Here is a 54,963-nt window from a genome sequence, read left to right as displayed (position 1 = left end):
GACTCGCAGTGAGTATGCAGCAGATAGACAAGATCTGAGGGGGTGGTTGATCCGTTCTGTCCTCAAACAATCCGGGATCTGGGGGAGTGGCCTCGATACGCTGCTGACAACCTTGCGTAGTAAAATCAAAGAGCATGGTCAGCATGGATTCCCGCTCACCGAGATTAATACGGCGATGACCGAGCGCGGCAAGAGCCTGCGTTTTGAAGAAGAAGAGCTGCAAACCTTGGCTGAACTCGACTACGGCAATCGCCGCACTTTTGCGCTGTTGTCATTGCTCTTTCCCGGCCATGACTTTAGTCGTCACTTCCATGTCGATCATATCTTTCCCAAAGGTTGCTTTACTCGCGCACAGTTGAAAAAGGCCGGGATCTCCGATGAAGGGCAGATTGATGAGTGGTGCCAAATGGCCAATTTTCTGCCTAATCTGCAGCTTCTCGAAGGAAGCCTGAACAATGAAAAGCGGGAAAAGCTGCCACATGAGTGGTACGCCATGATGTGGCCAGATCCGGCCGCGAGAGCGAACCATCTGCAGTTACAAGCCATCAACACCTTGCCTGAATCCCTGCTTGGATTTGCTGAGTTTTATCAAGAACGCCGTGAAACACTATTGGGTCGGCTGCGTCATGTCCTTCAAACACCACAGGTTTGAGCTACGTGCCTTTCTAACCAGTTATGTTAGCCGGGCCTCTGCGAAGGCCGGGTGTGAGACGAGAAAAAAATGAACACCAACAACCTGAAAAAAGTCGCCCCTCGGGCGCGTACCGCCTTTATTAAAGCCATTACAGCCCGAGCCGGTGAGTTTGGTATCACCGCCAAGGGCGTGAGTGCCCCAACAGTCAGTGGCGATGTACTGCAAGTGGCGGGTTTTACCCATCCTGCGCGCTTTGCCCCGGCCATTACCCGTCTGCAAGAGCGAGTGGCAAACGAGGGGTTTACTCAACTGATCGAGCAGATGGCCTACACCTGGTTCAACCGTTTCTGCGCGATCCGCTTTATGGAGCTTAAAAGCGAAGAGGGATATCTCGAGCACGGAGTACGCCTGCTTTCGCACCCGACCCAGCCTCAGGGCTTCGAGGTGCTCGACCGAGCGCCTGAGGTGATCGAATCCTTAATGGGCGAAGGCGTTTCCCTCGATAAGTCAGCGCTGCTCGAGTTGATGCTGGCGGGGAACGAGCAAGAGGCGTTATTCCGTGAACTGTTGCTCGGTCAGTGCCACCGCCTGCATCAGGCGATGCCTTTTCTGTTTGAAGCCATCGACGACGAAACCGAGTTGCTGCTGCCCACCGGCCTGACCCGTACCGATGCATTCTGGCGTGAACTGGTGGATGGGATACCGGAAGAGGACTGGACTCAGGTTGAGGTGATTGGCTGGCTCTATCAGTTCTATATCAGCGAGAAAAAAGAGCAGGTGATCGGCAAGGTGGTGAAATCGGAAGATATCCCGGCGGCCACCCAGCTCTTTACACCCAACTGGATCGTCCAATATCTGGTGCAAAATTCGGTAGGGCGCTATTGGCTGCAGACCTATCCTGATTCTCCATTACAGCAGGCCATGCCCTACTATGTCGCCTCTGGTGAGCAGCCAGATGAGGTGCTAGCTGAACTCGCTCAGATGACTCCGGCGAGTATCGAGCCTGAGTCCATCAAGGTGCTCGATCCCGCCTGTGGCTCTGGCCATATTCTGGTGGAAGCCTATAACCTGATCTATCGCATCTACGAAGAGCGCGGTTACCGCAGCCGCGAGATCCCGCAGCTTATTCTCATCCACAACCTGTTTGGCCTCGATATTGACGACCGCGCCGCCCAGCTGGCCGGTTTCGCCCTGCTGATGCGTGCCCGTCAGGATGATCGCCGCCTCTTCTCACGGGATATCGCGCTTAATATCCATGCGTTGCAACCATCCGGTCAGTTGAATATCGCCAAACTCTGGCAGGCGCTTAACCTCAATGCCGATTGGGACCGCGGTCAGGTGCAAGACTTGTTCGCCACCGCCCCAGCGACCTTAGCGGCCAATGACGCTCGACTGGTTTTGTTAAATGACCTGCATCTGCGCTTCCTATCGGCCAAGACCCTGGGGTCGCTTATCGAAGTACCCGCCGAGCAGGCGCCAGCCATCGCCGAGCTGGCTGCCACTCTGCACAGCTTAAGCATTAGCGGTGATGCCATGCAAAAACCGGCTGCCCAGGCACTGCTGCCACTGCTCAAGCAAGCCAGCGTATTGGTCAAACGCTATGATGCGGTCATTGCCAACCCGCCTTATATGGGCAGCAAGGGCATGAATGCGGAATTAAAAGAGTTTGCCAAAAAGCAGTTTCCGGATAGCAAATCAGACTTGTTTGCCATGTTTATGGAAAGCGGCTTCGATCTGCTAAAGCCCAACGCATTTCATGCCATGGTGACCATGCAAAGCTGGATGTTCCTTTCTTCTTACGAAAATCTGCGCATCAAGTTGCTCAATCATTCTGCCATCGAATGTATGGCGCATATGGCCAATATGGTGATGGGGATTGCCTTTGGTACGGCTGCGACGGTGTGCCGTAAAGGAGGTCATCGCCTGACTCGTGGTGGTTTCTGTTATGTGGAATATGAAGATATTGACGACAATGGCCGCCCGAAGCAGTTTCCGCCGCTGAACGAGCGCAACTTGAAAGCCGTCAAGCAGGGGAAAGCCGCCAGCGAGCAGGGAGAGTGACCATGCACATCCCAATCAAAAACAGCATCGGTGGCGAGGTGGTCTCCACTACCGCCTTTGTGCTTGCCCAGCCCCATCTGCCCACCTATCAGGGCGGTTATTTTCGACTGGTGGATGGCAACTCGGAAGCGGAAAAGGCCGCGATGTTTAAGGCGGCCAATGCTACCAACAAACAAGTATGACAAGGCGTTTGCTTCGGGCTGTATTGGCTAAGAGCATGAGATTTACTGCATTCAGCAGTGTGGCCAATATAAGCCACACGGCTCCTGATTTAAGAGAAGAGGTGGCCCAATGAGCCAGCAAGATAACAACCAGATGCAACAACACTTTTACCGCGCCTCGGCGGCGGATTTTGGCAAAATCCCGGGGAGCCCGGTAGCGTATTGGGTAGATGAGAAAGTAATGGACTTGTTCAAAGCTAATGAGTCTTTGGGCAAAACGACAAAACCGATGATCGGTATGAGAACGGGTAATAATGATAGATTTATGCGTTATTGGTTTGAGGTGCCAGTATCTAACGTAGAATTTAATGCTAAAAATGCTGAATTTGGGAGGGAATCAGGTAAGAAATGGTTCCCGTATCAAAAAGGGGGGGCTTTTAGACGATGGTATGGTAACGTCGAGTATATTGTTAATTGGTATGATGATGGTTATGAGATAAAATCATCTACATTAGAAAAATACCCCCAGTTATCATGGGATAATTTGGGTTGGAAAATTTCTAATGAAAAGCATTTCTTTAAACCTGCAATAACATGGACAGCGACTAGTTCATCTTATTTTGGTGTTAGATTTTCTCCGCAAGGTTGTTTGTTTGATGTTAAAGGTTCATTTTGTGTACCTAATGAGAGTGATTTACATATTGTTTTGGGTGTAATGGGGTCAGTATTTGCATCTAATATATTGAAGGTGTTAAACCCTACGATTGAGGTACAGCCCAGTGACATTAGCTTAATACCGCTTTTAATGGATAGATTAAAGCCTGTAAGAAGTTCTATTGAACAGCGTGTAAGAGAATTAATAGAGATTTCTAAACTTGACTGGGATTCTTCTGAGTGTTCTATGGACTTTGCTTCAATGCATCTCATTGGTAAGGCTTGTAATCTTATTAACTCAGTCAATATAGCAAATGTTTACCAAGAATTTATTGAAAGAAACGAACGGCTTATAAGTGCTTTTGCAACATCTGAAAAAATCCTTAATAGTGAAATTACTAATGCATACGGTATTGCGGATCTATATGACGTTAATACACCATTGAATATGTTGACTCTTAATGTAAATCCAATCTATCGATATGGGGGTAATTTATCTGATATTGAAAAAAATCAAAGGTATCAATCCGACACCATCTGCGAACTCATATCCTACGCCATTGGCTGCATGATGGGCCGCTATTCGCTCGACCGTGAAGGGCTAGTGTACGCTCATGCCGGTAATGAGGGCTTTAAAGCGCTGATGGAAGAAGGGGCCTACGCCACCTTTGCTGCCGATGAGGACGGCATCTTGCCACTGAGCGCTGATAGCTGGTTTGAGGATGATGTAGCCACCCGCCTCGAAGCATTTGTCTACACTGTCTGGGGCAAAGAGACCCTGGAAGAGAACCTGCAATTTATCGCCGATAGCCTCTGCCTTGCTGCTATCAAACCGGTGAAAAAGGGCGGTGAAACATCCCGTGAAACCCTGCGCCGTTATCTCTCGACTCAGTTCTTCAAAGACCATATGAAGACCTACAAGAAGCGCCCCATCTACTGGCTGTTTAGTTCAGGCAAAGAGAAGGCCTTTGAGTGTTTGGTCTATCTGCACCGCTATAACGAAGCGACCCTGCCGCGGATGCGCACCGAATACGTGACACCACTGCTCGGTCAGATGGCCGGGCGTATCGAACGCTTGCGCTTGCAGCAAACCGAGGCCAGTACCAGCGACGCCAAACGCATTGGCAAAGAGATCGACAGTCTCACCAAGCAGCTTAGTGAACTGCGCGCCTTTGATGACCAGCTTAAACACCATGCAGATATGCGCATCACCTTGGATCTCGATGACGGGGTCAAGGTCAACTACGGCAAGTTCGGTACCCTGCTCAGCGATGTCAAAGCCATCACCGGCGATAAGGGCGAGTAACCGACCCATCTCAAATCAAGGCGAGAGCTGCCGCTTGTGCGGCAGCTCTCATTTTGCTTATTGCCGTTCAAGATGGCGGGTTATCCCTTGGACTTGGCTGGTGAGAGCGTAGTATTTTATTGATATTTATCATTAATCGGTGGCGTGAATATGGATATTAATATTGCAAGCAGATATTACAAGTACAGAGAAGATGAAGATCTGGCATTTATTGCTCACTGCACCCATGAGCAACTCGCTCCACTGGTCAGTTATTTGACCATTGATCGTGATGGCAAGCCGAGATTGGCTGAAACCTTGACCAACAACCCCGAATTTAAAGCAAACAAGCATGATTTTTCACGGGCATGGCAAGCCATCTGCACTGAACTGCAAACATATGGCAACTCGACAGCATTAAATATCGTGACCAGAAAGGGGGCCGCGTATAAGGATATTGTGCAGTTCACTGCAAAATCCGTTGGCTGCGTGATAGACAAGCAGAGTGATGTGCAGACCCTCGAACAGGCGATAGTAGCCAAAGTGCTGGAGTTGCAGATGGATAAGATGACGCAGGCTGAACGGGAAGCGTTTATTAAAACCATGAAAAATGACTATCAAGTTAATAATATCGATCCTTTAAAGTGGACGGTCAGGGATTTTAGTGTGATATCTGGCGTACTGGCGGGGGCATTTGGTGGGGCTGCTGCAGCTGGGGCTATGCTGTTACCAAGAGCATTATTATTTTCTAGTCCACTTGGGCTCGTCGGTGGATTATTTAGTGCTGTGGTAGAGGGGCCTGCACTACGAGTCACCTTGCCGTGCGTTATCCATATCACCATGTTGCGTGAGTTCCATCGTCACGGTAACCCGTTTAACTGAATCTGATAACACAAGTCCTGACAACACAAGGATATTAAGATGCTTGAAGAAACGATCAAAGTGATTATGGTGCCAGATTGGGATAAGGTTGACCCTGAAATTATTGAATTGCTCAAAACTGGCCATATGCATCTTCGTGAAGGCGTCATTTATTGGGCCAAGGGTAAAAAACTATCAGAGGGGGCGGGGAGTATTGTCAAGCACCTTCCCTTTAAAGAGATGACAGTAGATGTCAGCCAGGGCGTTAATGTTGAGCAGTTGATGAAAGCCACCGCCGCCATGCAGAAAAGCATCGGACTTGCGGTCGGGTTATCAACCGGGATTATTCTCGCTGCGATAGTGATTCAAACCGCCTATCTCTCTCAAAAGCTCAATAAAATCCAGGCGTCGATAGACAAAATTGCTGTTGAAATTCAAACTCAAAATCAGCTCTTTTATCTTGAAAAACTTTCATCGTATATGGGTAGCATTATGGCGGCCCATGAGATGTTGGCTGTTTCTAAAGAGAGTGAGGCATACCCTGAGGTGATTACACCATTATTGGCAACACTTGCTCAGCAAAGAAACGAATTGTGTACATTCTTGATGAACCTGATTGGCTGGATCGACCACAGTAAAGCAATCGAGAATAAAATCACCGATGAACATGCTGCATTGATTGTTGATTTTGTGACAAGTGTATTGGATGTCATGCCAAAATCGATTTATGTGGAGTCTGCACTTTATACCATTCTTGGTAAATATCATCATGCAGATGCACTGGTTGAGTCGGCAGCAATAAAATACAAGTCTGTTTTGAACTCTTATCGGTTATGGGCAAAAGTTGGTTATGATCAGTGGTTAACCGGCAAGGCTAGTCGCAGTAGTCGTCTGCTGGTTAATAAATTTGAAGATATTAACAGCCTGTTACGTTCTATCGAAAACCAGCTGCTGCTGGGCAACAGTCAGCAATTATGCAAACAGCAACTTGAGTGTGTTGTGACAGCTTAACATAGTGCTGGGTTGTCAGAGGCTATCAAGAGGACAGGTAGGTGGCTGGCCTGTCTTCTCTTCTATACCACCTGGTTGAGTCCGCGAGTAGCGCTTGCCAAAGCGACTATTCGATGACTCCAGGCCCTACCCAATACGGATTGCTTCATGAACTCTAAGAGCATTTCGATTACCATATGGTTTTGTTGTAAATCGGAGCCTAATGGCTTGTCGTGACGGATTTTTATGGATATCACCCAGCTCCAAACCGGGCTAAATAAGAAATTCGAGCAGAGCCGGATCGTCTTTTGGCATGATCCCGAGCAGAGCTTTACAGCACAGCTGGCAGAGCTTGCCGCTCCCCAGGTCGGTTTGTCCCGCGAAGGCCAGCCCGTGGTGGTGCTCAACATGTCACAGCACTCCCAGTTACAGGTGAGAAGGCGCATAGAACTCGATGAGCCGACCACGCCATTTCTTCTCTACTGGCCAAGCCCTGAGCCTGCAGCAGCCAAAGATTGGCTGCTCGATATGCGTCGCTACAGCGCTACTTTTTATGCCGATGCGGCATCGATCCTGCTCAACGAGCTGGGTCTTGCCAATATGGCGTTGCGTGATTATATCGCGTCACGCAGCAGCTTTTTTGCCAACAAGGAGCGTACCTCAGCCCTCAAGCGTCGTTTGGATGGTCGTAGTGGGGTGGAAAACTCGCTGTCGCTCGATCTAAAGATGATCAGCGTGTTGTTGGGCTGTCTTGCTCAACCTGCTGATGTAGTCAGGGAACTAGGCGCTCGCCTGTTGGATACTCACTTTGAGCCCGCAGATGCTCTGGCCCCACTTGAGCAACATGGGTTGCTGTCGAGTCTTTGGCAATTGTTAGAACGGGATTATGGTTATCAGGTCGCCGAAGAAAATAAGGCGTCCTTGCGGGAGTTTATCCGCAAGCTTTTTGCCAGTGAGAGTTATGAGTTGCTGGAGGTGACCAAGCAGGAACAGCGCCCGGCTTGGTTGCAATCTCAGTTGCTGGTGACGCCTACCGGCCGAGCCAATGCCATGGCATTGCTGGCGGGTTGGCGCGATTCATTACAACACAGGGGGGCGTTTGCCCAGCTTTCACAAGAGGTGGCGACGCAGCTTGAGTTGTCAAACAGGTTGAATAGCCTGACGACTCAGGAGGTCTGGTGTTGGGCAGAGGTGACCAGTTTTGAGGCGGTTGAGCAGGCCTTGATCCGAGAGTTGGTTGCTGGATTGGTGGGGGGCGATCTCGGTTTGAGTCGCAGCGACTTTAGTCAGCTCATCTCGCGCCGTCGTCAGGGCTTTTGGCCCGGGTTCGACCCCAAGTATGCCTATCTCTATCAGGCGCTGCAGCATGCTGAAAATCTGTTGGAACTGCGCAGAAACTACCCGGATGGTTTTCATTTTTCATCGGCTCAGGCCATGTATCAGGCTTATGAAACTGAGTTGTTCCAGTTTGATGCTGCATATCGTCTCTTTAACGAGGCATTACTCCATTTGCAGGGGCAGGCAGTTGAGGTATTGGCCGCTTTAGCCGACAAGCTCGAAGAGCTCTATGTTAACTGGTACCTCTACCAGCTTGGCTTGGCATGGGATGGATTGCTGGCCAAGCAGCAACTGCTGGCACGCTGGGAGTTGGGTGTACCAGTACAAGCACGATTCTACGATACCGTTGTTAAGCCGCGTTTTGCCCAGGCTGGGGTAAAGCGGCAGTTTGTGATCATCAGTGATGCGCTGCGCTACGAGGTGGCTCATGAGTTGCAGGGGCAAATCAACGAGGCCAAGCGTTTTGCCGCCAAGATCACTAGTCAGCTGGGTGTGTTGCCCAGTTACACTCAGCTCGGGATGGCTGCCCTGTTACCCCATCAGCAGATTGATTATGCGCAAGGGAGTGCGACCGTATTGGTGGATGGTCAAAGTAGTGCTGGATTAGATAATCGCAGCGCAATTTTGGCCAAAGTGGGGGGCATTGCGATATCAGCGAAGTCGCTGCAAGGTTGGACCCGCGCTCAGGCCAATGAAGCGATTGGCGATGCTCGGGTGATCTATGTCTATCACGATGTCATTGATGCCATCGGTGACAAGCAAGCGACCGAGCAGCAAACATTTTCGGCAGTGCGTCAGGCCATCGATGAGCTCAATAATCTGGTCAGCAAGATCATCAATGGTTTTGGTGTTACCCGGGTCATCGTCACGGCAGATCATGGGTTCTTGTTCCAGCGTGAGGCGCCGGAAAGTGGGGTTAAAGCCCAACTACAGGCTGAGCCTTCTGGCACGCTTGAGGCCAAAAAACGCTATCTGATCGGACGGCAGTTGCCTGTTAATGACGATGTCTGGCAGGGCCAGATCAGCGACACGGTCGGCGGAGATTCCGATGTCGGATTCTGGCTGCCCAAGGGGGTAAGCCGTTTCCATTTTGTGGGCGGTGCCCGTTTTGTGCATGGCGGGGCTATGTTGCAGGAGATCTGTGTGCCGGTGGTGGAAGTGCAGGAGCTACGCGGCAAAAAGCAGGCGCTGCATGAGAAGAGCAAGGTGAATATCGTGCCTGCCTATCAGCCTATCAAGTTGGTCAATGCCATCGACAAAATCCGGTTCTTGCAGACCGATGCCGTTGATGAACGGCACAAGCCGCGCACGGTGCGTTTTGTGGTGATGGATGCGAATGGACAGCGGGTATCCGCTATCGAGAAGCTCAGCTTTGATGCGACTTCCGGCACCCTTGAGCAGCGCCAGCAGGATGTTCGCTTGAAGCTGACTGGGACCGATTTTGACCACAAGGCACAATATCTGTTGCTGCTGGAAGATGATGAGGATGGCATTGAGCTGGCCCGTTACCCTGTGACCATTGATCTGGCGATCCAGAACGACTTCGGTTTTTAATACCGGAAATTGTTGAGACGATTTGTCAGTGATGAGCTCGAATTTCTTGAACTTTTATTGATGAAATAAGGCATAGCTCAGGTTATGCCTTGGAGTGACCCGATGCCACATGATGAAATGAGTGCAACTGAAGGCGAGTATGTCGGTAAAGATCAACCGGACGAGCAGGCCACATCTGTTACCCATATCACTAACAATGTGCTGATCCAGCAGATGGATGTGTACCCTGGAAGTAAGCCAAGTGGTGATGAGAACATTCCTGAGCACGGTTTGATATCCGGTTATCCGTTCGCAGGGGCAGCAGATGAGTTGGCACAGTATGCCAGTATGGATCTCGATGCTCGCCTGAATCGCTATTTCAAAGGCAAAGTGGTGCGCAAGGATCTGACCAAACAGCTCAAGGAAGGGGCAAATGTCCCCGTCTATGTCCTGGAATATTTGCTCGGGATGTATTGCGCCTCTGATGATGATGAGGTAGTGCGCGAAGGGTTAGAAAACGTCAAGAAGATCCTGGCCGAGAACTATGTGCGTCCCGACGAGGCAGAGAAGGTCAAGTCACTGATCCGTGAGCGTGGCAGCTTCAAGGTGATTGACAAGGTGGGGGTCAAACTCAATCAGAAAAAGGATGTCTACGAGGCGCAGCTCTCCAATCTCGGCATCAAGGATGCGGTAATCCCGGCCAATATCGTCAAGCAAAACGAGAAACTGCTGACCGGCGGGATCTGGTGCATCATCACCCTCAATTACTTCTATGAGGAAGGGCAGAAGATCTCGCCCTTCTCAATTTTTACCCTGAAGCCGATCCAGATGCCCTCCATGGATATGGAGGAGCTGTTCGCTGCGCGTGCTTATTTCAATACCGATCAGTGGCTGGATGTGTTAATCCGCTCCATCGGCATGGAGCCGACCAACTTGCAGCAACGGGTCAAGTGGCATCTGCTGACCCGGATGATCCCCTTTGTTGAAAACAACTACAACGTATGTGAGCTGGGGCCGAGGGGGACGGGTAAAAGCCATGTCTATAAGGAGTGTTCACCCAACTCCTTGTTGGTCTCCGGTGGGCAGACAACGGTAGCTAACCTGTTTTACAACATGAGTTCGCGCCAGGTTGGTCTGGTGGGCATGTGGGATGTGGTGGCTTTTGATGAGGTGGCGGGGATCACCTTCAAGGATAAAGACGGCGTACAGATCATGAAGGATTACATGGCCTCTGGATCCTTCTCCCGTGGTCGTGATTCAATCGAGGCAAAAGCCTCCATGGTCTTTGTCGGCAACATCAACCAGAGTGTCGAGACCCTGGTCAAGACCAGCCATCTGCTTGCACCGTTCCCGGAGGCGATGATCGATACAGCCTTCTTCGATCGTTTTCATGCCTATATCCCCGGTTGGGATATTCCCAAGATGCGGCCAGAATTTTTCACCAACAACTATGGCCTGATCACCGATTATCTCGCCGAGTATATGCGCGAGATGCGTAAGCGCAGTTTCTCCGACGCCATCGATCGTTACTTCAAGCTGGGCAACAACTTGAATCAGCGTGATGTGATCGCCGTTAGGCGTACTGTGTCTGGGCTGTTGAAGTTGCTCCATCCACATGGTGTGTTTGATAAAGAAGATGTGCGCCGCTGTTTGACTTATGCGCTGGAACTGCGTCGACGCATCAAGGAGCAGCTCAAGAAACTTGGTGGTATGGAGTTTTTTGATGTGCATTTCAGCTACCTCGATAATCAGACCTTGGAAGAGTTCTTTGTCAATGTGCCGGAACAAGGTGGCAGCCAGTTGATCCCGGAAGGATTGGGTAAGCCCGGGGTGGTGCATATGGTCACCAAGGGCGGGGCAGGGCAATTGGGCCTTTATCGCTTTGAAACCCAAATGACACCTGGCAATGGCAAGCATTCAACCTCAGGCCTGGGTTCCAATACGCCAGCGAAGGAGGCGATCCGGGTCGGTTTCGATTACTTCAAAGGCAACCTGAATCGGGTCAGCGCAACGGCCAAGTTCTCCGAGCATGAGTACCATTTGCATGTGGTCGAGCTACATAACTCCGGCCCCAGCACCAAAACTAGTCTGGCCGCGCTGGTAGCGTTTTGTTCCATTCTGATGGGCAAGCCGGTGCAGGAGCAGATGGTAGTGCTGGGTGACATGACGCTAGGCGGTGTGGTCAATCCGGTTGAGGATTTGGCTGGCAGTCTGCAACTGGCAATGGACAGTGGCGGAAAACGGGTATTGTTGCCGATGGCGTCAGCCTCGGATATTCCAACCGTACCGGCGGAGATCTTCTCCAAGTTTCAAATCAGTTTTTATGCTGATCCGGTAGATGCCGTCTACAAGGCATTAGGGGTTCAGTAGTCAGCCAAAAAAAGAAGTATCAGGTAGGGTGAGCTACATGCTCACCCTCTGCCTCAGATTCATATTTTCGTGGCTTGAACATTACTGCATTCCTGCCGGTAGACATCCAGATAGAGATATCCGTAGCTGGCTTTGGGATTGGCCAGACACACCCATTCCCCTTGCTGCAACGTCACCAATTTATCTTGGTCACTCAGTAGTTCTCCTTGTTGAAAGAGCTTGCTAAGGCGCTCAATAAAACTCGGTATAACGGTATCAATGTCGGTGAGCCATTGCTCGTCAGCATCTCCATAGACGCCGCAGCGATCCCAAAGCAGGGAAACCCTGCTTCGTTCAACAATTGCACGTGCGCCAAAACGTGGTTGAACTTGGGTGTGTAATCCCCAACTCCCTATGGTTCCCATTTTCTGTGTACTCCTAATGATGGTAAGTCGTTGTAGAGCTCACTGCTGGCCATGCCTTCTTCCTCCATGGGCTCCCTGACCGGCGTGGCAGTTACAAATTCCCTCGTTCTGCCAGCGACACCACACCCTCAGTACCGACGACCAGATGATCCAAAATCCGGATATCCACCAGTGCCAGGGCATCCTGTAAGCGCAGGGTGATCTCGATATCTGCCCGGCTGGGTTCCGGGTATCCCGACGGGTGGTTATGCACCAGCATCAGGGCGGCAGCATTGTGGTGCAGTGCTCGCTTGACGACATCGCGGGGGTAGACGGTCGCAGCGGACAGGGTGCCAAGGAACAGCTCCTCGTAGGCCAGGATCCGGTGCTGGTTATCGAGGAACAGTGCTGCAAAAACTTCGCGGTCTCGTGTTTGCAGCAGCCCTTGCAGGGCCTTATGGGCCAAGTGTTTATCGGTAATAGCTTCTCCCTTGGCCAGTTTCTGCCGGGCAACGGCTTGGGAGATGGTGAGCAGGTCATCGTCGGTGACAAGGTCAGTCACCCGGTAGGTGCCGGGGGTCTCCCCGGCGATCAGTTTGTGATGCAACATGATTGTGCTCCATACGCCATCGCCCCACCGAGTGGGGTGCGGCAGGGTAGGCGAAGTAGTTGGTTAATGAGTTACTGAATGGGGTGTGACCGCAGGCTTGGTTGGCAGTTTTCAGGCTGCCAAGGTGTGCGGGGTGTAGTCGTGCAGCGGAATGTGGTAACTGGTGGCTAGTAGGGTGCCGAACTGGGTTAGCCAGCGGTGATCCGGGTGATCGCACAGCCATTGCGCCAGTCTGTCACCCCGTTCGTTTTCATAGCGTAGGTAGAGGGCGTTACCGGCCACCGGCTGGCCTTGGTCATGCACTGCTTCAATCTGACCATTGTGCTCAAGATAAGCCTCCAGCTCGATGGCGATCACGGTGTTAATCATCCTTATTCTCCTGTTGCTGAATAGGGTCACTCTCTACCCGATAGCCGCGATGAATGCAGATTCGCTGCAGGTCGCTCAGAAAGTTGGCCAGCACGCGGGGCTGCTCGCTGAGCGGCACCGGCCCTGCTTGGCAATGCCAGAAACAACTTCGCTTGGGGTCAATGCAGATCTCATCGACCGGCTGGCTCATGGTGTGCCAGTCCTCGGCATTGGTGAGGGAGAGCAGTTGCCACTGCATCCCGGACCAACGCACTTGCAGGGTGACGGTGCGGGCTAGTGGGCTCTCCGGGGTCAGGTGCAGCAGCCAGCGTTGACCACTGCGGATGGGGGTTAGCTTGGAGCTTGTGGCGACTCGTCCCAGCCACTGACGTGTATAGTGGGAGATCGCTAATTCTTGGCTCATCGTTACCTCCTAATCTCCTGCGACCGTGACGCTGAAGCATTCCAACCGGCAGTAGGCAATGAAGTTGCTTTGCCAGATGTTGTACAATTCCCGCGCTTCGGCCAGCCGCAGAGGCCCCCAGCCCAGCATGGTGTGTTCCCCATTGAGGAAGTTGAAATCGAGCTCCTTGCAGAGCTCGGCATCCTGGTCAAGCCCTTGGTAGCTAAAGTCGGTGACGTAATCGAACAGCCAGCCATCGAGCCCACGGATCAGGCGGATCTCGACTGGGTGCACGCCGCCTTGCTCGGCGCTGTAGTCGGGATTGCGAAAGTTGAAGGTCAGTTGGGTTAAGCGCTCGATATTGAGCTCGGTTTTAGCGACTTCCTGGTCGAGCAGAACCAGCAATGCTTGGGCAACGGGCAGGGCAAAGCCGTCCCGGAAAAAGGGAATGGTCATGGTGTTTCCTCATTGAGTTCAAGCAGGGGGGAGCCCCCTGCTTTTGCTTTGAAGTGATGGGTCAGTCGTTTAACCAATCCCACAGCTTGCTGACGCCATAGGCTGCGACGGCACCCACGGCAAGGGGTGCTAACAATGGGGCTGTGGCAATACCGGTCACCGATACTACCGTTGCAGTTGCGCCACTACCGCCAGCTGTTGTGGCTAGTGTGCTGGCAGCAAGTCCTGCCGTTGCACTGGTGGCCGCCTTATCTAACGTGTGACGAGCGACTTCGGCAGCCACCACCGTTGCTACAGCGGTCTGCAGCAACCTGGGGGGGCGCACAAGCCCTTCGATGCACCAGGTAACAAACTGCTCGCTATTGGTAAATGGTTGACCTTGTGCACCTTCGCTGAGCCGTGCGTAGGCCCGCGTCAGGCTTTCCTCTCGACTGAACAGGCGTTGAGCATGGGGTTTGACCTCAATAGCGCAGTGCTGACTGAATTGAGCCAACGAGGTCAGCGCCAGTAGGTCTGAGTGCTTTCCTGAAGCGGATGGTAGACAGTGAATGACCTGGTCATGGCCAACAAAGATGCCATGATGGTGGCCTTCAGACTGTGGTGTTACCAAGTGATCGCCGATAATGAAATGTCGTGTCATGGAGTGATGATCCTCATCAAGAGTTGGAAATGAAAAAGGGCGTCACCGTTACGGTGACGCCCTTTGGCTTTGTTTTTCCTGAGCGGGCTAATTGCCGCCAACGGTTATCTTCAGTGGTTGATGAAACTCGGGGGTGAAGGTGGAAACTGGTAGCCGAGTGACTTGGTTGTGAGCGAGCACCTCGGTTGCCTGAATGATGGCGATGGACTTGACCTGCTCTACCTGTCCGCAGTCAACTTCCGTAAAGCCACCGCCATAGCGTGTAGCGGAGCTCCCGCCGAACGGTTCAACTTCCAGCGTTGATTCGGCCAGCGCTTTGCCCTTCTTGTCATTAAATTGCAACGTGATATACAAATGACCAAACTCATCTGCGCCACCACTATCTAAAGAGAACTGGTACGAACAGATGCCTTGGTTAGCGTAAATAGTGTCGGTGTGCTGGATAGCGAGGTAACGCTGTTCCTGAGCATTGCAGACCCCAGCGGTGAATATCAGTGTTGAAGCCAATAAGTAGCGATTCATGTCTTTCATGACAAAACTCCACATTGTTATTTCTCCCATTGTATAACTACTCGCGCCCATACCTGAATATTTCCTTTCCATTATGAAAACCAACCAAGTCATCATCACCTTTATATTTTTTGTTTGGTTGGAATTTAACTATGGTGCCAGGTCGACACATGTCCTTCATTGAAATGTTGAATTTTTCATCTGGTGTAATTGTCAAGCCAAAGGATTTTTTCTGTAGATAGTTTGGAGATGTTATCCAGCCCCACATGCCAGCTTCACAACTATCAAGAGGTTGACTGCGAACAATTATCATGGAGAGATTACTGATTTCTGTTGCGATACATTTACCTTGTTGCCTATAATCCTCGTTACACCAAAATGACGTTCCTGTTTTTTCTATTACTTTCGCAGGCAGTACACCAGTGAATGGCGCTGATGCCCACAGCAATGGACTTCCTGACATAAGCATCATAAATAAAGGTAGTATTGATTTCTTCATGGCTCTTAAACCTGGATATTTTAAAGTGGTTCGGCTTAGCTATAGCCCATGCCAGTGAATCAAAGAAAGTGCATGATGCGGAAAATTAGCAATTCCCGTTTCGTCGACAAAGCTCTTTCAATGTTTGCTCGCCAACCCATTGCTTTAGTTTTTTATCTTCTGCAGCTTGTTTAGCTTTAATTGCGTTAAGTTGACTGTTGTTGACGCAATTCTCTGGCAAGGTTTTTAGCACAACAGCTTCAATAGGTGGGGGCAATACATCTGGGACTGGCCATGGATTGGTACGTTCAATCTCAAGTATTCTTCCAGAATCGACGATGGAAACATAGCAGCCTTTACCCTCATCAACACCCTGATAAGTAACCACGATATCTGAATAGTCGCCACTGCGCGCTTTGAATGAAAGATAGGTCAGCGTCTTTTCTTTTTTGTCAGCCAAGAAGTATGGACTTCCTGATACCTTTCGTAAAAATGCATATTTAGTCCATGGGTATTGATTTATTATTTCACCTTCCCATCGAAGTGCGCGACTCATTTTTTCATCATCAAAATTGTCAGCGGAACGCCAGCCATCAGCTTTCATATCCCCCCAGTCAGTGTATGTTGCTGTGATTTTGGCTGATTTCACTGAACTAGCTAAGTATGCTGCATTAACTGAAGTCGCCGTGAGCAGTAGGCTACTTGATAAAATAATAATCTTTAGTGTTTTATTCATTTCTACCCTCTATTAATACTGGTTGATTTAGCGCCTGGTTGCCTTGATTTTTGAGGATGCGCTGCACACTGGAAACACTTATTCCTGTGCGTTTGGCAATTTCAGTTCTGGGAAGTCCCTTGGCAATCAGAGCAAGAACTTCATTGCCTTTTGCCATAGCAGTCGGTTTGCGTCCTTTATAAACGCCTCGGCGCTTGGCTAATTCAATACCTTCAGCCTGCCGCTCCAACATCAACTCTCGCTCGAAGGTAGCGATAGCACCGATCATGGTGAGCATTAACTTGCCGGTAGGCGTTGAAGTGTCGACCCCCAGATTTAAAATGCGCAATGCAACCTGTTTGTGCTGTAGAAGTTCAGATATTTCCAATAGGTGACGAGTATTGCGAGCCAGACGATCCAGCTTGGTAACCATCACCACATCCCCCTCCTTCACATAATTCAACAGGAGAGCAAGTTGCGGCCTATCATCACTGGCACCGCTAACTTTCTCCTGGAAAAGTTTATTGCATTCGGCCAGCGCTTGAAGCTGAACTTCCAGGCTCTGACCTCCCGTACTAACACGTGCGTAACCTACCAGTGCCATGGTCTCCTCCCGGTCAATAGGGCAAGGTACACTGACCCCCATGGTCAAAAGTCTCGAAGAGACCTTCTTGACCTGAAAATGGAGGGAAATAGTTGAAATGAGTGCCGATTTCGTGAGTGTCACTAGGGCTTGATCTATTGACCCCAAACCAGCGATGGGGAGAAATAACGGGACGCTTTGTGATAAACGTCCCATCGTGATGGGTAGCAGAATATTGCGCTACTGATTGATTTGATTGGATGTAACAAGATGCCAACGTAAGTTATTGGCTTTGTGGCTCAGGCGTAAGCGGTGAAGGGGCCGCGTTTTTACCCAGTTTACTGGTCAGGGGCGAGGAACGAGGGTGGAGGCGTTTTGGTGCTGTTGTGGTTGCCAAAGGCTGTGAGGTGGAAGATGACGCTATCATTTCTTGCTCGGGATAGAACTCCTCCAGTAACACCGGCACCTCTTCATCGATATCTTCAAATTGGCCGTTACGCAGCAGCTCGCGAGCGGCTTGCTCCATCTGGTTGATGGCCAAGCCTGCCTCCTGGTCACGCTGGGCTGCCTCCAGAGCCTGTCTGACGGCCTCGGTCAGATTGGTCTCTTCCCGCAAGGTTAAATCCACGTAGTAGACCGGTGTGCGGTAGGACTGGGTGGTGCTCTTGGCTCGCAACCGCAAGGTGAGCGGCAGATAGCGGGTCAGGCCACCACTCACTGCCTCCAGATACTTCAGCCGCGCTGCTAAGGTACGCACCGAGTTGTAGCCGGTGGTGCGAAAGATAAAGCTGCCCAGTTCATCCACTTGCCCCTCCACAAACAGGTTCAGTCGCCCGTGCAGCTTGCAGCCCTGTTGCCCTGCAAAGGCGCAGCGCTCTGGTCCAGAGCAGCTGACTTCCTCCATGCCTTGCCCCCCCACGCGTCTCGCCACCTCCCCATTCCCGACACAGAGCGGCCTGCCGGTTTGCCGATCAAACGCGCTGTATTCCGCCCGCAAGTTCAAGTCGCTATCGTTGAACAGCACCCGTACTGGAATGGCGCGGATCTTGGCTTGCTCATGCCCCTGTGCAAACTGTTGATGGAGAGGGTGGAGCAACCAGCCCCCTTTCTGCTGTACCTGAGTGGTGAGGGTGAAGCTGTCGTCTTTCTCCGGTACCCACTTATCTTGTTTTTGCACCAGCTTGCCGATGCAGATCCGCCCGATCACGGGCGGGGTGATCGCCAGTCCTTTGATCATGGTGTTTGCCTCAAGGGTTGAATGGTGAAACGGCGCACGCCGGGTACCGGTTTAACGTAACGGGTGAGCAGGTCAGGATGATCCTGACCGAGCTTATCGAGATCCGGTGCTAGCCGGTCTTTACTGCGCTTCCAGGTGATCTTGCCATCGGCAAACAACCCGGCTGTCGCTTCACCCAAAGTGGCTTGCAGCCGCTGTTTGAGTTGTGACTCTTGTTGCTCGACAGCTTCCTTTTGCTGACGCAAGCGCAGTAGCTCCCTAAACAGCTGGTTAAACTCGGGAGAATCGGAGAGATCCACCGTCTGGCCATAGTCACGCGGAAACAGCCAGCTCAGGGCATTGGCGGCATCACTGGAGCCGTCAGGCTCAGGCTGCTGATCTTGTTGCACCATCTGCCAGAACTGCGCTTCCCGCTCGGTGAGATCTTGGATCTTCTCCTCATCACGCTCAATGCGATAAATCCGAAAATCCTGGCCGCCGATCAGCACTGCCACCTCAGCCCAGGCATGGCCGGTAACAGCCAGCTGATGCAGTACCTGACACTGGTAGGCCACCGGTACCCCTTCCTCCCACTGGAGTGCACTGTGATAGCTGGCGGTCTTGATCTCCAGAATGCCCGGCCCATCGGGATGGCCGACTACCTCCCGGTCGAGGTTGGCGAGCATGAAGGGTTGCTCGGGGTGTTGCAGTACCGCATTGACCCGGCGCACCTTATAGCCGGTGCGTTTGGCATAGACCTGCGCCATCACCGGTTCGAGCTCGATGCCCCACAGCACCGCTTCCTTGTGGGAGATATCTTCCGGCTCCTTGCGACCAGTCTTCTCCAGCCACAGGCTGAGCGGGCATTTGTAAGGGGAGAGGCCTACAGCCACGGCAGCATCGGAGGAGCCAATGCCGAGTTTGCGGATAGCGAGCCACTGGTCGCGGGTTAATTGGGTCGTAGAGGCCAGCCGCAGGGCTTGGCCATATTTGGCTTTTGCTTTCATGACGACTCCTTGTTGACGGCATAAATGGCTACGCCCGGATTGGCTTGTGCCAGTCCGGGTGCGTTCGTTATGCGGTTTGAATGGGGAAGAGGAATTACTGCAGCAGAGTGAGTGCCTGATTCAAGGCTTGGGATTTGAGTTGGGCACCCTGACCGAACCAGGCGGAATCGAGCCGGTGATCCTGGCTGCGGGCACGGCGGTGGTGATCCACGTATTCAGTGACCGCATTGACCAGCCCCCAGGCGGTATTGCGGGAGCTCGTAAGTTCTGAGCCCATGCCTGCGCCCTGATAGAGCTCATGCAGTCGTTGTACCGGCTTGGTGAGAATGATGTTCTCCTCATCGAGCGGTTGCGCCAACAGATCGCTGAAAAAGCGCAGCGCCTCTTCGGGGGCGACGGGCCGCTGTGCCAGCGCCTTGGTCTGTGCCTTGAACTCATCCCAATGGGAGAGCCCCAGCCCGAGCGACTCTTTGACGGTCGCCGCATCGAACTGAGTGGAGTGGGGTACCTTGATGGCTCCGGTAGCGCTGCGCAGTGCCATCTGCAGGGTGTTGTTGCAGACTACTCGCAGCGAGGTGAACTGCGCCGTGGTGCAGAGCGTGCCGTCGCAACTGGTCGCCAGCAGTAGATAGGACTTTACCAAGTCATTGCCTTTGAGTTTTAGATCCTGGCCGGTCTTAGCCAGTGCCCACAGCTTGCGGCCACCTTTGAGCGAGCCTGCTGTTTCCAGCTCAAAGCCACCGGCTTCCACTAGGTCTTGATAGAAGTGCAGTACCTCATGAGGCTGTACCACGTTGTAGCGACTTGAGACCACCGACAGGGGGGCAAGGGTATCGGAGCGATAAAGTACCTTGCTGTCGCTGTAGGGGCGGATATGTAGTGCATCGGAGGCGACGTTAAACATCACGTCGCTCTGCTCGATGGTCCAATCCATCCCGGCTGCCTGTAGCCAGATATCGAGAGATTGTTGCGGGGGTAAAACATTGCCAAGGCCATGCCAGGGCGTTTGACCGGTGTAGGCCATCGTATCGATCAGGTGAGCCATGAGAAATCTCCAATGAAAAAGGGACTGCACAGAGCAGTCCCTTGGGTAGGTTCATGGAGGTAATATATATCTGAAATCAATTCAAATGAGACTTATTTGCTTCTCTGATTTCTAGCTATGGAATGCGCGCTGTGGTACCCCGTGTGGTACCCCAGGCCAAAAATGACCAAGGGGTTAGCACCATGATGATGCTAACCCCTTGTTTTGTATGGCGCTCCCGACTGGAGTCGAACCAGTGGCCTGTCCCTTAGGAGGGGACCGCTCTATCCTACTGAGCTACGGGAGCCTTGTGGCGGGCATTATACAAGAAGCCGCTCCCTTTTAAACCCTTGATTCTTATTCCAATACTGCCAAGTCCCCGTTCTGGATGTTGAATGGCGAATATTTGTTCTGGCTGCTGATGATGGCGCCATCGTCGAACACCTGCACTACTTCGAACAATCCTGCGGCCGGGTTGCGCATCATGCGCGACTTGCCGTAAGGGTCGATGAAGTCGGCGTTGTGCTGGACGCGGAACTGATCCCCCAGCTTGACGCCGTTGCGCCTGCCCAAATTGATGTAGGGGCCCCGTTCATTCTGGCCGACGATCCGGGCGGTGACGGGGGCGCAGCTGAGCTGGCTGACCAGATCCTGCGCCGCCTGCTGCAGCTGGTAATTGACCTCCTGGCCGTAGCTCGATTGCCAGAACTGGCCACCGCTGCTGCCCACCTGTGCCCGCTTGTCAAAGGTCCAGGTGGCGCGGCCCTGATACTCCTTGCGGCTGAGCAGGGTGCCGTTGATACCGTCGAACAGATAGAGCTGCATGCGAAAATTGCGCACCGGATCTTCAAACCAGCTGGTCAGCTGGTTGCCCTGGGGTTCGATGGAGAGGTCGTCGATGCTGCCGAGCACCAGATACTGGCTGTCGGTGCGCAGGCTTAGCGCCTTGATCTCCTCAAGGGCGCTGCGGTCCCCCTGTTGCAGATGAAGCGGGTCGATGCGCAGGTTCTCGTCCAGCCACTGGCGCACGGCCACCCCTTGCGGGGCGTTGGCCAGGTTTTCGAACATGCGCCGCGACAGATTGGCGGGCATGTCGTCGAGGGCGCCATAGCTCGCCTGGTCCGGATTGCGCATGCGCAGTCTGACCAGCGTCAAATCCTTGGCATAATGCTGGGTCTGGCAGATTTGGCGTTCCGCCTGAATGTCGGCCACCAGGGTGATGTACATGCGGCCGTTGCGCACCTCTTCCCGCTTGAGCCGGTATTGACGGATATCGCCGCCGGAGCGGATCTGGATCTGCTCGGATCGCAGGCTGCCATTTTCCAGGCGCTGGATGCTGGAGACGGCGGCGCCACTCGCCAGCAGCGCCTGACGCAGGGCATCGCGGGTCGCCTGCTCGCGGGCATAGGCTTCATCCCCCAGAATGGCGGCGCTGCCCTGGGCTTCAATAAGCTCGGCATGGGCGCTCAGGCTGGCCAGCAGCAGGGTCAACAGCAGCGGTAATTTCATAACAGATACCTTGAAGAGGCGGGCAGAGGGCATTGTTTGATGCAATGGCGTCACTGGCCGACATAATTCACAACACGGGTTCGCCCTCTGCGCGGTGCAGGGACGATAATTAAAAAGCAAGATCCATGCCTCATTCCCGGCTCAAGCTTTGCGCCGGTTGTCCGATAACAAGTCAGGTGCAGATACAGGAACAGGTATCCATGAACAAACTCATCACGGCGTTGGCGCTCGCCCTGGCATTGACCGGGTGCGGCTCCGACCCCATCAATCGGGATCTGGGTGATCCCCGGCAGGCGGCAAAGGGGATGGAACTCAACTGGCTGGTGGCCCGCATGACCGATCAGCTGATGGAGCGCAAGTCTCTTACCACCCTGACCGAGCCCATCGCGGTGGCTTCTTTTGTCGATCTCGATACCCTGCAGGACACCAACTGGATGGGCCGGCAGATCGAGGAGAGCTTTATCTACGAGCTCAACCGTCGTGGGGAAGTGGTGGTGGACTTCAAGTTGACCGGCAGCATCAAGGTGACCCCCCAAGGGGATTTCGTGCTGAGCCGCAACTACAAAGAGCTCTCTTCCCGTCTGCCCATCTCCCGCATCCTGGTCGGTACCTTCAGCCGCAACAAGCAGGGGATCCTGGTCAACGCCCGCATCATCGACATGCGCACCAAGATGGTGGAAACCACGGCCCAGAGCCTGGTGCCGCAACAATATCTGGTCGGTGCCAACAATTCGTTTGGCCGGGCCTCCATCAACCGCGGTTATCTGATGCGGGGCAGCCAGGTCGGCCCCAGTGGGCATCTGGTCAACCTGACCCCGTAAGGAGCGAGTCATGAAGATCCTGTTTGGTTGCCTGCTGGCCCTGATGCTGGCCGGTTGCAGTGGCAATCGGGTGGTGGATTACACCCAGGGCGGCAAGCCCGATGATTTTCCCGTGCTCAAGGCGGTCGGCTATGCGGTGATCGATATCCAGCCCGGCCCTTCCCAGTCCGAGAAGATGTTGCAGGCCATCCGCGCCTCCAAGATGGATGCCTACCGCGAGCTGGCCGAGCAGCTCAACGGTCAGCAGGTACGGGCCCACAGCAGCTACAAGGACTTGACCCAGACTTCAAACGCACTGGATGTGTCGGTGGCCGGCATGGTGCGTGGTGCCCGGGTGGTGGCCACCTATCCGCGCGGCAACACCTATGCTACCGAGATGGAACTCGATACCCGCGCCCTCTACAACATCAACCAGCTGATGGCGGGCCAGTTCTGACTCCTCTTTGGGCAGACATAGGTTGAAGTGGCAAAACAAAAGGCGAACATGATGTTCACCTTTTGTTGTTTTGATGCTCTGTCAGGCCAATCAGCTGCCCAGCAGCACCGGCGGCACAGTGGTCGGTTTCACGTCTTCGCTCGGGTAGCAGCCCAGTACCTTGATATAGCGGGTGATCTTGGTCAGCTCCACCAGGGCTGCCTGCATGGCCGGGGTCTGCAGGTTGGCGGAGACATCCAGGTAGAACATCTCTTCCCACGGGTTACCCTGCACCGGACGGGACTCCAGCTTGGTCATGTTGATCTCGTGGCTGCGCAGTACCAGCAGCGCCTCTACCAGGGAGCCCGGTTTCTGGGAAGTGGACATGATGAGGGTGGTCTTGGCCGGGATCTGGGGCGCCACGTCGATGGGTTTGCGCGCCACTACGATGAAGCGGCTGTAGTTCTCCTTCTGGTTGGCCAGCTGTTCGGCCAGCACGTCGAGGCCATAGAGCTCACCGCCGGCAGCGCTGCCGATGGCCGCGGCCTCGGGGCTTGCCAGCTCCTTCACCTTCATCATGGCGCTGGAGGAGGAGTCGCAGATCTCGTGGCGCGCTCCTTCCAGCTTGCTGAGGTAGTGGGAGCACTGCTGGAACACCTGCGGGTGGGCATAGAAGGTCTTGATGCGTTCGATCTCGGTCGGCACGGCGGTGAGGATGCAGTGCTCGATGGGGTAGGTGAGTTCGCCGACGATGGAGAGGCTGGTGTGTTGCATCACGTCATAGACTTCGTTGATGGAGCCCGAGCTGGTGTTCTCGATGGGCAGCACGCCGAAGGCTGCGCGGCCCGATTCCACCGCATCCAGCACCTCGCGAAAGTTCTGGCAGTTCACCTCGATCACCTGATCCTTGTAGCGGGCCAGGTACTTGCGGGCGGCGAGGCTCGAATAAGAGCCGCGTGGTCCCAGGTAAGCGACACTGGTCATGGGCTCCTGCTGCTCCGGGTTGAGCAGGCTCTGCAGATAGGCCTGCTGGGAGAGCACGGAATCCTCGATGATGGTGTGGTAGATGCGAGTGATGTACTGGGCATCCAGGCCAAGCTGACGGCCCTGCTGGATCAGGGCGACCAGCAGATCCTGCTCGCGCTGGGGATCGCGAATGGGGCGCGGGTTGGCCTGCTTGGCCCGGGCAACCTCGATGCTGAGGGTCTTGCGTTTTGCCAGCAGGGCAAGCAGCTCCTGATCCAACCGGGTAATGTCTTGTCTGATCTCGTCGAGCGTTGCCATGATTGTTCCCTGTCCAAGTAATTATTTGATATATATGCAAAAAAAAGCCTCCACAGGGGAGGCTCGATTCGTCTTTGCTTTCTGTTCACGAGAGCTGTTTACAGGACGATTTAGCCTTCCCTCAAGCGGGCCGGATAAACGAGAAAGCAAAGAAGAATAGGGTTTGCATGGTCATAATCCTCATTGTAACGCCTTAACCATTAAGGGATTTGGCGGTTTGATGCAAGTAAAACTTGCCCGCGGAACGGGAAGGGGGCAGGGTATCCGGTGACGCGAATGGGCGTGTCCGAGAGTGGTTTGGCTCCCTCTGGTCCATTTCGCACGATGCGGGAGAGATACGGTATGGCCATTATTTTTGATCTGGGACGTGTGGTGGTGAGCTGGGATCCGGTTGCCATCGTCAGTTCGGTCCGTGGACCCTTGGAGGCCGAACGGCTGGCACAGCAGTTGTTTGAACATCCGGACTGGCAGGAGGTGGACAGAGGGACCCTGTCATTGCACACCATGGCTCGCCGGGCCGAGCCGCGCACTGGCCTGAGTGCGACCGACAACCTCGCCATTTTGCAGGCGGTACCGTCCTCCCTCAAGCCGGATCCCGCTATGCTAACCCTTATAGAGGAGCTGCACGGCGCGGGGCACAGCCTCTACGCCCTCTCCAACATGGGGCACGCCAGTATCGACTGGCTGGAGCAACATGAGGATTTCTGGCGTTTTTTCAGTGGCAAGGTGGTCTCTGCCCGAGTGCGCATGATGAAACCCGAGCCGGATATCTACCGCTATCTGCTGGTGTCGTTCGATCTTGCACCGTCCGATTGTCTCTTTATCGACGATACCCCGGCCAACGTGACTGCCGCCGAGACGCTCGGGATCCGGGGCATGGTGTTTTGCGATGCGGCGCGCTGCCGGCAGCAGCTGGTTGAACAGGGCTATTTGCCCGCAACAGACAAGGGGTAACCCCCTTTTGGGAGCCTTATGGAGCATGGCCGGTTTCGCAACTGGTTGAGTCACTACCCGCAGGCGACGCTGATCATCGCCTGTCGGGATGGCAGTGGCTACCAGCTGTGCGTCGAGGCGGAAGGGGAGTGCCAGTGCCTGACCGACAGTGAGGGGGGTTCCCTGACTTTCACTTCCCTTGAGCAGGCTGAGGGCTTCTTGCGAGCCCATCAGGTACATCAGGCCAGATTGCGGATTTATGACACCCATGGAGAGGATATGGTGCTCCAATCGCAGGAGATCGTCATAAAGTTTTGAATTTAACCGGACTCTTTAAGGGTCTATTCAGCTAATTGTCAGCACAATAATCCATCTTTTTACCATCCGGAGCTGTTTTAATGGATGCCAATGTTGTTGTGCTGAATCAAGGATACGATCAGGCGTTTCAGGCCAGGGAACAGCAGTTGATCGATCAGTTGTCAGCCTATGATGATCTGGTTATCTCCTTTTCAGGCCGGTTGGAATCCTGTTACTGTATCGATTTGTGCCGGGCCAGCGGCGTCCGGATCCGGGCCATGATCATGGATACCCCCACCCGCAGCCGCAGCGAAGTATCCCGTGCCATCCGCTATTGCCGGCGTTATGGCATAGACCACTGGATCGTCAAGACAGATGAGATGATCTTCTGCGATCAGTTGTCGCAACTGGACGAGATCATCGATCCCGTTCGCCGTCTTTGTGAACACAGGGCTACCCATCCAGAGTGGGCGACTCTGCCATTCCTGCTGCCGGGGACGGCGGAGGAGCGGGCCGGGTACATAGAGATGTTCGGCTCCATCCCGGAAGACACCATCTGGCTGATGGCCGATCATGGTTTTACCAAAAGAGACGTGCGCTACGGCTTTAACAAACGCCAACTGGATGGTCTGGGCAAGGGAGGCAATGGCTGCCTCAGCCACCGTTTTGCCCACCCCAGCCAGTTGCAGCCGCACCATTTGCGCATGGTCGATCAGGCGGAGCAGATACTGGCCGATATGGGGTTCGACGAGGCCCAGGTCTTCTTTCATATCCTCTGCGATGGCCGTGAACTCACCTGCAACAGTGGGCCAACCCTGGCCAGGGTACGTCTGCCCGAGCATCAGCGGGCCCGTGCATTCGACATGCAGCCGGACATTCTGCAGGCCCTCAAGGGAACCCTGTTCGATCTGGTCACCCTGGATATGGTGCCTCACGAACGCCACGAGCTGGCGATTTAGTCCGGCGAGGGCGTTGCCAGCTCGCCCGGAGAACGTGAGCCCCGTCATAGGCAAGGCGTGACAGTAGTGTTTATACTGTCGCCCTTTCAATGATATCGAGTCCCGACCCTATGAAATCTTTGTCCCGTCTGCTGGTTGCCCTGTGCCTCACTCCTGTGCTGGCACAGGCGGCTCCTCTCTCTCAGGTGACCCTGCCCGATGGGCGCCAGGTCCAGCTCAATGATGACTTCACCTGGGAGTATCTGGTGGTCAAGCAGGCTGAGCCCGTCAAGGGGAGCGAGGCGGTTGCGAAAGCCGGCGCTGTGGTGGCGGTGGCGGCTCCCGTGCTGACCGAGCAGGCCAAGGCCCATCCCGAGCTGCTCTCCCAGGCGGTCCGCGATGGCATCATGGTCAAGCTGGACAAGGTTGAGGGCATGGATCCCATGGCGCTGAGCTTTCAGATCAGCAACACCGGCACCCGTAATGTGGTCGGGGTGCGCGGCTGGGTGACGCTGTTCAGTGCCGACGGGGTACAGCTGCAGCGTCAGGAGGCGCGTTTCTGGGTCGCCGAGAACCGCCTGCCGGAGACTTATCTGCGCAAGGGACAGGTACGTCCGGCACGTGGTCTCGAGATGTCGCGTCCGGCCGGGCTGACGGGAGAACCCTTGGTGCGTATCGAAATCGACGAGGTGGTTTTCCGCTGATCCCCTGATCTCCTGACCCGGCTCAGTTGGTCCGGGTCAGGGCAGATGTTGCCGCCGTCATCACCTGCAATATCTGCTTACATCTGACATGGTTTGGCAACAGCTTGCCGCTCGGCATTGCCGCCGCCTGTTTGCACAATGACTCCATACCAGCTCTGACGAGCTTACCCATGGAGTCAATCACATGAACAAAACTGCAATCTATCTTCTGGTCCTGGCCGGCTTCGCCTCTACCTCCGCACTGGCACAGGATGCGTTCAGCTACGCCAAAGGGTCGGCGACCTGGGCACACACCAAGTCCGACTACCTCAACGGCAAATCCAGCAACGACAGCAAGGGAACCCGTGATTTCGGCGGCCTGAGCCTGGATCTCTCCAAGAGCTTCGGCTCCAACTTCTACGGCCGTGCCGGCACCGAATTTACCTCCCGCAACAATGGCAACGACAGCATGTCCATCTCCAGCGTCGGTGTCGGTGTGTTCACCCCCTTGAGCAGCGGCCTCAACCTCTATGGCGAGACAGGTTTGACCGGCTACCGCCTGGAGCGAGAGCTGGCCCATGATGTCAATGGATGGGATGCGGTCGCTCGCAAGGATAGCGGCAGCATGTACGGGGAAGTGGGTCTGCGTTACGACATCGGCAATGTGGAGCTCTCCACCGCCTATCGTTACGCCAACATGACCGATGATATGCACGACTTCAAGGTGGGTGGTGCCTACAAGTTCAACCAGAACTGGGCCCTGACTGCCGATTACACCTACCGCAACTGGGATCTGCAAAAAGGTTCCATCTCCAGCCTGGGTGTGAAGTACAGCTTCTGATGCGATGAACTCCGTAGTGTCTTTGATGTTTGCCCATGGCGATGACCATGGGCTTTTTTTTGTCTGATGATGCTCCCTTGCTTGTTCCTGTGCCGTATCGGTTTGCAGTAGTTGTACAACTTCCTTTTTTTTGTATAACTGCTATAACTGAATCAAGGCTTATACAAGGGGTGCCATCATGTACAAGATTAAAGTCGGGATCAGTGCTTGCCTGCTGGGACAGGAGGTGAGGTTTGACGGGGGCCACAAGCGCTCCAGTTTCTGTGAACGGGATCTTGGGGCTCACTTTGACTATCACCCCGTCTGCCCCGAGATGGCCATCGGCCTGGGTGCTCCTCGCGCCGCCATCCGGCTGGTCAAGCGTCATGGCGAGATACGCGCCGAGGCGAGCAACGGCAGCTTCGATGTCACGGAGAAATTAATTGCTTTCAGCGAGCAGAAGGCGCGCCAGCTCGACTTCATCTCCGGTTATATCCTCTGTGCCAAATCTCCCAGCTGCGGCATGGAACGGGTCAGAATTTATGGCGCCAACAACGAGGGGAGCGCCAAGGAGGGGGTCGGCCTGTTTGCCAAGGCATTGATGGAGGCCAACCCCCTGCTGCCGGTGGAGGAGGATGGCCGGTTGTGCGACCCCATCCTGCGGGAGAACTTCGTGCTGCGGGTGTTTGCCTATCACGATTGGCAACAGCTCTGCGCGCGCGGACTCAGCGCCGCCGCCCTCATCCGCTTTCACTCCCGCTACAAGTATCTGGTGCTTTCTCACGCCACCACTCACTACCGCGCCCTCGGACAGCTGCTCGGCAATCTGGGCAAGGCCAATCTGGAGGAGGTGGCCGGGCGCTACATCAAGGGGCTGATGGCGGCGCTGACCTTGAGGGCAAACCGGCGCAGCCACACCAATGTGCTGATGCACCTGCAAGGCTACTTCAAGCGGGTGCTGACCCCGGCCCAGAAGCAGGAACTTTGCGACACCATCGACAAGTACCGCACCGGTATTTTTCCGCTGCTGGTGCCGCTGACCCTGATCCGCCACTACCTGCGGGAGTATCCCAATCCGTATCTTGCCGAGCAGGTTTACCTCAATCCTCATCCCGATACGCTCAAGCTGCGTTACGGGTTATGAATGCCGTGTGAAGGTCCCGGCAGCTGGCCGGGGCCTCTCTCCCAACCTTTGATGGACGTCGTTATGTCTGATTTACCGCAAACCGCTTCCCCTTTGCCTGATGAGGGGATCTACCCCATCCGTGAGGTTTCCCGCCTCACCGGCGTCAATGCCGTCACCCTGCGTGCCTGGCAGCGTCGTTACGGTCTGGTACAGCCGGCCCGCACCGAGAAGGGGCACCGCCTCTACAGCGAGCAGGATATCCGCCAGATTGGCGAGATCCTGAGTTGGCTGGAGCGGGGGGTGAGCATAGGGCAGGTCAAGGGACTGTTGAGCGAGCCCCACTCCCAGCCGGTGAGTGATCACTGGCAGCAGACTCTGGAGCAGTTCAGTCAGGCACTGCTCGCCTTCAACCAGCGCAAGGCGGAGGCGCAGCTCAATGATCTGCTGGCGAGTTATCCCTTCGAGCTGGTGCGCAGCCGGGTGCTGCAACCGCTGGTGGAGCGGCTGCTTGGCCTTTGGCGCGAGCGGCCCGATGGCGAACTGTTGCAACAGGTGTGGTTGGGCTGGCTGCATACCCGCTTCGCCCGCCATCTCATTGAACAGGAGAAGGGCGTCCCTACCACCCTGGCGAGCTGGGGGCAGGTCGGGCCCCTCGATCTGGTCTGGGCGGCCTATGAGCTGATTGGCCTGGGTTACGAGGTACAACTGCTGGGGGCGGTCGAACCTCGCCATGTCGCTCTGCTCGAGGGGCGATCCACTCCCCCCTGGCTGGTGCTGCTGGGGGCCGGGCTTGGCAAGCAGGAGCTGGCCACCGGGTGGCCCACCGGCACCCGCTTCTTTGGCGAGCTGGGGCGCCTCTATGACGGCGACTGGCAGGCCGCTCACGGTTGGAAAGCCACTCTGGGTGAGGCAATAGCGGATGAGGCTGTCGTGGGGACCACCAGCGGGCGCGGGAGGCAAAAGTCATGAAACTGGTCTGGTTTCGCAACGACTTGCGCCTTGCCGACAACCCGGCCTTGCGTCATGCCTGTGCCGGCGATGAACCGGTCGCGGCGTTGTTTATTCTCTCACCGACCCAGTGGCAAGCACACAAGCTGGCCCCCGTTCGCCAGCGTTTCATCCTGGCGCAGGTCGATGAGCTGGGCCGCGAGCTGGCGGCGCTCGGCATCCCGCTCCATTTGCTACGGGTCGAGACGTTTGCCGAAGTGCCGGCGGCGTTGGTTAACTTAAGTCGCGATCTGGGGGTGACCCGGCTCTACGCCAATCAGGCCATCGAGATCGATGAGCAGCGTCGGGATCGGGCCGTCAGTGCCGTGCTGGCGGAGCAGGAGATTGCTTGCCACTGGTTCAACGGCTGCTGCGTGCTGCCGCCCGGGCGGGTGTTGACCGGCTCGGGGGAGATGTTCAAGGTCTATACCCCCTTCAGCCGCGCCTGGCTCAAGGCCCTCGAGGAAGATGGCTTTGTCATTCACCGCGCTCCCGAGCCGCGCGGTGCATCACTGCCGTGGCAGCCGCTGGCCAAGCGGGAATTTGTCGATGCCACCCTTGGCGAGCTGACACCGGATCCTCGCTGGCCGGTGGGGGAGGCCGAGGCGCAGCGTCGTCTGAACACCTTCCTTGATGAGGCGGTGCTCGACTATGGCGAGACCCGGGACTTTCCGGCCCTGGCGGGCACTTCGGTGCTCTCCCCCTATCTGGCGGCCGGTATCATCAGTCCGCGCCAGTGCGTAGGAGCACTGCAACAGCGGCTCGGCTATCGACCCCAGTCAAAGGCGCAGCCCGGATTTGTCTGGCTCAACGAGCTCATCTGGCGCGAGTTTTATCGCCATCTGCTGGTGCTGATCCCAAGCCTCTCCATGAATCGCCCCTTCAAGTCGGAGACGGCGGCCCTGCCGTGGAGCTGGGACCCGGATGCCTTTGCCGCCTGGTGCGAGGGACGCACCGGCTACCCCATCGTCGATGCGGCCATGCGCTGCCTCAATGCTACCGGCTGGATGCACAACCGGCTGCGGATGATAGTGGCGAGCTTCCTCACCAAGGATCTGCACATCCACTGGCGGCTCGGGGAGGACTACTTCATGAGCAAGCTGATAGACGGCGATCTGGCGGCCAACAACGGCGGCTGGCAGTGGGCGGCGGGCACTGGTGCCGATGCGGCCCCATACTTTCGGGTATTCAACCCCACCACCCAGGGGCAAAGATTTGATCCACAAGGGGAGTTCATTCGTACCTGGGTCACTGAACTGGCCGATCTGCCCGCCGCCTATCTGCACCAGCCTCACGACTGGCTGCGGCTCAAGGGACGGCAGGATTATCCGGCCCCCATGGTGGATCACGCCATCGCCCGGGTGAGAGCCATCGAAATGTTTCGCTTCCTGGAGAAATAACATGGATGAGCCGCTGGCCTGCTTCGTCGCCCTCTATCAGCAGCTGGACAGACAGCAGTTGCACCGATTGTCCGAGGTCTATGCCGACGAGGTGATCTTTATCGATCCTGCCCACCGCATCGAGGGACTGGCGGCGCTCAGCGACTATTTTGCCGCCCTCTATCAGCGCCTCGCCTATTGTCGTTTTGTCATTACCAGTCAGCAGCAACAGGGGCGACAAGCCTGGCTCGGCTGGACCATGACCTTCTCCCACCCAAGGCTGCGTGGCGGCAAGCCAGTGACAGTGGAGGGGGCGACCCGCCTTGAATTCGACGAGGAGGGCAAGGTCTGCCTGCACCGGGACTATTTTGACCTCGGCGCCATGCTCTATGAGCAGTTGCCGCTGCTCGGATCCCTGGTGCGGACCATCAAGGGGAGGTTGGGGGCATGAGCGGCCGGGTACTGATCACAGGAGCCACCTCCGGCATCGGCCGCCAGCTGGCCCTCGATTACCGGCGCTCAGACTGGCTGGTGTGGGGCTGTGGTCGCGATGAGGAGCGGTTGCAGGGGCTGGAGAGTGAGGGCATCACCCCCTTGCAGTTTGATACCCGAAATCCAGCGGCCATGAACGCAGTGGCGGGCACTCTGCCTGCGCTGGATCTGCTGATCCTCAACGCCGGTCATTGCGAATATATGGAGTTGGCCGAGGGGTTTGACGGCGCCCTGTTTGCCCGGGTTATCGAGACCAATCTCATCGCTACCGGTCATGCGCTGGCCGCCTTCCTGCCACTGCTGGGGGCGGGGGCCCGTCTTGCCATCGTCAGCTCGTCGGTGAGCTGGCTGCCGCTGCCAAGGGCCGAGGCCTATGGCGCCTCCAAGGCGGCCCTCGACTATCTGGCCGATACCCTGCGCCTCGATCTGGCTGGCAAAGGGATCGGGGTCACCCTGATCCGCCCCGGCTTTGTGGAAACGCCGCTCACCGCAAAGAATGATTTTCCCATGCCTTGCCTGGTGCCTGTGGAGGAGGCGTCCCGCGCCATCATGGCGGGGCTTACCGCCGGTCACCATCAGATCCACTTTCCCCGTCGTTTCATCTGGCTGCTGCGCCTGCTCGGCGCGCTGCCGGTGGGACTCTGGCTGCGTCTTGGCAGCTCGCTTGTGTCGAAAGGACGCCACTCATGAAGAGAAAGATAGCCATCGTCGGTTCGGGGATTTCAGGGCTGACCGCCGGTTTTTTGCTCCACAAAAAGCACGACATCACCCTGTTCGAGGCGGCGCCGACCCTGGGCGGCCACACTGCCACCGTCGACGTGGAGCAGGGCGGGCGACGTTACGCCATCGATACCGGCTTTATCGTGTTCAACGATCGCACCTACCCCAACTTCCTGAGGCTGCTGGCGCGGATCGGGGTAGCCCGGCAACCGGCCGAGATGAGCTTCTCGGTGAAAAGCCCGGAGGGGCTCGAGTACAACGGTCACAACCTCGATACCCTGTTCGCTCAGCGCAGCAACCTGCTGAGCCCGCGGTTCTACGGCTTCGTTGCCGAGATCCTGCGCTTCAACCGGGAGGCTCGCGCCTGGCTGGTGGACCACCAGGCCCTCGATGTTGGCTCCGAACTGACCCTGGGGGATTTCCTGCAGGCGGGGGAGTTTAGCGACTACTTCGCCCGTCACTACATACTGCCGATGGGGGCGGCCATCTGGTCATCCACCCTGGCCGATATGCGGACCTTCCCCCTTGGCTTCTTCCTGCGATTTTTTGCCCATCACGGCCTGCTGGAGGTGGCAAACCGGCCCCAGTGGTACGTCATTCCAGGTGGCTCGCGCGAATACATAGGGCCGCTCACGGCGGGATGGCAGTCGCAGATCCGGCTGGCTTGTCCGGTAGCGGGGATCCGGCGAGTGACGAATGGAGTCATTGTCCAGAGCCATGATGGCGAGGAGCAGTTTGACGAGGTGATATTCGCCTGCCACAGCGACCAGGCGCTGGCCCTGCTGACGGATGCGAGCGAGCGGGAGCGTGCCATCCTCGGCGCCATGCCCTATCAGGCCAATGACGTCTGGCTCCACACCGACGCAACTTGTCTGCCGGTGCGCCGCAAGGCGTGGGCCAGCTGGAACTATCAGCTCGGTGATGATGACGGCGCACGGCCACTGGTGAGTTACAACATGAATATCCTGCAGGGGGTGAGTTCACCCGAGCCCTTCTGCGTCAGCCTCAATCCCGCAGGGCGGGTGGACGAGAGCAAGGTATTGCGCCGCTTCGTCTATCACCATCCGGTGTTCAATCAGAGCTCCATCGCCGCCCAGCAGCGGCGACTCGAGATCTGCGGCCAGCGGCGCACCCACTTCTGCGGTGCCTACTGGTACAACGGCTTTCACGAGGACGGGGTGCGCAGCGCCCTGGATGTAGCCATGCGCTTCGGGGCCGAGCTATGAAAGGCGCAACCACGACTGCGAGGGACGGGATCAGCGCCATCTGGCGGGGCTCGGTGCGCCACCGTCGCTTCGCGCCAAGGACTCACGCTTTTTCGTACCACCTCTTCATGCTGGGACTGGATCTCGATGAACTACCGGGCCTCGATCAGGGAAGATGGTTGGCGGTGGAGCGGGCCGGGCTGCTCTCCTTTCATCGTCATGACTACCTGCGGGGGAGTGCGGGTTCTCTCAAACAGGCGGTGTGGGACAAGGTGGCCGAGCTAGGCGGCGATGCCGACCCGGAGGGGCGGGTGCTGCTACTCGGCAACGTACGTTGTCTGGGGTTTTACTTCAGCCCGGTCAACTTCTACTTCTGCGATCGGCAGGGGGAGACGCGCTATTTGCTGGCCGAGGTCTCCAACACCCCCTGGAATGAGCGCCACTACTATCTGCTGGATCTGGCGGAGCTGGCGCCCCACGACAAGGATTTTCACGTCTCCCCCTTCATGGAGCTGGCCATGCGCTACCACTGGCGGATCCGCCCGCCCGCGCAGGAGACGCTGATCCACATCGAGAGCCATCCCGTATCCGGGGAGGCCAAGCTGTTTGACGCCACCCTGGCGCTGCGCCGCGTGCCGCTGTCGCGCAAGGAGCTGGTGGCGCTGCTGGTCCGCTGGCCCTGGATGACCATGAGGGTGCTGCTCGGTATCTACTGGCAGGCCCTGCGCCTTTTTATCAAACGAACCCCCATCTTCACCCATCCGGAGACTCGCTAATGGAACTGGTGCAATCTTCTGTTTCTGCCTCTTTCATCGACAAGGGGGCCAGGCAATTGTTGCTCAATTTGCTGGGGCGGCTCGACCAAGGCCAACTGCTGCTGCGAGATGGCCGCGAGCGTCACAGCTTTGGTGATGCAACCAGTGATTTGCATGCCGAGCTGGTGGTGCTGGATCCGGCCTTCTATCGCCGCTTGCTGCTGGGGGGCAGCATCGCTGCCGGTGAAACCTGGGTAGAAGGGCTCTGGACCAGCCCGGATCCGGTGGCGTTGGTGCGGTTGCTGGCCCGCAATCTGCCGCTGCTCGACAGCCTGGAGCGGCGCCTGGGCTGGCTCAGCTTCCCCTTCAACAAGGTGCGCCACTGGCGGAGTCGCAATACCCTGACCGGGTCGCGCGCCAACATCGCCGCCCACTACGATCTCGGCAACGCTCTTTATCAGGGTTTTCTTGACAGCCATATGCAGTACTCGAGTGCCATCTATCCCCATGCCGAGGCCACCCTGGAAGAGGGGCAGCAGGCCAAGCTGCGCACCATCTGCGAGCGGTTAGAGCTCGGCCCGGACGATCATCTGCTGGAGATCGGTACCGGCTGGGGTGGGCTGGCCGTCTTTGCCGCTCGACACTACGGCTGCCGGGTGACTACCACCACCATCTCCCAGGCCCAGCACGACTATGCAAAAGAGTGGATCGGGCGGGAGGGGCTCGGGGATCGCATCACCTTGCTGCTGGAGGATTACCGCAAGCTGGAGGGGCGGTTCGACAAGCTGGTCTCCATCGAGATGATCGAAGCGGTGGGTCACGCCTTTCTGCCGGACTACTTTCGCCAGCTGTCGCGCCTGCTCAAACCCGGTGGGCGCCTGCTTATTCAAGCCATCACTATCGCCGATCAGCGCCATGCCCAGTACCTGCGCGGGGTCGACTTCATCCAGCGCTATATCTTCCCCGGTGGCTGCCTGCCGAGCGTCTCCCAAATGGCGGGATTTCTGGCCCGCGAAACCGACATGCAGCTGGTGCGGCTGCACGATCATGGCCATCACTACGCTCGCACACTGGCCCACTGGTGCCAGCGCTTTCTGGCGCTGGCACCCGAGCTGCCGGCGCTCGGCTACAGCCAGGACTTCATCCGGCTGTGGCACTTCTATTTCGCCTACTGCGAAGGAGGCTTTTGGGAGCGCACCATCAGCCTGGTACAGCTGGAGGCGGCCAAACCCGGGCCGCTCGGCTGGTCGGGAGACTTGCCGGTAAGCGGTCACTGACCATGTGGCGGTGGGCCCAACTGCTGGGGTTCAACCTCTACTGGTTGCTGGCGGTGAAGTGGCAGCTACCGGGTCCCTTGCTTGCGATGCTGCTGCTTCATTTTCTCTGCTCGCCAAGCCGCAAAAGGGATCTGCGACTCCTGCCCATGGCCCTTGTAGGTAGCCTGCTCGATCTGCTGCTCTGGCGGCTCGGGCTGTTCGATTTCAAGGCCGGTTTTCCGCTCTGGCTGGCGCTGCTCTGGGTCGGATTTGCCCTGACGCTGGCCCATGGCATGCGCTGGCTACTGCGATTACCCCGTTGGCAACAGGGGCTGTTTGGCATGCTTGGGGGGACGGTCTCCTATGTGGCGGGAGCCGAGATGGGAGCAGTACACTTACCCTGGGGCATCGGGATCAGTGCGGCCTTGCTGGCCGTGATCTGGATGTGGTGGTTACCCCTACTACTGTGGGTAATGGTCAAGCTGGAGGGTGAGTCAAGATGAACACCTTTTCGACCGACACTTTGCTGTTTTCCAAGTGGACCAAAGAGAGCCAGCACGAGCTGACTGATCGCTTCTATCTGGTGGTGGCTTGCCAGCGGGATGCGCAGGGGCGGCTGATGCAGGTGGTGATGCAGGATATCAATACCCTGCAGGAACAGGAGATGGATTGGCATGAACTGGAAGATCCCAGCCATTGGCACATGGGGTGGAACTAGCCTGCTGGTAGTGGTGCTGAATCTGCACCTGGCGACTGCCGCGCAGGCTTCTGCTGTCCCTTGGCAACAGTTGCGTCCGGTCGGCCAGGGGGAGATGAACTGGCTCTGGTTCAAGCTCTATGACGCCACCCTCTACAGCGAGAGTGGCCGCTATCAGCCGAGCCATTATCCGCAGGCACTGACCCTGACCTATGCCAGATCCATCGAACGTGAGGATCTGCTCAGCGCCACCGCCGAAGAGTGGCAGCGGCTCGGTCTTGGCAGTGATGCCGATCGCCAGCGCTGGCTCGGGCAACTTGCGACCCTCTGGCCGGATGTGGCAGCTGGCGACAGGTTGACCTTCTATGTCGACAAGGCAGGAACCGGCCACTTCTGGTGGCAGGAGCAGCTCCTCGGCTCTCTCGCCGAACCGCAATTCTCCGCTGCCTTTCTGGCTATCTGGCTGGCGGACAACAGCCGGGCTCCAGCCCTTACCCGCCGCCTGCGCGGCCAACCCTGATGCCGGAGCTCTTTATGTCTTGTTACCGTCTATATCGTCTTCTCGCTTTGTTGCCACTCATGCTGCTGACCGGATGTGGTGCCAGCCTCGATGACTACCGTGGCCAGGGGCCCGAGTGGGATCTCGCCCGTTTCTTCAGTGGCAAGCTGGTAGCCCATGGCCTGGTCACAGACCGCAGCGGCGAAGTGACCAGTCGCTTTCGGGTCGAGATGGAGGGGCGCTGGCAGGAGGGCAAGGGAGAGCTGTTCGAGCAGTTCCATTTTGACGATGGTCGCCAGCAGACTCGCACCTGGTATCTACGCAAGGGGGCGGATGGCCACTGGCGCGGCAGCGCATCGGATGTGGTGGGGGAGGCGGTGGGCAAGACGGAAGGTTTTGCCCTCAACTGGTGTTACCAGCTCGATCTGGCGCTGCCGGACGGTGAAGTGGTACGGGTGAGCTTCGATGACTGGATGTATCTGCTGGATCAAGATCGCCTGATCAATCGAGCCAGGATCAGCAAGTTCGGCATTGATCTCGGGGAAGTGCTCCTCTATATCGAGCGCAAGCCATAGCCTTGTGGTCGGACAAGCCTCAGTAAAAAGCGCGCCAGTGGCGCGCTTTTTGTTACCGTCGGAGCACAGGCGCTCAGATGATCCGGTTCTCTTCCAGCATCTTGCGACGGGCCTCTTCCTTGGCCATCTTCTTCTTGCGGTTGTCACAGGGTTCGGGGCAATCGCACTCTTTCTCGATGCCCACGCTGCCCAGGCCACCGCAGGAGCCGGAGATGCTCTTCTTCTGGAAGATGTAGCCGATGGCCATGGCCACCACTACCGCCAGAAACACCCCGAAGGTGATCAGAAAAATCTGCATGTTGCTGCCTCTTACTTTTTAACCAGATAGGGCTTGAAGGCGTCGGAGTAGGCCTCTTCAAAACCCTTGTCGGTCTTGGTGATCACGAAGATCGCCAGTCCCCGTTCGTTGGCGTAGGCCAGGCTCTTCTCGGTCCCCATCACCATGAACACGGTTGCCAGCCCGTCCGCCGTCATGCAGGAGGGGTGGATCACGGTGACCGACACCAGACGATGCTGGATCGGTTTGCCGGAGCGCGGATCTATGGTGTGGGAAAAACGCTGGCCATCCAGTTCGTAATAGTTGCGATAATCGCCGGAAGTGGCAACGCCGTTGTCACCCGGTACTATCACTTCCTGTACCGTGCCGGTGCCCGCTGTGGGTTTCTCGATGGCCACGCGCCAGGGATGGCCCTTGCCATTGACGCCATTGATCCTCAGCTCGCCGCCGATTTCAACCAGATAGTTGCGGGCCCCCAGGGACTCCAGGTATTCGGCCACCTTGTCGACGCCAAACCCCTTGGCGATGGCGGAGAGATCCACGTAGAGATCCGGCACATCTTTTTGCAGGGTATCGGCATCGGCGGAGGTGATGACATGCAGATTGCCAAGCCCGGTCTTCTGACGGGTCTGGGTGATCAGCTCGTCGCTCGGGACCTTGGTCGGCCGTTTATCCGGGCCAAAGCCCCACAGATTGACCAAGGGGCCAACGGTGACGTCCAGCGCCCCCTGGCTCTCACGGCCAATGTGAATGGCCTCAGTGACGACTCGAGCGGTGTCTCGCGACACTACGACCGGTGTGGAGTCACGATGCTGGTTGAAGCGGGAGAGCTCGGAATCGGGACGATAGGTCGACATCTGATCGTTGACCCGCTCCAGCAGCACATCCACTTCGGCCTGCAACTTGGCCGGATCGCTGATGACGTCATCCGCCACCTTGATGGAGTAGTAGGTTCCCATGGTGCTGCCGGTGATATGGATCTCCGGCTTGCTTTGGACCGTTTCCTGACCGCACCCAGTCAAGAAAAAGGCTAGCCCGAAGGCTAGCCAGGTCTTTACAACGCTGTGCATGGATTAACCACCAAAGTCATCCAGCAGGATGTTTTCGTCTTCAACGCCCAGATCCTTGAGCATGTTGATGACGGCGGCGTTCATCACGGGAGGACCACACATGTAGAACTCGCAATCTTCCGGCGCCTCGTGGTTCTTGAGATAGTTCTCGTAGAGCACGTTGTGGATGAAGCCGGTGTAGCCGTCCCAGTTGTCTTCCGGTTGCGGATCGGACAGGGCGACGTTCCAGGTGAAGTTCTCGTTCTCGGCGGCCAGCATGTCGAAGTCCTCGACATAGAACATCTCGCGCTTGGAACGGGCACCGTACCAGAAGCTCATCTTGCGCTTGCTCTTCAGACGGCGCAGCTGGTCGAAGATGTGGGAGCGCATCGGCGCCATACCCGCACCACCACCGATGAACACCATTTCGGCGTCGGTGTCCTTGGCGAAGAACTCGCCGAACGGACCGGAGATGGTCACCTTGTCACCTGCCTTCAGGCTGAAGATGTAGGAGGACATCTGTCCCGGAGGGGCAGTCCAGTTGCTGGGAGGCGGAGTCGCGATCCGCACGTTCAGCATGATGATGCCGAACTCTTCCGGATAGTTGGCCATGGAGTAAGCACGGATGATCGGCTCGTCAACCTTGGATTCCAGATCGAAGATCTTGAAGCGATCCCAGTCACCACGATACTCCTCGGGAATATCGAAGTCCTTGTAGCGGACGTGGTGAGCCGGCGCTTCAATCTGGATATAACCACCGGCGCGGAACGGTACGCTCTCGCCATCCGGGATCTGCAGCTTGAGCTCCTTGATGAAGGTGGCCTTGTTGTCATTGGAGATGACGGTACATTCCCACTTCTTCACGCCGAAGATCTCTTCCGGCAGTTCGATGTCCATGTCGCCGCGAACGGTGACCTGGCAGGCCAGACGCTCGCCGTGACGGGCTTCGCCCTTGCTGATGTGATCCAGTTCGGTCGGCAGGATGTCGCCGCCACCGGACTTCACCCGCACCTTGCACTGGCCGCAGGAGCCACCACCACCACAGGCGGAGGAGACGAAGATACCGCTGCCGGCCAGCACGCCGAGCAGTTTGCCACCGGCCGGGCTGGTCACAGCCTTGGCCGGGTCACCGTTGATGCTGATTGTCACGTCGCCCGCGGTCACCAGCTTGGACTTGGCGAACAGAATGACTGCCACCAGTGCCAGCAGGATCACGGTAAACATGACCACACCCAAAATAATTTCCATCTATCGTTCCTTTCCGATTACAGGGAGATACCAGAGAAGGACATGAAGCCCAGCGCCATCAGGCCGGCGGTGATGAAGGTGATGCCGAGGCCACGCAGACCTTCCGGAACATCGGAGTACTTCATCTTCTCGCGGATACCTGCCAGCGCAACGATCGCCAGCATCCAGCCTGCACCTGAACCCACGCCGTAGACCACAGACTCGACGAAGTTGTAGTCACGCTGCACCATGAAGGAGACGCCACCGAAGATGGCGCAGTTCACGGTGATGAGCGGCAAGAAGATGCCGAGCGCGTTGTAGAGGGCCGGGAAGTATTTATCCAGCGCCATCTCCAGGATCTGTACCAGGGCCGCGATCACACCGATGAAGGTGATGAAGCTCAGGAAGCTCAGGTCGAGATCGGGGGAGAGGGCACCTGCCTTCAACACGTAGTTGTAGATCAGGTTGTTGACCGGTACGGCGATGGTTTGCACCACGATAACGGCAATACCAAGACCCATGGAGGTCTTGACCTTCTTGGACACCGCCAGGAAGGTACACATCCCCAGGAAGAAGGAGAGTGCCAAGTTTTCGATGAAGATCGAACGAATCAACAGACTCAGATAGTGTTCCATACCTTAATCCTTTGCCTCCACCTGCTTGGGATCCTTGGTGCGAACGCCCCAGATGATCAGACCAATGATGAAGAATGCGCTCGGCGGCAGCAGCAGCAGGCCATTCGGTACATACCAGCCACCGTTGTTCACCAGTGGCATCAGCTCGAGGCCGAACCAGGTGCCGGAGCCCAGCAGTTCACGCACGGTGGCGACGCTCAGCAGAATGGCGCCATAGCCCAGACCGTTACCAATACCGTCCAGGAAGGAGGGCAGCGGGGCACTCTTCATGGCGTAGGCTTCGGCACGACCCATTACGATACAGTTGGTGATGATCAGACCCACGAATACCGACAGCTGCTTGGAGATCTCATAGGCATAAGCCTTGAGCACCTGGTCAACCACGATAACCAGTGAGGCGATGATCGCCATCTGGGCAATGATCCGCACGCTGTTGGGGATCTGGTTGCGGATCAGGGAGATGAACAGGTTTGAGAAGGCGGTGACCGCCATGACCGCGAGGGTCATTACAAACGCTGTCTTCATCTGGCTGGTAACCGCCAGTGCGGAACAGACACCCAGCACCTGCAAGGCGATGGGGTTGTTGCCGAGCACAGGCGTCAACAGCAACTTTTTCATTTCGCTCTTGTCAGCCATTGTTGATTTCTCCTGCACGAACCTTGGCCAGGAAAGGACCGAAGCCCTTGGGACCCATCCAGAAGTCGAAGGTGTGCTGTACGCCGTTACCGGTCAGGGTAGCGCCGGACAGACCGTCAATCTCATGCTCAGAGCCAGCCGGAGCATGGCCCTTGATCACGCGCAGCGCGGGCATGCCGTTCTGATCGAACAATTTCTTGTCCTTGAACAGGGCTTCCCATGCCGGGTTTTCGATTTCGCCACCCAGACCCGGGGTTTCACCGTGGTCATAGTAGGTGATGCCCTTGATGGTCTGGCCATCCGGAGCAACGGCGACGAAGGCATACATGGTCGACCACAGACCCTGACCGTAGATGGGCAGGATGATGCTGTCGATCTTGCCTTCGCTGTCCTTGGCGAAGAACACCGGGATCAGCTTGGAGATCTGGCGCAGGCCGGCCTTGTCGTCGGCCGCAGCCAGACGGATATTTTTGGCCGGATCCTTGGCAGCCTGCTTGGTATCGAAGTTGTCGGCATCGCCGTCAACAAAGTTACCGGTGGAGAGATCCACCAGGCGGGCTTCGATCTTGTCGCCATACAGCTTGGCCATGTCGCGCTTGGCGACATCGCTGATGTCCACACCGGCAACGGCGAGGATGTTGCTCTGTTTGTCCAGTGCCTTGTTCTCCTGTTGGGTAGAACGCAGGCCAACGGCGGCAACGGATACCACGATGGAACAGGCCAGACAGAGGCCAGTCACCACGCTGACGGTGCCGAGGGTTGAATCTTTATTAAACGCCACGAGCAATCCTCCGCTTGATGTTTGCCTGAGCGACGAAATGGTCAAACAAGGGAGCAAACAGGTTCGCAAACAGAATGGCCAGCATCATGCCTTCCGGGAACGCGGGGTTGACCACGCGAACCAGCACGACCATGACGCCGATCAGTGCGCCGTACCACCACTTGCCCTTGTTGGTAAAGGCTGCGGAGACAGGGTCGGTCGCCATGAAGGCCATACCGAAGGCGAAGCCACCCAGCACCAGGTGCCAGTGCCACGGCATGTTGAACATGGGGTTGGTGTCGGAACCGATGACGTTGAACAGCAGGGAAGTCGCGATCATACCGACCATCACGCCGGCGATGATGCGCCAGGAGGCGATGCGCATGTACACGATCATGGCGGCGCCCAGCAGGATCATCAGGGTGGAAACTTCACCGATGGAACCCGGCAGGTTACCCAGGAAGGCGTCCATCCAGCTGATGGCTTCGCCAGTGGCGCTGTTGATCAGTGCCATCTGGCCACCTTGGGCCCACTGGCTCAGGGCGGTCGCACCGGAGAAACCGTCAACGGCAACCCAGACTGCGTCGCCGGAGATTTGACCCGGGTAGGCGAAGAACAGGAACGCACGACCAGCCAGGGCCGGGTTCAGGAAGTTCTTGCCGGTACCACCGAACACTTCCTTGGCCATCACCACACCGAAGGTGATACCCAGGGCGGCTTGCCACAGGGGCAGCTCGGGCGGCACGATCAGGGCGAACAGGATGGAGGTCACGAAGAAGCCTTCGTTGATCTCGTGCTTGCGCACCATGGCGAACAGCACTTCCCAGAAACCACCGACCAGGAAGACGGTGATGTAGATCGGGAAGAAGTGGGCTGCGCCGATCAGCATCTTGCTGCCGACACCGGCCACGGCCGGATCCAGGGAGGCACCCAGCATGGTTGCCAGCGCATATTGCCAGCTGCTGGCACCGGCGGCGGTACCCAGATGGGCAATCGCGGCAATGGACTGGTTGCCGACGTTGTACATGCCCCAGAACATGGCCGGGAACACGGCCAGCCACACCATGATCATCATGCGCTTCAGGTCGAGCGCATCACGAACGTGGGCAGCATTGCGGGTTACGGAACCCGGGGTATAGAACAGGGTATACGCCGCTTCGAACAGGGCGTAGTACTTGGCGTACTTCCCACCCGGCTCGAAGTGGTGTTCCATATTTTCAAGAAGTTGCTTGAAACTCATCGCTTAACCTTCCAGTTCAATCTTGGTCAGGCACTCACGCAAGATAGGGCCGTACTCGGTCTTGCCGGGGCAGACAAAAGTACAGAGGGCCAAATCTTCCTCATCCAGCTCCAGGCAGCCCAGTGCTTGTGCACCATCGGTATCGCCAGAGATCATGTCCCGCAGCAGCAGGGTCGGCAGGATGTCGAGTGGCATCACCCGCTCATAGTTGCCGATAGGCACCATGGAACGATCACTACCGTTGGTGGTGGTGGTGAAGTTGATCAGCTTGCCCTTCATCAGATGAGAAAGGGTGGTGCGGGTAATGGAGAACTTGTTGGCGCTGGGGTTGATCCAGCCCAGGAACTCTTTCTCGCGACCTTCACCCAGTGCGCAGACCTGATTGTGGTAACGACCCAGATAGTCGTGAACCCCGTCGGCCTTGGCACCGCTCAGCAGAGAACCGGAGATGATGCGGTTTTCGTCGGCACGCAGCTCGTTGTTGGTAATCTGGCTGATGCAGGCACCCAGACGGGTACGCAGCAGACGTGGCTTGAGCACGTTCGGACCTGCCAGGGCGATCACCTTGTCGGTGAAGATCTGGCCGGTGGTGAACAGCTTGCCGTAGGCGATCACGTCCTGATAGTTGATGTGCCACTGCACCTTGGTGCTGCTGACCGGATCCAGGAAGTGGATATGGGTGCCAGGCAGACCGGCAGGATGAGGACCGACGAAGATCTCTTCCTTGACCTGGGCCAGGGGAGAGTGAGGCAGGCTGGCTTCGCCCTTGCAGACGTAGACGTTGCCATCGGTCAGGCGAGTCAGCACGGCCAGACCGTCGAGGAACGCCTGGGACTGTTCCTTGATGATCAGCTCGGGATTGGCTGCCAGCGGGTTGGTGTCCATCGCGGTCACAAAGATGGCGCGCGGGGCGGAGCCAACGGCGGGAACTTTGCTAAACGGACGGGTACGCAGCGCAGTCCACTGACCGGAGGCGAGCAGGATCTCCTGCACCTTGCTGCGTTCGAGCTTGGCCAGCTCGGCGGAGGCAAAGTGCTCAAAGGTTACCTGTTCGTCCGAGCCGTCGAGGTCGATGACCACGGACTGAAGAACACGTTTGGCACCACGGTTAATCTCTGAAACCACACCGGTGGCAGGAGCTGTGAATTTAACGCCGGGATTCTTCTTGTCTTCGAAGAGATCCTGACCTTTGATGACGCGATCACCTACTTTGACGAACATAGTAGGTCGCATCCCCACGAACTCCTCGCCCAGTGTAGCAACACGGGTGATGGCGGGGCCATCGTAGATTACTTGCTCTGGCGCACCCAGCACGGGGATGTCCAGTCCTCTTTTGATTGTAATCATACTTACTTGCACTACCGTTACGGGAAGAGAGGTTGGTTAGCGCCGAGAAATACATCACGACGGGTGGTCGAGTGACGATATTGCCGTTGCAACCAGTAAACAGCGCTGGCGATCATCCAATATGCGGGGTCACTCAAAAGCGCTTGAGTTTACCACTTATGACTCATTTTCTGCCATGACAAATGGGTAAAATCCCTGTGCCATCACAAAATTAACCTCTCCTGAATAAGGGGGTGAACCCCTCGTAAACCGTGGTTTTAAAGGTTTTTTTATTTGAATACCCCAATGGGGGTAATCTTATTGTTGAAAATATTGATTAGAAAAGATAATCCGGCAGTTTTGTTTGCGAATTATTCTCATATGGGGCTTTTTATCGCCCCATTTCCAATGACTTGCAGGCGGGATGGCAGAGGGATGCAGGAACTCTCCTGTTCTGGCCGCGTCAGGGTTTGCCGACGCAGCTTGGGGTGCGCGGTGCCTGGCCCTTTTGCTGCCATTCGCTCTCTGTGTAGGTATGCAGTGCCAGGGCATGTACCGGGCCGGCCAGCTCGGGGGCCAGCACTTCATTGATCAGGCGATGACGGGCCAGGAGACGCAGACCTTCAAATTGCGGGCTGACGATGACCACCTTGAAGTGGCTCTCGGAGCCGGGCTCAACACGATGCATATGGCTCTCGTTGATCACCTCCAGCAGGCTGGGAGTGAGGGCGGCGGTCAGTTTTGCTTCAATGTGTTGTTGCATGGTCATCAGGATGCTTCCAGAAAGTGAACGTGAGGCCATTCTATCGGCAGTTGCCTGGCGGAATAAGTCCCCTTATGGAGAGAAATATGGCCGGGGAACGCCGTCATGGCGGCCCGAACTGGTGAAATTCCTCTGCCTCGCTAGAATAGCGCCACTTTGCGTCGCCCCTGGCGCCTGTTACCCGAATCAAGCCGAGGTTGGACTCATCCTATGGAAACCCTTCTTGTCACTCCCCATTGCCAGCTGACCCTCTATCGCTACCCGCGCCTGAGCCAGGAAACCCTGCAAGCCTGGGATGCGGCCGACGAATACCTGATCAACACCCTGGCTGAGTCCCCCCTGGAACAAGCAGGGCCCGTCATCATCATGAACGATGGATTCGGCGCCCTGGCGGCATTTTTGCACGGTTACTCTCCCGTCAGCGTCACCGATTCCTATATCAGCGAGCGGGCCACGCTGGCCAACCTGACCGAAAACGGGCTGGATACCGACGGTATCCGGCTGCAGGATGCGCTGGCGCCCCTGCCCGAAGCGCCGGCACTGGTGGTGATCAAGGTTTCCAAATACCAGGCGCTGCTGGAGCAGCAACTGCTGGCCCTGCGTCAGGTGGTGACGCCCGCCACCCGCATCATCGCCGCCGGCAAGGCCAAGGATATCCACACCTCCACTCTCAAGTTGTTCGAGAAATACCTGGGGGCAACCCGGACGTCGCTCGCCTGGAAGAAGGCGCGCCTCATCCACTGCGAACCGCAGGAAGAACGTCCAGCGCTGGCCAATCCGTTCCCCACCGTCTGGCCGCTGGAGGGCACCGACATGCTCATCCACAACCACGCCAACGTCTTTTCGCGCACCAGCCTGGATATCGGCGCCCGCTTTATGCTGGACAATCTACCGATACATAGCGCGCGCAAGGTGATCGATCTGGGCTGTGGCAACGGCGTGCTGGGACTCTCGCTGCTGGCACGGGACAGCGAGGTGGAGGTGACCTTTGTCGACGAGTCCTACATGGCGGTGGCGTCGGCACGGCTCAACGTCGAACACAACCTGGCGGAGGCGCTGCCGCGGGCCAGCTTCATGGTCAACAACTGTCTGGATGGCGTCGAGACGGGGGCGGCGGATCGGATCCTCTGCAACCCGCCCTTCCATCAGCAGCAGGCGATCACCGATCATATCGCCTGGCAGATGTTCTGCGATGCCCACCGGGTGTTGCCCAAAGGGGGGGAACTCTGGATAGTAGGCAACCGTCATCTGGATTATCACAATAAACTCAAGCGCTTGTTTGCCAACGCACAAGTCGTTGCGTCAAACAGCAAATTCGTTATTTTGAAAGCCATCAAACGCTAACGTCAAAGGAAGTTCATGATGAAAAAGTCACTCTTGCTGCTGGCCGCCCTGATGCTCGGCGGGTGCGCAACCCATTGGCCCGAGACGGCGCTGCTCAATCCGCAGATCGTGCCGGCCAACCAGCAATACTACTCGGGCAACCGGATCACCATGGAAGGGGTAGACAAGCGTGAGGCTGCCTATGTCTTCTCCATCAAGAAGAAAGAGAAGGCCACCGTGCTGGTCAACAGCGAGCGTCCGCTCAATCTGCTGGTCGCAGAGAAGCTGGCCGAGGGGCTGCGCAGCCAGGGGCTCGAAGTGGGCAACAGCGGCACCACCAACCTGACCCTGGTTATCTCGACCGCGGCGGTCAATGTGGAAGAGAAGACCTTCACTTATGTCACCAAATCCCGGGTCAGCCTGCAGGTGATCGCCGATTTTCAGGGCAACCGTCTGACCAAACAGTTCAACATGTCCTCCAGTAAAGAGGGACCGGGCGAGCCGAGCATGGCGGATCTGGAATCCACTCTGAACCTGCAACTGGGCAACGTATTGCAGCAGATCATGGCGGATGAGGCCCTGCGTGGCTATCTGAAGGGTCAACCGAGCGGCGCAGGAGTCTGATCATGAAAACACTCTGGTTGCTGGCCATGCTGGTCACTCCGCTGGCATTTGCCGGCCCGCAGGTAAGAATGGAGACCAACCACGGCAATATCGTGGTGGAGCTGGCGCCCAAGCAGGCGCCCCAGACGGTGAAGAACTTTCTGCGCTACGTGGCGGACGGCAGTTACGATGGCAGCCTGTTTCACCGGGTGATCCAGAACTTCGTGGTACAGGGCGGCGGCTACAACCAGCAGTTCCAGCAGTTGCCGACCTATGAGCCCGTGGTCAACGAATCCCGTGGCGGCCTGCCCAACAAGCGCGGCTCCATCGCCATGGCCCGCACCCAGGCAGTCGACAGCGCGACCCGCCAGTTCTACTTCAACCTGGTGGACAACAACAACCTCAACGCCAATGCCGGTGCCGGCTACACCGTCTTTGGCCAGGTGGTACAGGGAATGGAGGTGCTGGACAAGCTGGCACAGGTGCAGACTGGCTACAGCTCTATCCTGCGTGCCAACGACGTGCCGACCAGCCCCATCATCCTGAAGAAAGTGGTGTTGCTGGCCGAGAGCGGAATCGACAAGAAGGCGGGCAAGTAACCCTTTCTACCCGTGATGGCCGCTGCGACACGCTTTGTTGCAGAAGACAAGGCCCACCCCTTTCGGGGTGGGCCTTTTGTTTGTCTGGCGTTTGGGCCTGCCTTGGCTATCCGGGCCTAACCTGCCAAAATGGCGCACTTTTCCAAGATCCGTCAGGTAGTTGAACATGATCCGCAAACCGAGCTGGCGAGACTCGCTCGCCGTCTATCTCGAAGCCAGAGTGCTGATCCTCTTTGCCATGGGCTTTTCATCGGGTCTGCCCTTGCTGCTGGTCTTTGGCACCCTGTCGTTCTGGTTGCGCGAGGCGGATGTCAGCCTGACCGACATTGGTTATATGAGCTGGGTCGCCCTGGCCTATGGCTTCAAGTGGCTGTGGTCCCCCCTGGTGGATCGCATGCCGTTGCCGCTGCTCTCCAGGCTGCTTGGACGCCGTCGCAGCTGGATGCTCTTCTCCCAGTTGCTGATCGCGGGGGCTCTGGTTGGCATGGCGTTCTGTGATCCCAAGACCGGATTGGCACAGCTGGCGCTGTTTGCCCTGCTGGTGGCCTTTGCCTCGGCGACCCAGGATATCGTCATCGATGCCTATCGCATCGAATCCGCGCCGGAGCGGTTGCAGGCGGCCATGGCGGCTTCTTACATGACGGGGTACCGGTTGGCGATGATCATGGCGGGGGCGGGAGCGCTGGCCCTGGCAGCCTGGTTTGGCAGCAACGTGGGCTATGACTATCGCGGCTGGCAGATAACCTATCTCCTGATGGCGGGGATGATGTCTCTTGGCATCATCACCACCCTCTTTTGCCATGAACCTCAGATCGACCAGGCTACCCAGGATCAGCAGCAAGCCGAGCGCAAGGCCTGCCTGCTGGCAAAGGGGTGGCCATTGCCGCTGGCGAGTGCGGGGGCCTGGGCCTACGAGGCCATCTGGTGCCCCTTTGCCGACTTCTTCCACCGTTACGGTCGCTCGGCTCTGCTGATCCTGGCGCTCATTGCCTGCTATCGGGTGGCGGATGTGGTGATGGGGGTGATGTCCAACAGCTTCTATGTGGATATGCAGTTCAGCAAGACCGAAGTTGCCACCATTACCAAGGTATTTGGCGTCATCATGACGTTAGTGGGGGCGGCGCTCGGGGGCGTGCTGGTGATGCGCTTTGGCACCCTGCGCATTCTGTTCCTGGGGGCGCTGCTGACTGCCAGTACCAACCTGCTGTTTGCCCTGCTCAACCAGGTGGGCCACAACCTGGAGCTGCTGACCCTGATCATCTCGCTGGACAACCTCAGCGCCGGGATCGCTACCGCCGCGTTTGTAACCTATCTCTCCAGTCTCACCAATGTCGCCTTTTCGGCGACGCAATATGCGTTGTTCAGCTCTGTGATGTTGCTGCTGCCCAAGCTGCTGGCGGGGTTTTCCGGCCAGATAGTGGAGCAGGTCGGCTACAGTGTCTTCTTCGTGGGAACCGGTTTATTGGGGCTGCCTGTGCTGCTGTTGATCGTGTTGGTAGCGAGAAAAGGGGAGTCGTTGTTCTCAATACCGAGCAAATAGCAAGCGTTTGCGTTAAAGCGGGGGTGATTAGATTCACACTTCCAAAGAAAGTTCCCCAGAAGTTGTTTCTCCCCCTATTTTATTTGATTAGAATCCCATTCGCTCCTTGTGGGCAGGCTACGGAAAACCTCAACTAACACACAAGAGACCAATAAAATGGCCAAATTTACCAAGACTCTGATCGCTGCCGGCCTGCTGGCCGCTGCTGCCACTCCGGCGTTCGCTGCTGACTACAGCGGTGACATCCACAAGAACGATTACAAGTGGATGCAGTTCAACGTAATGCACACCATCGATCAGCGCCCGTTCACTGCCGCTGATGACGATTACAACGATACCTATCTGGAAATGGAGTTCGGCGGTCGTTCCGGTATTTTTGACCTGTATGGCTATGTCGATATCTTCGATATTTTCGACACCAAACACAGCGACAAGCACGGCGGCCAGAACCTGTTCATGAAGTTTGCTCCGCGCATGTCTCTGGATGCCCTGACTGGCATGGATCTCTCCTTCGGCCCGGTACAAGAGCTGTATATCGCCAACCTGAACAACATGGCTGATGGCCAGATGGAAAACCAGATCGGTCTGGGTGCAGACGTCATGGTTCCCTGGTTCGGCAAGGTCGGTATGAACCTGTACGCTCGCTACTCCAACGAGAACGAATTCTTCAGAGAAGAAGAGAACAGCTGGAACGGTTATCAGTTCTCCATGAACTGGTTCAAGCCTTTCTACACCTTCAGCAACGGCAGCTTCGTCTCCTATCAGGGCTACCTGGATTACGCCTTCGATCTGGATACCCATAACCGCGCCGATCGTACCAGCGACAACCTGGCTACCTTCCACGGTATCTACTGGCACTCCGATCGTTATGCCGTTGGTTACGGCCTGAAATACTTCATGGATGCCTACGGCACCAAAGATGGCTCCACCTCTTACAACGGTTCTCCCTGGAAGAGCTCTGGCTTCAGCCACTACTTCTCTGTTACCTACAAGTTCTAATCGAACTTGGGGTACAAAAAACCGGAGCCTTGGCTCCGGTTTTTTTATTTCTGCCCGATTGGACGGGCGCGAAGAGAGAAAGCGCCCGGGCCAATCAGTCGCGGAAATTCTGGAACTGCATCGGCTGGCCCAGTTCGGCGCCACGCACCATGGCCATCACTTCCTGCAGATCGTCACGCTTCTTGCCGGTGACGCGCACTTCGTCGCCCTGAATGGCGGCTTGAACCTTGATCTTGGAATCCTTGATCAGCTTGACCAGCTTCTTGGCCACTTCCTTATCGATACCCTGCTTGAACTTGACGTTCAGGTGGAAGCGCTTGCCGGAATGCACCGAATCACCCACTTCCATGGAGCTGGTTTCGATATTGCGTTTGAGCAGGGCATTGCGCAGTATTTCAACCATCTGCTTGAGCTGGAAATCGGCATCCGCTTCCAGTTTCACCTCTTCCTTGTTCAACTCGAAGCTGGCCTCTACCCCACGAAAATCGAAACGGGTGGCCAGTTCACGATTGGCGTTGTCGACGGCGTTCAACACCTCGTTCATTTTGACTTCAGAGACAATATCGAATGACGGCATAACCGGGCTCCTCATGTTGCGTTATCGGGGGGCAAATCTACCAGAAAACGGGCAAATTTGCTGATTTTGATGGGACCGCTCTGCTAGAATCCCCTGCGCACAGGAGTGGTCGGACCCGTTAGTGTCCGCCAGCGACATCTTCACTTATCCCAGGTAACAGGTTGAGAGGATTGCAGCCATTACCTCGATTGAGTCACATCATGCCAAGCGGATTACTGAATTCTCGACAGCCTTCGACACCTCAATGGACCCTGCTGGGCTGTGGGGCCCTCGGCGGCGTTTTTGCATCCTTGCTCACCCAAAGTGGTCAGCCGACCCGAGTCTTGCTGCGGGATCACCATCAATCTACCCTGCACCCGGGCATCGACTTCACCTCCCTGGAGGGTCACACCCAGCTGCTCGCCATCGAACGCGGATTTGTCAGCAAACCGGGACAGATCCAGCGCCTGCTGGTGATGACCAAAGCCAATCAGGTGATCGCGGCACTGACACCGCTGGTCGGCAAGCTGGCGGCCGGCGTGCCCATCGTGCTGCTGCACAACGGCATGGGCATTGCCGAGCAGGTCGTCGCCCTGTTTCCCCACAATCCGGTGATTGCCGGAGTCACCAGCCATGGCGCCATGAAGAGCGGTCACTTCGTGTTTCGCCACACCGGCAAGGGCGAGACCTGGCTTGGCCCGGTCAACGAGGCCGCCAGAGCCCATGCCGCGCTGGCCGATGAGCTGGCGCTGGCCCTCGGCCAGGCGGGCTGGGACGAGCAGATCCGGACCCGTCAGTGGCAGAAGCTGGCCATCAACTGTGCCATCAATCCCCTGACCGCGCTGCACAAGTTGAAAAACGGCGAACTGGCGGGGCCTCGTTTTGCCGATACTCTACAGCAGGTTTGTGTCGAGGTAGCCGATGTGATATGCGCCGAAGGCATGCCAACCACGGCCGAAGAGCTGCTGCGCCGGGTGATGACTGTGGTGGAGTTGACCGCCGATAATAACTCTTCCATGCATCAGGACATGGAGCAGAAGCGGGAGACCGAGATCGACGCCATCACGGGGTTCCTGCTGGCCAGCGCGGCAAAGCATGGCATTGCCGTACCGGTCAATCAGGGGCTCTATCAGGCGATTAAAGAGAAGAGCCAGGTGGCGTGAGCCTAAAGGCAAGGAGGTGAGGATGAGCGTACTGGTGTTGGTGGCCCCGGGGTCGGAAGAGATTGAAACCGTGACCATCGTCGATACTCTGGTGCGGGCCGGTATAGAAGTGGTGCTAGCCTCCTGCTGTCCGGCTGGTGAGCGCCAGATCAGGGCCTCTCGCGGAGTGCAACTGGTGGCGGATTGCCATCTCGACGAGCTGGCCAGCCGCGACTTCGAGGCGATCGTAGTGCCCGGTGGCCTGCCCGGCAGCGAAGTGATCCGCGATACGCCGCTTGCCATCGAGCTGCTGAAAGCGCAGGCCGCTCTCGGCCGTTGGCGAGCCGCCATCTGCGCGGCTCCCGTGGTGGTGCTGCAGCATCACGGCTTGCTGGGGGAGGCCAAGGTCACCTGTCATCCCGGCTTCCAGTCGCACCTATCGGCTGCACAGTTGGCAACGGACAGGGTGGTCAGGGATGAGGCTCACCGTCTCATTACCAGCCAGGGACCGGGCAGCGCCATCGAATTTACCCTCGAGCTGGTGCGGGTGCTGCGCGATGATGTCCTGGCCGAGCGCATCGCGGCCCCCATGGTATTGCCATAAGGCCGGACATGACGACCGTTCTGTAAAACGGGCTCCCGCCATCACGGTGGGAGCCCGTTTTTTATCTCAGCGCAATGGGAAGAGCTTGGGTCAATAGTCGTAGCGACCGCACTGTTTCTTGTTGAATTCCCCCTGCCAGCGCGCCAGTTCCTCCCGCGTGCCCAGGGTATCCCCCTTTTCGATGACCTGTTTGAGATGCGCCATCCTGTCATAAAGCCAGCGGCAGCAGGCAGAGTCCCAGCCATAGATATTTCATCCCGAACGTTCCTTGTTGTGCATGAAAGGTCTCTTTGGAGTCTATCATCTTGTGCCGATGACGGGGATAGTGCGCTGTTTCACCCTGGGGTAAGATAGCCGCATGTCTGGTTATTTATACAGTGGTATGCGCAAGATCATCCATATCGACATGGACTGCTTTTATGCGGCGGTGGAGATGCGGGACAACCCGGCGCTGCGTGACGTGCCGTTGGCGGTCGGCGGCGCATCCGATCGCCGTGGCGTCATCTCCACCTGCAACTATGTGGCCCGCCGTTTCGGCGTGCGTTCCGCCATGCCGACGGCGCTGGCGAAAAAGCTCTGCCCCCCCCTAGTGCTGTTGCCGGGGCGCATGGCGCTCTACAAGGATATTTCCCGCCAGCTGAGGGCCATCTTTCTGCGCTATACCGATCAGGTTGAACCCTTGTCGCTGGACGAGGCCTACCTCGATGTGACTCACAGTGCCTGCTGTGGTGGCAGTGCGACCCTGATGGCCCGGGAGATCCGCCATGCCATCGCCACCGAACTGGGGTTGACCGCCTCGGCAGGGGTGGCCCCCAACAAATTCCTGGCCAAGCTTGCCTCGGAGCAGCGCAAGCCCGACGGTCTGTTTGTCATCCGTCCCGACGAGGTGACCGAGTTTGTCCGCCAGCTGCCCCTTGGCAAATTGCCCGGAGTGGGGCGCAAGACGGCGGAGCGGCTCGAAGCGCAGGGGCTCTACAGCTGTGAAGATGCCAGAGCCTTGAGCGTGGAGGAGCTGTGCGAGCGGTTTGGTAAATTGGGCGAGATGCTGGCGGGCCGGATCTGGGGGCGGGATGATCAGCCGGTTCAGGCACAACGCATACGCAAGACCATAGGGGTGGAGACCACGCTGGCGAGCGATCTGTGTGACGAGCAAGGCTGCCTTGCAGTACTGGACTCCCTGCTCCCCGAACTGGAGCGACGTTTTGAGGCCGTCTGCCCGGCAGATCAGTTGATGGGGCAGGGGATCAAGCTCAAGTTCTCCGATTTTCACCAGACGACTGTCTACCGCAGCCAGGGGGGTTACCAGCGCGGACTCTTTGCCGTCTTGCTGAAGGAGGGATTGCAACGGGCTCAAGGGCGGCCGGTGCGTCTGCTGGGGCTGGTGGTCGGCCTGCCGAAAGAGGGGGAAGTGAACCAGCTGTCGCTTGATTTGCTCTGAAAAAGTTAAGTTTTTGTTTATAAAGTCGATACTCTATTTATCTCGGTATGACGTGAAGTAGGAACTTGGCATGCGCGCTCTCTCTGTCCAGGGTCGGATCACCCTGATCTCCGGTTGTTGTCTGTTGGTTACGGCCGCCGTCCTGGTTATCTCCTCGCTCTACAATGCCAACAAGATGCAGGATCAGGTGCTGCAGGCCACCATGCAGGAGGCCCAGCTGTCGGCCGAGCACTGGATGACGGCGATAGGGGGTGAACAGGCAGCCAAGGTGACCAGTTACCTCGACGAAGCCTACTTCCGGGCCACCTTGCTGGCCGAAGATCTCCTGTTCCAGCGCAGGAATGCGGCCGAGAACTTTACCCATTCGGAAGCTCTGCGCGGAGCTCTTAATCAACAGCTGAGGGATGCCGTGGCCTCCTCTGCCAATCTTCTCGGTGCCTATGCGGTGTTCGAGCCGGATCAGCTGGATGGGGAGGACAGCAACTATCAGGGCTCCAGCGCTCTAGGGGCCAATGACAAGGGACGCTTTGCCAGCTACTGGGCCAATGATCACGGAAAGATAGTCTCCGAGGTCATGGATGAGGAGGTGCTGGCC

Annotated in this window: 61 protein-coding genes, 1 tRNA gene and 1 other annotated feature (2 of these 63 running past the window's edge); of the genes, 36 read left to right on the top strand and 26 right to left on the bottom strand. The window is 56.7% G+C overall.

Features of this window, described 5'->3' with window-relative positions; translation table 11 throughout:
• From ACB034_RS05535 to brxL, 8 genes are all read left to right on the top strand, one after another.
• Positions 1 to 652: the final stretch of a DUF262 domain-containing protein gene (locus tag ACB034_RS05535; protein ID WP_371172294.1), read on the top strand. It extends 1,100 nt beyond the left edge of the window; 652 of the gene's 1,752 nt are visible here — the last part of the coding sequence; its start codon lies beyond the left edge, outside the window; the stop codon is at positions 650 to 652.
• Positions 653 to 721: 69 nt separating this feature from the next.
• Positions 722 to 2,695, top strand: coding sequence for a BREX-1 system adenine-specific DNA-methyltransferase PglX (pglX, locus tag ACB034_RS05530; RefSeq protein ID WP_371172293.1), 1,974 nt, complete (start codon positions 722 to 724; stop codon positions 2,693 to 2,695).
• A gap of 2 nt (positions 2,696 to 2,697) precedes the next feature.
• Positions 2,698 to 2,877: a hypothetical protein gene (locus ACB034_RS05525; protein ID WP_371172292.1), complete on the top strand. Its 180-nt coding sequence runs from the start codon at positions 2,698 to 2,700 to the stop codon at positions 2,875 to 2,877.
• 109 nt (positions 2,878 to 2,986) lie between these two features.
• Positions 2,987 to 4,816: a BREX-1 system adenine-specific DNA-methyltransferase PglX gene (gene pglX, locus ACB034_RS05520; protein ID WP_371172291.1), complete on the top strand. Its 1,830-nt coding sequence runs from the start codon at positions 2,987 to 2,989 to the stop codon at positions 4,814 to 4,816.
• Between the two features lie 150 nt (positions 4,817 to 4,966).
• Positions 4,967 to 5,677 (top strand): DUF3944 domain-containing protein, encoded by a 711-nt coding sequence (locus ACB034_RS05515; protein WP_120415691.1) that lies wholly within the window; start codon positions 4,967 to 4,969, stop codon positions 5,675 to 5,677.
• Positions 5,678 to 5,716: 39 nt separating this feature from the next.
• On the top strand, positions 5,717 to 6,667 hold the full coding sequence (locus ACB034_RS05510) for a hypothetical protein (protein ID WP_371172290.1): 951 nt from the start codon (positions 5,717 to 5,719) through the stop codon (positions 6,665 to 6,667).
• Positions 6,668 to 6,892: 225 nt separating this feature from the next.
• A complete protein-coding gene (gene pglZ / locus ACB034_RS05505; protein WP_371172289.1) occupies positions 6,893 to 9,538 on the top strand; it encodes a BREX-1 system phosphatase PglZ type A in 2,646 nt (881 codons plus the stop codon).
• A 102-nt stretch (positions 9,539 to 9,640) separates the two neighbouring features.
• The gene (gene brxL / locus ACB034_RS05500; protein ID WP_279981747.1) at positions 9,641 to 11,887 is read left to right on the top strand and encodes a protease Lon-related BREX system protein BrxL; all 2,247 of its coding nucleotides are present in this window, start codon (positions 9,641 to 9,643) and stop codon (positions 11,885 to 11,887) included.
• A 59-nt stretch (positions 11,888 to 11,946) separates the two neighbouring features.
• Here brxL and ACB034_RS05495 read toward each other — a convergent pair whose 3' ends face one another.
• The 15 genes from ACB034_RS05495 to ACB034_RS05425 form a co-directional block, all read right to left on the bottom strand.
• A complete protein-coding gene (locus tag ACB034_RS05495) occupies positions 11,947 to 12,291 on the bottom strand; it encodes a type IV toxin-antitoxin system YeeU family antitoxin (protein WP_279981746.1) in 345 nt (114 codons plus the stop codon).
• A gap of 91 nt (positions 12,292 to 12,382) precedes the next feature.
• Positions 12,383 to 12,880, bottom strand: a complete 498-nt coding sequence (gene radC, locus ACB034_RS05490) for a DNA repair protein RadC (RefSeq protein ID WP_279981745.1) — start codon at positions 12,878 to 12,880, stop codon at positions 12,383 to 12,385.
• Between the two features lie 111 nt (positions 12,881 to 12,991).
• Positions 12,992 to 13,249, bottom strand: a complete 258-nt coding sequence (locus ACB034_RS05485) for a hypothetical protein (RefSeq protein ID WP_040096576.1) — start codon at positions 13,247 to 13,249, stop codon at positions 12,992 to 12,994.
• The gene (locus ACB034_RS05480; protein ID WP_279981743.1) at positions 13,242 to 13,652 is read right to left on the bottom strand and encodes a hypothetical protein; all 411 of its coding nucleotides are present in this window, start codon (positions 13,650 to 13,652) and stop codon (positions 13,242 to 13,244) included. Before ACB034_RS05480 ends, ACB034_RS05485 begins: the two co-directional genes overlap by 8 nt.
• 9 nt (positions 13,653 to 13,661) lie before the next feature.
• Positions 13,662 to 14,087, bottom strand: a complete 426-nt coding sequence (locus ACB034_RS05475) for a DUF2787 domain-containing protein (RefSeq protein ID WP_371172288.1) — start codon at positions 14,085 to 14,087, stop codon at positions 13,662 to 13,664.
• 61 nt (positions 14,088 to 14,148) lie between these two features.
• A complete protein-coding gene (locus tag ACB034_RS05470) occupies positions 14,149 to 14,727 on the bottom strand; it encodes a lecithin retinol acyltransferase family protein (RefSeq protein WP_371172287.1) in 579 nt (192 codons plus the stop codon).
• Between the two features lie 87 nt (positions 14,728 to 14,814).
• Positions 14,815 to 15,258 (bottom strand): IrmA family protein, encoded by a 444-nt coding sequence (locus tag ACB034_RS05465; protein WP_279981738.1) that lies wholly within the window; start codon positions 15,256 to 15,258, stop codon positions 14,815 to 14,817.
• 37 nt (positions 15,259 to 15,295) lie between these two features.
• Entirely contained in the window at positions 15,296 to 15,736 is a 441-nt protein-coding gene (locus ACB034_RS05460) for a hypothetical protein (protein ID WP_279981737.1), read from the bottom strand.
• Positions 15,737 to 15,821: 85 nt separating this feature from the next.
• Positions 15,822 to 16,451, bottom strand: a complete 630-nt coding sequence (locus tag ACB034_RS05455) for a hypothetical protein (RefSeq protein WP_279981735.1) — start codon at positions 16,449 to 16,451, stop codon at positions 15,822 to 15,824.
• On the bottom strand, positions 16,444 to 17,034 hold the full coding sequence (locus ACB034_RS05450) for a recombinase family protein (RefSeq protein WP_279981733.1): 591 nt from the start codon (positions 17,032 to 17,034) through the stop codon (positions 16,444 to 16,446). Before ACB034_RS05450 ends, ACB034_RS05455 begins: the two co-directional genes overlap by 8 nt.
• Before the next feature lie 262 nt (positions 17,035 to 17,296).
• On the bottom strand, positions 17,297 to 18,250 hold the full coding sequence (locus ACB034_RS05445) for a hypothetical protein (protein WP_371172286.1): 954 nt from the start codon (positions 18,248 to 18,250) through the stop codon (positions 17,297 to 17,299).
• Positions 18,247 to 19,236, bottom strand: a complete 990-nt coding sequence (locus ACB034_RS05440) for a YqaJ viral recombinase family protein (RefSeq protein WP_371172285.1) — start codon at positions 19,234 to 19,236, stop codon at positions 18,247 to 18,249. Before ACB034_RS05440 ends, ACB034_RS05445 begins: the two co-directional genes overlap by 4 nt.
• 94 nt (positions 19,237 to 19,330) lie before the next feature.
• Positions 19,331 to 20,281: a DUF932 domain-containing protein gene (locus tag ACB034_RS05435; RefSeq protein WP_016349805.1), complete on the bottom strand. Its 951-nt coding sequence runs from the start codon at positions 20,279 to 20,281 to the stop codon at positions 19,331 to 19,333.
• 209 nt (positions 20,282 to 20,490) lie between these two features.
• Positions 20,491 to 20,567, bottom strand: a tRNA-Arg gene (locus tag ACB034_RS05430).
• Positions 20,568 to 20,617: 50 nt separating this feature from the next.
• On the bottom strand, positions 20,618 to 21,769 hold the full coding sequence (locus tag ACB034_RS05425; RefSeq protein WP_371172284.1) for a flagellar assembly protein FlgT: 1,152 nt from the start codon (positions 21,767 to 21,769) through the stop codon (positions 20,618 to 20,620).
• A gap of 200 nt (positions 21,770 to 21,969) precedes the next feature.
• Between ACB034_RS05425 and ACB034_RS05420 the strand changes: the two genes are divergently transcribed.
• Positions 21,970 to 22,590: a FlgO family outer membrane protein gene (locus tag ACB034_RS05420; protein ID WP_371172283.1), complete on the top strand. Its 621-nt coding sequence runs from the start codon at positions 21,970 to 21,972 to the stop codon at positions 22,588 to 22,590.
• Between the two features lie 10 nt (positions 22,591 to 22,600).
• Positions 22,601 to 23,026, top strand: coding sequence for an LPP20 family lipoprotein (locus tag ACB034_RS05415; protein WP_042028052.1), 426 nt, complete (start codon positions 22,601 to 22,603; stop codon positions 23,024 to 23,026).
• Positions 23,027 to 23,116: 90 nt separating this feature from the next.
• Here ACB034_RS05415 and pheA read toward each other — a convergent pair whose 3' ends face one another.
• A complete protein-coding gene (gene pheA / locus ACB034_RS05410) occupies positions 23,117 to 24,289 on the bottom strand; it encodes a prephenate dehydratase (RefSeq protein WP_026457150.1) in 1,173 nt (390 codons plus the stop codon).
• A gap of 38 nt (positions 24,290 to 24,327) precedes the next feature.
• Positions 24,328 to 24,462, bottom strand: a sequence feature (Phe leader region).
• 169 nt (positions 24,463 to 24,631) lie between these two features.
• On the opposite strand from pheA, the gene ACB034_RS05405 reads away from it, so the two are divergent.
• The 17 genes from ACB034_RS05405 (at position 24,632) to ACB034_RS05325 (ending at position 37,651) form a co-directional block, all read left to right on the top strand.
• Entirely contained in the window at positions 24,632 to 25,243 is a 612-nt protein-coding gene (locus ACB034_RS05405; protein WP_371172282.1) for an HAD family hydrolase, read from the top strand.
• A gap of 18 nt (positions 25,244 to 25,261) precedes the next feature.
• Positions 25,262 to 25,540 (top strand): DUF6482 family protein, encoded by a 279-nt coding sequence (locus ACB034_RS05400; RefSeq protein ID WP_026457152.1) that lies wholly within the window; start codon positions 25,262 to 25,264, stop codon positions 25,538 to 25,540.
• A gap of 80 nt (positions 25,541 to 25,620) precedes the next feature.
• Positions 25,621 to 26,478 (top strand): hypothetical protein, encoded by an 858-nt coding sequence (locus ACB034_RS05395; RefSeq protein WP_371172281.1) that lies wholly within the window; start codon positions 25,621 to 25,623, stop codon positions 26,476 to 26,478.
• A gap of 110 nt (positions 26,479 to 26,588) precedes the next feature.
• The gene (locus tag ACB034_RS05390) at positions 26,589 to 27,161 is read left to right on the top strand and encodes a DUF3157 family protein (RefSeq protein WP_371172280.1); all 573 of its coding nucleotides are present in this window, start codon (positions 26,589 to 26,591) and stop codon (positions 27,159 to 27,161) included.
• A 184-nt stretch (positions 27,162 to 27,345) separates the two neighbouring features.
• Complete coding sequence (locus ACB034_RS05385; protein ID WP_371172279.1) at positions 27,346 to 27,981, top strand: outer membrane beta-barrel protein; 636 nt, start codon at positions 27,346 to 27,348, stop codon at positions 27,979 to 27,981.
• A 178-nt stretch (positions 27,982 to 28,159) separates the two neighbouring features.
• On the top strand, positions 28,160 to 29,104 hold the full coding sequence (locus tag ACB034_RS05380; RefSeq protein WP_371172278.1) for a YbgA family protein: 945 nt from the start codon (positions 28,160 to 28,162) through the stop codon (positions 29,102 to 29,104).
• A gap of 63 nt (positions 29,105 to 29,167) precedes the next feature.
• Complete coding sequence (locus tag ACB034_RS05375; protein ID WP_371172277.1) at positions 29,168 to 30,055, top strand: MerR family transcriptional regulator; 888 nt, start codon at positions 29,168 to 29,170, stop codon at positions 30,053 to 30,055.
• The gene (gene phrB / locus ACB034_RS05370; RefSeq protein ID WP_371172276.1) at positions 30,052 to 31,473 is read left to right on the top strand and encodes a deoxyribodipyrimidine photo-lyase; all 1,422 of its coding nucleotides are present in this window, start codon (positions 30,052 to 30,054) and stop codon (positions 31,471 to 31,473) included. The genes ACB034_RS05375 and phrB overlap by 4 nt, the downstream gene beginning before the upstream one ends.
• A gap of 1 nt (position 31,474) precedes the next feature.
• A complete protein-coding gene (locus ACB034_RS05365) occupies positions 31,475 to 31,903 on the top strand; it encodes a nuclear transport factor 2 family protein (protein ID WP_371172275.1) in 429 nt (142 codons plus the stop codon).
• Complete coding sequence (locus tag ACB034_RS05360; RefSeq protein WP_371172274.1) at positions 31,900 to 32,634, top strand: SDR family NAD(P)-dependent oxidoreductase; 735 nt, start codon at positions 31,900 to 31,902, stop codon at positions 32,632 to 32,634. Before ACB034_RS05365 ends, ACB034_RS05360 begins: the two co-directional genes overlap by 4 nt.
• Positions 32,631 to 33,890, top strand: a complete 1,260-nt coding sequence (locus ACB034_RS05355) for an NAD(P)/FAD-dependent oxidoreductase (RefSeq protein ID WP_371172273.1) — start codon at positions 32,631 to 32,633, stop codon at positions 33,888 to 33,890. The genes ACB034_RS05360 and ACB034_RS05355 overlap by 4 nt, the downstream gene beginning before the upstream one ends.
• A complete protein-coding gene (locus ACB034_RS05350) occupies positions 33,887 to 34,645 on the top strand; it encodes a DUF1365 domain-containing protein (protein WP_371172272.1) in 759 nt (252 codons plus the stop codon). Before ACB034_RS05355 ends, ACB034_RS05350 begins: the two co-directional genes overlap by 4 nt.
• Positions 34,645 to 35,901, top strand: a complete 1,257-nt coding sequence (locus ACB034_RS05345; protein WP_371172271.1) for a class I SAM-dependent methyltransferase — start codon at positions 34,645 to 34,647, stop codon at positions 35,899 to 35,901. The genes ACB034_RS05350 and ACB034_RS05345 overlap by 1 nt, the downstream gene beginning before the upstream one ends.
• Before the next feature lie 2 nt (positions 35,902 to 35,903).
• Positions 35,904 to 36,383, top strand: coding sequence for a DUF2878 domain-containing protein (locus ACB034_RS05340; protein WP_371172270.1), 480 nt, complete (start codon positions 35,904 to 35,906; stop codon positions 36,381 to 36,383).
• Positions 36,380 to 36,598, top strand: a complete 219-nt coding sequence (locus ACB034_RS05335; protein ID WP_124239298.1) for a TIGR02450 family Trp-rich protein — start codon at positions 36,380 to 36,382, stop codon at positions 36,596 to 36,598. Before ACB034_RS05340 ends, ACB034_RS05335 begins: the two co-directional genes overlap by 4 nt.
• Positions 36,555 to 37,097, top strand: a complete 543-nt coding sequence (locus ACB034_RS05330) for a chalcone isomerase family protein (protein ID WP_371172269.1) — start codon at positions 36,555 to 36,557, stop codon at positions 37,095 to 37,097. Before ACB034_RS05335 ends, ACB034_RS05330 begins: the two co-directional genes overlap by 44 nt.
• A 14-nt stretch (positions 37,098 to 37,111) precedes the next feature.
• Positions 37,112 to 37,651, top strand: coding sequence for a DUF3833 domain-containing protein (locus ACB034_RS05325; RefSeq protein WP_223378793.1), 540 nt, complete (start codon positions 37,112 to 37,114; stop codon positions 37,649 to 37,651).
• A gap of 73 nt (positions 37,652 to 37,724) precedes the next feature.
• Here the strand turns inward: ACB034_RS05325 and nqrM are convergent, their stop codons facing one another.
• The 9 genes from nqrM to ACB034_RS05280 all read right to left on the bottom strand — a co-directional run bounded on the left by nqrM (position 37,725) and on the right by ACB034_RS05280 (position 45,570).
• Positions 37,725 to 37,949 carry a (Na+)-NQR maturation NqrM gene (nqrM, locus tag ACB034_RS05320; protein WP_026458096.1) on the bottom strand — a complete coding sequence of 75 codons (225 nt, stop codon included), beginning with the start codon at positions 37,947 to 37,949 and terminating at the stop codon, positions 37,725 to 37,727.
• 11 nt (positions 37,950 to 37,960) lie between these two features.
• On the bottom strand, positions 37,961 to 38,998 hold the full coding sequence (locus tag ACB034_RS05315) for an FAD:protein FMN transferase (protein WP_042028013.1): 1,038 nt from the start codon (positions 38,996 to 38,998) through the stop codon (positions 37,961 to 37,963).
• Between the two features lie 3 nt (positions 38,999 to 39,001).
• Positions 39,002 to 40,225, bottom strand: coding sequence for an NADH:ubiquinone reductase (Na(+)-transporting) subunit F (nqrF, locus tag ACB034_RS05310; RefSeq protein ID WP_042073202.1), 1,224 nt, complete (start codon positions 40,223 to 40,225; stop codon positions 39,002 to 39,004).
• Positions 40,226 to 40,242: 17 nt separating this feature from the next.
• Positions 40,243 to 40,839: an NADH:ubiquinone reductase (Na(+)-transporting) subunit E gene (gene nqrE, locus ACB034_RS05305; RefSeq protein WP_026457917.1), complete on the bottom strand. Its 597-nt coding sequence runs from the start codon at positions 40,837 to 40,839 to the stop codon at positions 40,243 to 40,245.
• Positions 40,840 to 40,842: 3 nt separating this feature from the next.
• Positions 40,843 to 41,475, bottom strand: a complete 633-nt coding sequence (locus ACB034_RS05300) for an NADH:ubiquinone reductase (Na(+)-transporting) subunit D (RefSeq protein WP_042028012.1) — start codon at positions 41,473 to 41,475, stop codon at positions 40,843 to 40,845.
• Positions 41,468 to 42,256 carry a Na(+)-translocating NADH-quinone reductase subunit C gene (locus tag ACB034_RS05295; protein ID WP_026456010.1) on the bottom strand — a complete coding sequence of 263 codons (789 nt, stop codon included), beginning with the start codon at positions 42,254 to 42,256 and terminating at the stop codon, positions 41,468 to 41,470. Before ACB034_RS05295 ends, ACB034_RS05300 begins: the two co-directional genes overlap by 8 nt.
• Positions 42,246 to 43,475, bottom strand: a complete 1,230-nt coding sequence (locus tag ACB034_RS05290) for an NADH:ubiquinone reductase (Na(+)-transporting) subunit B (RefSeq protein ID WP_026456009.1) — start codon at positions 43,473 to 43,475, stop codon at positions 42,246 to 42,248. Before ACB034_RS05290 ends, ACB034_RS05295 begins: the two co-directional genes overlap by 11 nt.
• Before the next feature lie 3 nt (positions 43,476 to 43,478).
• Positions 43,479 to 44,822 carry a Na(+)-translocating NADH-quinone reductase subunit A gene (locus ACB034_RS05285; RefSeq protein ID WP_026456008.1) on the bottom strand — a complete coding sequence of 448 codons (1,344 nt, stop codon included), beginning with the start codon at positions 44,820 to 44,822 and terminating at the stop codon, positions 43,479 to 43,481.
• A 442-nt stretch (positions 44,823 to 45,264) separates the two neighbouring features.
• Positions 45,265 to 45,570 (bottom strand): BolA family transcriptional regulator, encoded by a 306-nt coding sequence (locus ACB034_RS05280; protein ID WP_042028010.1) that lies wholly within the window; start codon positions 45,568 to 45,570, stop codon positions 45,265 to 45,267.
• Between the two features lie 204 nt (positions 45,571 to 45,774).
• Between ACB034_RS05280 and ACB034_RS05275 the strand changes: the two genes are divergently transcribed.
• The 5 genes from ACB034_RS05275 (at position 45,775) to ACB034_RS05255 (ending at position 50,628) form a co-directional block, all read left to right on the top strand.
• Positions 45,775 to 46,908: a methyltransferase gene (locus tag ACB034_RS05275; protein ID WP_224210223.1), complete on the top strand. Its 1,134-nt coding sequence runs from the start codon at positions 45,775 to 45,777 to the stop codon at positions 46,906 to 46,908.
• 18 nt (positions 46,909 to 46,926) lie between these two features.
• Positions 46,927 to 47,511, top strand: coding sequence for a YajG family lipoprotein (locus ACB034_RS05270; protein ID WP_026456005.1), 585 nt, complete (start codon positions 46,927 to 46,929; stop codon positions 47,509 to 47,511).
• A 2-nt stretch (positions 47,512 to 47,513) separates the two neighbouring features.
• Entirely contained in the window at positions 47,514 to 48,089 is a 576-nt protein-coding gene (locus ACB034_RS05265) for a peptidylprolyl isomerase (RefSeq protein ID WP_342013038.1), read from the top strand.
• Between the two features lie 160 nt (positions 48,090 to 48,249).
• The gene (locus ACB034_RS05260; protein ID WP_371172268.1) at positions 48,250 to 49,629 is read left to right on the top strand and encodes an MFS transporter; all 1,380 of its coding nucleotides are present in this window, start codon (positions 48,250 to 48,252) and stop codon (positions 49,627 to 49,629) included.
• 156 nt (positions 49,630 to 49,785) lie between these two features.
• A complete protein-coding gene (locus ACB034_RS05255) occupies positions 49,786 to 50,628 on the top strand; it encodes an outer membrane protein OmpK (RefSeq protein ID WP_042073198.1) in 843 nt (280 codons plus the stop codon).
• A gap of 94 nt (positions 50,629 to 50,722) precedes the next feature.
• On the opposite strand, the gene ACB034_RS05250 is transcribed toward ACB034_RS05255, so the two are convergent.
• On the bottom strand, positions 50,723 to 51,205 hold the full coding sequence (locus ACB034_RS05250) for a YajQ family cyclic di-GMP-binding protein (protein ID WP_026456001.1): 483 nt from the start codon (positions 51,203 to 51,205) through the stop codon (positions 50,723 to 50,725).
• Positions 51,206 to 51,405: 200 nt separating this feature from the next.
• Between ACB034_RS05250 and ACB034_RS05245 the strand changes: the two genes are divergently transcribed.
• From ACB034_RS05245 to ACB034_RS05230, 4 genes are all read left to right on the top strand, one after another.
• Positions 51,406 to 52,347 (top strand): ketopantoate reductase family protein, encoded by a 942-nt coding sequence (locus tag ACB034_RS05245; RefSeq protein ID WP_371172267.1) that lies wholly within the window; start codon positions 51,406 to 51,408, stop codon positions 52,345 to 52,347.
• 22 nt (positions 52,348 to 52,369) lie between these two features.
• Complete coding sequence (locus ACB034_RS05240; RefSeq protein ID WP_371172266.1) at positions 52,370 to 52,930, top strand: DJ-1 family glyoxalase III; 561 nt, start codon at positions 52,370 to 52,372, stop codon at positions 52,928 to 52,930.
• 382 nt (positions 52,931 to 53,312) lie between these two features.
• A complete protein-coding gene (dinB, locus tag ACB034_RS05235) occupies positions 53,313 to 54,368 on the top strand; it encodes a DNA polymerase IV (RefSeq protein ID WP_338612499.1) in 1,056 nt (351 codons plus the stop codon).
• Positions 54,369 to 54,438: 70 nt separating this feature from the next.
• A protein-coding gene (locus ACB034_RS05230) for a methyl-accepting chemotaxis protein (RefSeq protein WP_371172265.1) crosses the window boundary here: on the top strand, positions 54,439 to 54,963 show its start. 1,617 nt of this gene lie beyond the right edge of the window; the window shows 525 of its 2,142 coding nt (coding positions 1-525); it begins with the start codon at positions 54,439 to 54,441; its stop codon lies beyond the right edge, outside the window.

Origin of the sequence: Aeromonas sp. S18(2024) (genome assembly GCF_041402525.1) — a bacterium.
Classification (GTDB): domain Bacteria; phylum Pseudomonadota; class Gammaproteobacteria; order Enterobacterales; family Aeromonadaceae; genus Aeromonas; species Aeromonas enteropelogenes.
The sequence above is the reverse complement of the archived record's forward strand: the minus strand, read 5'-3'. Positions and strand labels throughout refer to the sequence as shown.

Excerpts from the sequence above, each read along its gene's own strand:
- pglX (WP_371172293.1), top strand. The coding sequence starts at position 722 with ATGAACACCAACAACCTGAAAAAAGTCGCCCCTCGGGCGCGTACCGCC.
- ACB034_RS05525 (WP_371172292.1), top strand. The coding sequence starts at position 2,698 with ATGCACATCCCAATCAAAAACAGCATCGGTGGCGAGGTGGTCTCCACT.
- pglX (WP_371172291.1), top strand. The coding sequence starts at position 2,987 with ATGAGCCAGCAAGATAACAACCAGATGCAACAACACTTTTACCGCGCC.
- ACB034_RS05515 (WP_120415691.1), top strand. The coding sequence starts at position 4,967 with ATGGATATTAATATTGCAAGCAGATATTACAAGTACAGAGAAGATGAA.
- ACB034_RS05510 (WP_371172290.1), top strand. The coding sequence starts at position 5,717 with ATGCTTGAAGAAACGATCAAAGTGATTATGGTGCCAGATTGGGATAAG.
- pglZ (WP_371172289.1), top strand. The coding sequence starts at position 6,893 with ATGGATATCACCCAGCTCCAAACCGGGCTAAATAAGAAATTCGAGCAG.
- brxL (WP_279981747.1), top strand. The coding sequence starts at position 9,641 with ATGCCACATGATGAAATGAGTGCAACTGAAGGCGAGTATGTCGGTAAA.
- ACB034_RS05495 (WP_279981746.1), bottom strand. The coding sequence starts at position 12,291 with ATGGGAACCATAGGGAGTTGGGGATTACACACCCAAGTTCAACCACGT.
- radC (WP_279981745.1), bottom strand. The coding sequence starts at position 12,880 with ATGTTGCATCACAAACTGATCGCCGGGGAGACCCCCGGCACCTACCGG.
- ACB034_RS05485 (WP_040096576.1), bottom strand. The coding sequence starts at position 13,249 with ATGATTAACACCGTGATCGCCATCGAGCTGGAGGCTTATCTTGAGCAC.
- ACB034_RS05480 (WP_279981743.1), bottom strand. The coding sequence starts at position 13,652 with ATGAGCCAAGAATTAGCGATCTCCCACTATACACGTCAGTGGCTGGGA.
- ACB034_RS05475 (WP_371172288.1), bottom strand. The coding sequence starts at position 14,087 with ATGACCATTCCCTTTTTCCGGGACGGCTTTGCCCTGCCCGTTGCCCAA.
- ACB034_RS05470 (WP_371172287.1), bottom strand. The coding sequence starts at position 14,727 with ATGACACGACATTTCATTATCGGCGATCACTTGGTAACACCACAGTCT.
- ACB034_RS05465 (WP_279981738.1), bottom strand. The coding sequence starts at position 15,258 with ATGAAAGACATGAATCGCTACTTATTGGCTTCAACACTGATATTCACC.
- ACB034_RS05460 (WP_279981737.1), bottom strand. The coding sequence starts at position 15,736 with ATGAAGAAATCAATACTACCTTTATTTATGATGCTTATGTCAGGAAGT.
- ACB034_RS05455 (WP_279981735.1), bottom strand. The coding sequence starts at position 16,451 with ATGAATAAAACACTAAAGATTATTATTTTATCAAGTAGCCTACTGCTC.
- ACB034_RS05450 (WP_279981733.1), bottom strand. The coding sequence starts at position 17,034 with ATGGCACTGGTAGGTTACGCACGTGTTAGTACGGGAGGTCAGAGCCTG.
- ACB034_RS05445 (WP_371172286.1), bottom strand. The coding sequence starts at position 18,250 with ATGATCAAAGGACTGGCGATCACCCCGCCCGTGATCGGGCGGATCTGC.
- ACB034_RS05440 (WP_371172285.1), bottom strand. The coding sequence starts at position 19,236 with ATGAAAGCAAAAGCCAAATATGGCCAAGCCCTGCGGCTGGCCTCTACG.
- ACB034_RS05435 (WP_016349805.1), bottom strand. The coding sequence starts at position 20,281 with ATGGCTCACCTGATCGATACGATGGCCTACACCGGTCAAACGCCCTGG.
- ACB034_RS05425 (WP_371172284.1), bottom strand. The coding sequence starts at position 21,769 with ATGAAATTACCGCTGCTGTTGACCCTGCTGCTGGCCAGCCTGAGCGCC.
- ACB034_RS05420 (WP_371172283.1), top strand. The coding sequence starts at position 21,970 with ATGAACAAACTCATCACGGCGTTGGCGCTCGCCCTGGCATTGACCGGG.
- ACB034_RS05415 (WP_042028052.1), top strand. The coding sequence starts at position 22,601 with ATGAAGATCCTGTTTGGTTGCCTGCTGGCCCTGATGCTGGCCGGTTGC.
- pheA (WP_026457150.1), bottom strand. The coding sequence starts at position 24,289 with ATGGCAACGCTCGACGAGATCAGACAAGACATTACCCGGTTGGATCAG.
- ACB034_RS05405 (WP_371172282.1), top strand. The coding sequence starts at position 24,632 with ATGGCCATTATTTTTGATCTGGGACGTGTGGTGGTGAGCTGGGATCCG.
- ACB034_RS05400 (WP_026457152.1), top strand. The coding sequence starts at position 25,262 with ATGGAGCATGGCCGGTTTCGCAACTGGTTGAGTCACTACCCGCAGGCG.
- ACB034_RS05395 (WP_371172281.1), top strand. The coding sequence starts at position 25,621 with ATGGATGCCAATGTTGTTGTGCTGAATCAAGGATACGATCAGGCGTTT.
- ACB034_RS05390 (WP_371172280.1), top strand. The coding sequence starts at position 26,589 with ATGAAATCTTTGTCCCGTCTGCTGGTTGCCCTGTGCCTCACTCCTGTG.
- ACB034_RS05385 (WP_371172279.1), top strand. The coding sequence starts at position 27,346 with ATGAACAAAACTGCAATCTATCTTCTGGTCCTGGCCGGCTTCGCCTCT.
- ACB034_RS05380 (WP_371172278.1), top strand. The coding sequence starts at position 28,160 with ATGTACAAGATTAAAGTCGGGATCAGTGCTTGCCTGCTGGGACAGGAG.
- ACB034_RS05375 (WP_371172277.1), top strand. The coding sequence starts at position 29,168 with ATGTCTGATTTACCGCAAACCGCTTCCCCTTTGCCTGATGAGGGGATC.
- phrB (WP_371172276.1), top strand. The coding sequence starts at position 30,052 with ATGAAACTGGTCTGGTTTCGCAACGACTTGCGCCTTGCCGACAACCCG.
- ACB034_RS05365 (WP_371172275.1), top strand. The coding sequence starts at position 31,475 with ATGGATGAGCCGCTGGCCTGCTTCGTCGCCCTCTATCAGCAGCTGGAC.
- ACB034_RS05360 (WP_371172274.1), top strand. The coding sequence starts at position 31,900 with ATGAGCGGCCGGGTACTGATCACAGGAGCCACCTCCGGCATCGGCCGC.
- ACB034_RS05355 (WP_371172273.1), top strand. The coding sequence starts at position 32,631 with ATGAAGAGAAAGATAGCCATCGTCGGTTCGGGGATTTCAGGGCTGACC.
- ACB034_RS05350 (WP_371172272.1), top strand. The coding sequence starts at position 33,887 with ATGAAAGGCGCAACCACGACTGCGAGGGACGGGATCAGCGCCATCTGG.
- ACB034_RS05345 (WP_371172271.1), top strand. The coding sequence starts at position 34,645 with ATGGAACTGGTGCAATCTTCTGTTTCTGCCTCTTTCATCGACAAGGGG.
- ACB034_RS05340 (WP_371172270.1), top strand. The coding sequence starts at position 35,904 with ATGTGGCGGTGGGCCCAACTGCTGGGGTTCAACCTCTACTGGTTGCTG.
- ACB034_RS05335 (WP_124239298.1), top strand. The coding sequence starts at position 36,380 with ATGAACACCTTTTCGACCGACACTTTGCTGTTTTCCAAGTGGACCAAA.
- ACB034_RS05330 (WP_371172269.1), top strand. The coding sequence starts at position 36,555 with ATGAACTGGAAGATCCCAGCCATTGGCACATGGGGTGGAACTAGCCTG.
- ACB034_RS05325 (WP_223378793.1), top strand. The coding sequence starts at position 37,112 with ATGTCTTGTTACCGTCTATATCGTCTTCTCGCTTTGTTGCCACTCATG.
- nqrM (WP_026458096.1), bottom strand. The coding sequence starts at position 37,949 with ATGCAGATTTTTCTGATCACCTTCGGGGTGTTTCTGGCGGTAGTGGTG.
- ACB034_RS05315 (WP_042028013.1), bottom strand. The coding sequence starts at position 38,998 with ATGCACAGCGTTGTAAAGACCTGGCTAGCCTTCGGGCTAGCCTTTTTC.
- nqrF (WP_042073202.1), bottom strand. The coding sequence starts at position 40,225 with ATGGAAATTATTTTGGGTGTGGTCATGTTTACCGTGATCCTGCTGGCA.
- nqrE (WP_026457917.1), bottom strand. The coding sequence starts at position 40,839 with ATGGAACACTATCTGAGTCTGTTGATTCGTTCGATCTTCATCGAAAAC.
- ACB034_RS05300 (WP_042028012.1), bottom strand. The coding sequence starts at position 41,475 with ATGGCTGACAAGAGCGAAATGAAAAAGTTGCTGTTGACGCCTGTGCTC.
- ACB034_RS05290 (WP_026456009.1), bottom strand. The coding sequence starts at position 43,475 with ATGAGTTTCAAGCAACTTCTTGAAAATATGGAACACCACTTCGAGCCG.
- ACB034_RS05285 (WP_026456008.1), bottom strand. The coding sequence starts at position 44,822 with ATGATTACAATCAAAAGAGGACTGGACATCCCCGTGCTGGGTGCGCCA.
- ACB034_RS05280 (WP_042028010.1), bottom strand. The coding sequence starts at position 45,570 with ATGACCATGCAACAACACATTGAAGCAAAACTGACCGCCGCCCTCACT.
- ACB034_RS05275 (WP_224210223.1), top strand. The coding sequence starts at position 45,775 with ATGGAAACCCTTCTTGTCACTCCCCATTGCCAGCTGACCCTCTATCGC.
- ACB034_RS05270 (WP_026456005.1), top strand. The coding sequence starts at position 46,927 with ATGAAAAAGTCACTCTTGCTGCTGGCCGCCCTGATGCTCGGCGGGTGC.
- ACB034_RS05265 (WP_342013038.1), top strand. The coding sequence starts at position 47,514 with ATGAAAACACTCTGGTTGCTGGCCATGCTGGTCACTCCGCTGGCATTT.
- ACB034_RS05255 (WP_042073198.1), top strand. The coding sequence starts at position 49,786 with ATGGCCAAATTTACCAAGACTCTGATCGCTGCCGGCCTGCTGGCCGCT.
- ACB034_RS05250 (WP_026456001.1), bottom strand. The coding sequence starts at position 51,205 with ATGCCGTCATTCGATATTGTCTCTGAAGTCAAAATGAACGAGGTGTTG.
- ACB034_RS05245 (WP_371172267.1), top strand. The coding sequence starts at position 51,406 with ATGCCAAGCGGATTACTGAATTCTCGACAGCCTTCGACACCTCAATGG.
- ACB034_RS05240 (WP_371172266.1), top strand. The coding sequence starts at position 52,370 with ATGAGCGTACTGGTGTTGGTGGCCCCGGGGTCGGAAGAGATTGAAACC.
- dinB (WP_338612499.1), top strand. The coding sequence starts at position 53,313 with ATGCGCAAGATCATCCATATCGACATGGACTGCTTTTATGCGGCGGTG.